Origin of the sequence: Pseudomonas aylmerensis, from assembly GCF_001702265.1 — a bacterium.
GTDB lineage: Bacteria > Pseudomonadota > Gammaproteobacteria > Pseudomonadales > Pseudomonadaceae > Aquipseudomonas > Aquipseudomonas aylmerensis.
Genome location: NZ_MAUE01000029.1, coordinates 57,672 through 115,342, shown reverse-complemented (window position 1 = coordinate 115,342; position 57,671 = coordinate 57,672). Strand labels below are relative to the sequence as shown.

46 protein-coding genes (1 of these 46 only partly in view) are annotated in these 57,671 nt (G+C 62.2%); 27 read left to right on the top strand and 19 right to left on the bottom strand.

Annotated elements, in window-relative coordinates:
• Positions 1 to 68 precede the first annotated feature (68 nt).
• A complete protein-coding gene (gene ccoG, locus BBG20_RS20805) occupies positions 69 to 1,478 on the top strand; it encodes a cytochrome c oxidase accessory protein CcoG (protein ID WP_065906640.1) in 1,410 nt (469 codons plus the stop codon).
• A 96-nt stretch (positions 1,479 to 1,574) separates the two neighbouring features.
• Positions 1,575 to 2,984, top strand: a complete 1,410-nt coding sequence (gene mapR, locus BBG20_RS20800; RefSeq protein WP_065906638.1) for a GntR family transcriptional regulator MpaR — start codon at positions 1,575 to 1,577, stop codon at positions 2,982 to 2,984.
• A 44-nt stretch (positions 2,985 to 3,028) separates the two neighbouring features.
• Here mapR and BBG20_RS20795 read toward each other — a convergent pair whose 3' ends face one another.
• The 7 genes from BBG20_RS20795 to tpx all read right to left on the bottom strand — a co-directional run bounded on the left by BBG20_RS20795 (position 3,029) and on the right by tpx (position 15,945).
• Complete coding sequence (locus tag BBG20_RS20795) at positions 3,029 to 3,775, bottom strand: SDR family oxidoreductase (RefSeq protein ID WP_065906637.1); 747 nt, start codon at positions 3,773 to 3,775, stop codon at positions 3,029 to 3,031.
• Between the two features lie 54 nt (positions 3,776 to 3,829).
• Complete coding sequence (locus BBG20_RS20790) at positions 3,830 to 5,926, bottom strand: putative bifunctional diguanylate cyclase/phosphodiesterase (protein ID WP_065906635.1); 2,097 nt, start codon at positions 5,924 to 5,926, stop codon at positions 3,830 to 3,832.
• A gap of 203 nt (positions 5,927 to 6,129) precedes the next feature.
• A complete protein-coding gene (locus BBG20_RS20785; RefSeq protein ID WP_226939992.1) occupies positions 6,130 to 7,539 on the bottom strand; it encodes an efflux transporter outer membrane subunit in 1,410 nt (469 codons plus the stop codon).
• Positions 7,540 to 7,706: 167 nt separating this feature from the next.
• Positions 7,707 to 10,814, bottom strand: a complete 3,108-nt coding sequence (locus BBG20_RS20780; protein ID WP_065906633.1) for an efflux RND transporter permease subunit — start codon at positions 10,812 to 10,814, stop codon at positions 7,707 to 7,709.
• Positions 10,811 to 13,912, bottom strand: coding sequence for an MdtB/MuxB family multidrug efflux RND transporter permease subunit (locus BBG20_RS20775; RefSeq protein WP_065906631.1), 3,102 nt, complete (start codon positions 13,910 to 13,912; stop codon positions 10,811 to 10,813). The genes BBG20_RS20780 and BBG20_RS20775 overlap by 4 nt, the downstream gene beginning before the upstream one ends.
• Complete coding sequence (locus BBG20_RS20770) at positions 13,909 to 15,213, bottom strand: MdtA/MuxA family multidrug efflux RND transporter periplasmic adaptor subunit (RefSeq protein WP_065906629.1); 1,305 nt, start codon at positions 15,211 to 15,213, stop codon at positions 13,909 to 13,911. The genes BBG20_RS20775 and BBG20_RS20770 overlap by 4 nt, the downstream gene beginning before the upstream one ends.
• 231 nt (positions 15,214 to 15,444) lie before the next feature.
• Positions 15,445 to 15,945, bottom strand: a complete 501-nt coding sequence (gene tpx / locus BBG20_RS20765; RefSeq protein WP_065906627.1) for a thiol peroxidase — start codon at positions 15,943 to 15,945, stop codon at positions 15,445 to 15,447.
• 159 nt (positions 15,946 to 16,104) lie between these two features.
• Between tpx and BBG20_RS20760 the strand changes: the two genes are divergently transcribed.
• From BBG20_RS20760 to BBG20_RS20700, 13 genes are all read left to right on the top strand, one after another.
• Positions 16,105 to 17,394: a glycosyltransferase gene (locus BBG20_RS20760; RefSeq protein WP_065906625.1), complete on the top strand. Its 1,290-nt coding sequence runs from the start codon at positions 16,105 to 16,107 to the stop codon at positions 17,392 to 17,394.
• A 72-nt stretch (positions 17,395 to 17,466) separates the two neighbouring features.
• Positions 17,467 to 18,372, top strand: coding sequence for an AraC family transcriptional regulator (locus BBG20_RS20755; protein ID WP_065906623.1), 906 nt, complete (start codon positions 17,467 to 17,469; stop codon positions 18,370 to 18,372).
• A 344-nt stretch (positions 18,373 to 18,716) separates the two neighbouring features.
• Positions 18,717 to 20,000 (top strand): ABC transporter substrate-binding protein, encoded by a 1,284-nt coding sequence (locus BBG20_RS20750; protein ID WP_371920659.1) that lies wholly within the window; start codon positions 18,717 to 18,719, stop codon positions 19,998 to 20,000.
• A 123-nt stretch (positions 20,001 to 20,123) separates the two neighbouring features.
• Positions 20,124 to 21,050: a carbohydrate ABC transporter permease gene (locus BBG20_RS20745; RefSeq protein ID WP_065906617.1), complete on the top strand. Its 927-nt coding sequence runs from the start codon at positions 20,124 to 20,126 to the stop codon at positions 21,048 to 21,050.
• A 10-nt stretch (positions 21,051 to 21,060) separates the two neighbouring features.
• Positions 21,061 to 21,891 carry a carbohydrate ABC transporter permease gene (locus BBG20_RS20740; RefSeq protein WP_032886872.1) on the top strand — a complete coding sequence of 277 codons (831 nt, stop codon included), beginning with the start codon at positions 21,061 to 21,063 and terminating at the stop codon, positions 21,889 to 21,891.
• A 37-nt stretch (positions 21,892 to 21,928) separates the two neighbouring features.
• Positions 21,929 to 23,032 carry an ABC transporter ATP-binding protein gene (locus BBG20_RS20735; protein WP_065906616.1) on the top strand — a complete coding sequence of 368 codons (1,104 nt, stop codon included), beginning with the start codon at positions 21,929 to 21,931 and terminating at the stop codon, positions 23,030 to 23,032.
• 16 nt (positions 23,033 to 23,048) lie between these two features.
• Positions 23,049 to 24,530: a mannitol dehydrogenase family protein gene (locus BBG20_RS20730; RefSeq protein ID WP_065906615.1), complete on the top strand. Its 1,482-nt coding sequence runs from the start codon at positions 23,049 to 23,051 to the stop codon at positions 24,528 to 24,530.
• A 138-nt stretch (positions 24,531 to 24,668) separates the two neighbouring features.
• Entirely contained in the window at positions 24,669 to 26,150 is a 1,482-nt protein-coding gene (xylB, locus tag BBG20_RS20725; protein WP_065906613.1) for a xylulokinase, read from the top strand.
• Between the two features lie 12 nt (positions 26,151 to 26,162).
• Complete coding sequence (locus tag BBG20_RS20720) at positions 26,163 to 27,101, top strand: carbohydrate kinase family protein (protein WP_065906608.1); 939 nt, start codon at positions 26,163 to 26,165, stop codon at positions 27,099 to 27,101.
• Between the two features lie 217 nt (positions 27,102 to 27,318).
• Entirely contained in the window at positions 27,319 to 27,552 is a 234-nt protein-coding gene (locus BBG20_RS20715) for a C1 family peptidase (protein ID WP_083221452.1), read from the top strand.
• 228 nt (positions 27,553 to 27,780) lie between these two features.
• The gene (locus BBG20_RS20710) at positions 27,781 to 29,037 is read left to right on the top strand and encodes a hypothetical protein (protein ID WP_065906605.1); all 1,257 of its coding nucleotides are present in this window, start codon (positions 27,781 to 27,783) and stop codon (positions 29,035 to 29,037) included.
• Positions 29,038 to 29,143: 106 nt separating this feature from the next.
• Entirely contained in the window at positions 29,144 to 29,413 is a 270-nt protein-coding gene (locus BBG20_RS20705; RefSeq protein WP_065906599.1) for a DUF2790 domain-containing protein, read from the top strand.
• Between the two features lie 78 nt (positions 29,414 to 29,491).
• Complete coding sequence (locus tag BBG20_RS20700; protein WP_065906597.1) at positions 29,492 to 29,890, top strand: hypothetical protein; 399 nt, start codon at positions 29,492 to 29,494, stop codon at positions 29,888 to 29,890.
• Here the strand turns inward: BBG20_RS20700 and BBG20_RS20695 are convergent.
• Both BBG20_RS20695 and ilvA read right to left on the bottom strand, forming a co-directional pair.
• Positions 29,887 to 30,156 (bottom strand): DUF1652 domain-containing protein, encoded by a 270-nt coding sequence (locus BBG20_RS20695; protein ID WP_065906595.1) that lies wholly within the window; start codon positions 30,154 to 30,156, stop codon positions 29,887 to 29,889. The two genes, BBG20_RS20700 and BBG20_RS20695, sit on opposite strands and share 4 nt — an antisense overlap.
• 233 nt (positions 30,157 to 30,389) lie before the next feature.
• A complete protein-coding gene (ilvA, locus tag BBG20_RS20690; RefSeq protein WP_083221451.1) occupies positions 30,390 to 31,412 on the bottom strand; it encodes a threonine ammonia-lyase, biosynthetic in 1,023 nt (340 codons plus the stop codon).
• Positions 31,413 to 31,663: 251 nt separating this feature from the next.
• Here ilvA and BBG20_RS20685 point away from each other — a divergent pair, with 251 nt between their 5' ends.
• Both BBG20_RS20685 and map read left to right on the top strand, forming a co-directional pair.
• Entirely contained in the window at positions 31,664 to 31,864 is a 201-nt protein-coding gene (locus tag BBG20_RS20685; protein ID WP_027606410.1) for a ParD-like family protein, read from the top strand.
• Positions 31,864 to 32,625, top strand: a complete 762-nt coding sequence (map, locus tag BBG20_RS20680) for a type I methionyl aminopeptidase (RefSeq protein WP_065906593.1) — start codon at positions 31,864 to 31,866, stop codon at positions 32,623 to 32,625. Before BBG20_RS20685 ends, map begins: the two co-directional genes overlap by 1 nt.
• An 84-nt stretch (positions 32,626 to 32,709) precedes the next feature.
• On the opposite strand, the gene BBG20_RS20675 is transcribed toward map, so the two are convergent.
• Positions 32,710 to 33,642 (bottom strand): magnesium transporter CorA family protein, encoded by a 933-nt coding sequence (locus BBG20_RS20675; RefSeq protein ID WP_065906591.1) that lies wholly within the window; start codon positions 33,640 to 33,642, stop codon positions 32,710 to 32,712.
• Between the two features lie 6 nt (positions 33,643 to 33,648).
• On the bottom strand, positions 33,649 to 35,235 hold the full coding sequence (locus BBG20_RS20670) for a RimK family protein (RefSeq protein WP_065906589.1): 1,587 nt from the start codon (positions 35,233 to 35,235) through the stop codon (positions 33,649 to 33,651).
• A 94-nt stretch (positions 35,236 to 35,329) separates the two neighbouring features.
• Here BBG20_RS20670 and BBG20_RS20665 point away from each other — a divergent pair, with 94 nt between their 5' ends.
• Positions 35,330 to 36,445, top strand: coding sequence for a peptidase C39 family protein (locus BBG20_RS20665; RefSeq protein WP_065906587.1), 1,116 nt, complete (start codon positions 35,330 to 35,332; stop codon positions 36,443 to 36,445).
• On the opposite strand, the gene sfnG is transcribed toward BBG20_RS20665, so the two are convergent.
• Positions 36,429 to 37,514 (bottom strand): dimethylsulfone monooxygenase SfnG, encoded by a 1,086-nt coding sequence (gene sfnG, locus BBG20_RS20660; RefSeq protein ID WP_065906585.1) that lies wholly within the window; start codon positions 37,512 to 37,514, stop codon positions 36,429 to 36,431. The genes BBG20_RS20665 and sfnG overlap by 17 nt on opposite strands.
• A gap of 268 nt (positions 37,515 to 37,782) precedes the next feature.
• Between sfnG and BBG20_RS20655 the strand changes: the two genes are divergently transcribed.
• Positions 37,783 to 39,021 carry an acyl-CoA dehydrogenase family protein gene (locus tag BBG20_RS20655; protein WP_065906584.1) on the top strand — a complete coding sequence of 413 codons (1,239 nt, stop codon included), beginning with the start codon at positions 37,783 to 37,785 and terminating at the stop codon, positions 39,019 to 39,021.
• 68 nt (positions 39,022 to 39,089) lie between these two features.
• On the opposite strand, the gene BBG20_RS20650 is transcribed toward BBG20_RS20655, so the two are convergent.
• A complete protein-coding gene (locus BBG20_RS20650) occupies positions 39,090 to 39,875 on the bottom strand; it encodes a sulfite exporter TauE/SafE family protein (RefSeq protein WP_065906582.1) in 786 nt (261 codons plus the stop codon).
• 91 nt (positions 39,876 to 39,966) lie between these two features.
• Positions 39,967 to 40,737, bottom strand: coding sequence for a class I SAM-dependent methyltransferase (locus BBG20_RS20645; protein WP_065906579.1), 771 nt, complete (start codon positions 40,735 to 40,737; stop codon positions 39,967 to 39,969).
• Positions 40,738 to 40,874: 137 nt separating this feature from the next.
• Here BBG20_RS20645 and BBG20_RS20640 point away from each other — a divergent pair, with 137 nt between their 5' ends.
• The 3 genes from BBG20_RS20640 to BBG20_RS20630 all read left to right on the top strand — a co-directional run bounded on the left by BBG20_RS20640 (position 40,875) and on the right by BBG20_RS20630 (position 42,709).
• Positions 40,875 to 41,396, top strand: a complete 522-nt coding sequence (locus BBG20_RS20640) for a DUF3455 domain-containing protein (protein WP_065906578.1) — start codon at positions 40,875 to 40,877, stop codon at positions 41,394 to 41,396.
• Between the two features lie 111 nt (positions 41,397 to 41,507).
• Positions 41,508 to 42,038 carry a sigma-70 family RNA polymerase sigma factor gene (locus BBG20_RS20635; RefSeq protein WP_065906577.1) on the top strand — a complete coding sequence of 177 codons (531 nt, stop codon included), beginning with the start codon at positions 41,508 to 41,510 and terminating at the stop codon, positions 42,036 to 42,038.
• The gene (locus BBG20_RS20630; RefSeq protein ID WP_065906569.1) at positions 42,035 to 42,709 is read left to right on the top strand and encodes an anti-sigma factor; all 675 of its coding nucleotides are present in this window, start codon (positions 42,035 to 42,037) and stop codon (positions 42,707 to 42,709) included. The genes BBG20_RS20635 and BBG20_RS20630 overlap by 4 nt, the downstream gene beginning before the upstream one ends.
• Here the strand turns inward: BBG20_RS20630 and BBG20_RS20625 are convergent, their stop codons facing one another.
• A complete protein-coding gene (locus BBG20_RS20625; protein ID WP_065906567.1) occupies positions 42,710 to 44,011 on the bottom strand; it encodes an ATP-binding protein in 1,302 nt (433 codons plus the stop codon).
• A gap of 3 nt (positions 44,012 to 44,014) precedes the next feature.
• Positions 44,015 to 44,716 carry a response regulator transcription factor gene (locus BBG20_RS20620; RefSeq protein WP_065906561.1) on the bottom strand — a complete coding sequence of 234 codons (702 nt, stop codon included), beginning with the start codon at positions 44,714 to 44,716 and terminating at the stop codon, positions 44,015 to 44,017.
• Between the two features lie 289 nt (positions 44,717 to 45,005).
• Here BBG20_RS20620 and BBG20_RS20615 point away from each other — a divergent pair, with 289 nt between their 5' ends.
• The 5 genes from BBG20_RS20615 (at position 45,006) to BBG20_RS20595 (ending at position 51,891) form a co-directional block, all read left to right on the top strand.
• Positions 45,006 to 46,163: an efflux RND transporter periplasmic adaptor subunit gene (locus BBG20_RS20615; RefSeq protein ID WP_065906558.1), complete on the top strand. Its 1,158-nt coding sequence runs from the start codon at positions 45,006 to 45,008 to the stop codon at positions 46,161 to 46,163.
• A gap of 12 nt (positions 46,164 to 46,175) precedes the next feature.
• The gene (locus BBG20_RS20610; RefSeq protein WP_065906556.1) at positions 46,176 to 49,265 is read left to right on the top strand and encodes an efflux RND transporter permease subunit; all 3,090 of its coding nucleotides are present in this window, start codon (positions 46,176 to 46,178) and stop codon (positions 49,263 to 49,265) included.
• A 418-nt stretch (positions 49,266 to 49,683) separates the two neighbouring features.
• Positions 49,684 to 50,325, top strand: a complete 642-nt coding sequence (locus BBG20_RS20605; protein ID WP_065906555.1) for a DUF1345 domain-containing protein — start codon at positions 49,684 to 49,686, stop codon at positions 50,323 to 50,325.
• Between the two features lie 72 nt (positions 50,326 to 50,397).
• Positions 50,398 to 51,237 carry an AraC family transcriptional regulator gene (locus BBG20_RS20600; protein ID WP_065906553.1) on the top strand — a complete coding sequence of 280 codons (840 nt, stop codon included), beginning with the start codon at positions 50,398 to 50,400 and terminating at the stop codon, positions 51,235 to 51,237.
• Between the two features lie 54 nt (positions 51,238 to 51,291).
• Positions 51,292 to 51,891, top strand: coding sequence for a LysE family translocator (locus BBG20_RS20595; RefSeq protein ID WP_065906551.1), 600 nt, complete (start codon positions 51,292 to 51,294; stop codon positions 51,889 to 51,891).
• Between the two features lie 52 nt (positions 51,892 to 51,943).
• Here BBG20_RS20595 and BBG20_RS20590 read toward each other — a convergent pair whose 3' ends face one another.
• From BBG20_RS20590 to BBG20_RS20580, 3 genes are all read right to left on the bottom strand, one after another.
• A complete protein-coding gene (locus tag BBG20_RS20590) occupies positions 51,944 to 54,217 on the bottom strand; it encodes an autotransporter outer membrane beta-barrel domain-containing protein (protein ID WP_065906549.1) in 2,274 nt (757 codons plus the stop codon).
• 214 nt (positions 54,218 to 54,431) lie between these two features.
• Positions 54,432 to 56,432, bottom strand: a complete 2,001-nt coding sequence (locus tag BBG20_RS20585; protein ID WP_065906547.1) for a hypothetical protein — start codon at positions 56,430 to 56,432, stop codon at positions 54,432 to 54,434.
• Between the two features lie 209 nt (positions 56,433 to 56,641).
• A protein-coding gene (locus BBG20_RS20580) for a hypothetical protein (RefSeq protein WP_141697307.1) crosses the window boundary here: on the bottom strand, positions 56,642 to 57,671 show its 3' portion. The gene runs 881 nt beyond the window's last position; only the last 1,030 of its 1,911 coding nucleotides appear in the window; the start codon falls outside the window, past its right edge — the gene reads right to left on this strand; its stop codon occupies positions 56,642 to 56,644.

Here is a 57,671-nt window from a genome sequence, read left to right as displayed (position 1 = left end):
AGTCTGTTATGCACACAGCGCCACGCGCATAGTTCATCCGCCTGATGGAGGCTGATGAGCGAACGACCATGAGCGAAAGAATCCCTACCGTGGAAACCTTTGTGCCCATACACCCAAAGAAGGTGAAGGCCAAATCCAGCGACAACCTGATTCATACCCGCAGCTTCACCGGCCTGTTCCGCACCTTGCGTATCGGCGGTGCCGGCTTGCTGTTCCTGGCCTTCTTCGGCACCGTGTGGCTGAACTGGGGCGACCGCCAGGCGGTACTCTGGGACCTGGCGCAGAGCAAATTCCATATCTTTGGCGCGACCTTCTGGCCCCAGGATTTCATTTTGTTGTCAGCGCTGCTGATCATCTGCGCCTTCGGCCTGTTTGCGATTACCGTGTTCGCCGGCCGCGTGTGGTGCGGCTACACCTGTCCGCAAAGCTCGTTCACCTGGCTGTTCATGTGGTGTGAGAAAGTCACCGAAGGCGAGCGCAATCAACGTATCAAGTTGCAAGCGGCGCCGTGGAGCGTGAACAAACTGGCGCGGCGCGCGGCCAAGCACACCCTGTGGCTGGGCATCAGCGTGCTCACCGGGCTGACCTTTGTCGGCTACTTCACGCCCATCCGCCCGCTGGCCGCCGAGCTGCTGACCTGGCAAATGGGCGGCGTCAGCCTGTTCTGGGTGCTGTTCTTCACCGCCGCCACTTACCTCAACGCCGGTTGGCTGCGCGAAGCAGTGTGCATGCACATGTGCCCGTATGCGCGCTTCCAGAGTGTGATGTTCGACAAGGACACGCTGACCATCTCCTATGACGCCGCCCGTGGCGAAAGCCGTGGCCCGCGCAAACGTGAGGCCAGGCCAGCCGACGTCGGCCTGGGGGACTGCATCGACTGCCAGCTCTGCGTGCAGGTGTGCCCCACCGGTATCGACATCCGCGACGGCCTGCAAATGGAGTGCATCGGTTGCGCAGCCTGTGTCGACGCCTGCGACTCGATCATGGACAAGATGGGTTACGCGCGCGGCCTGGTGAGCTACACCTCCGAACATCAACTGCAAGGTGGCAAGACTCATCTGCTCAGGCCACGCCTGATCGGCTACAGTGCCGTGCTGCTGGTGATGATTGCCGCGCTGGTGGTGGCCCTGGTGGGGCGACCGATGGTGTCGCTGGATGTGACCAAGGACCGTGGCATGTTCCGCGAAAATGCCCAGGGCCTGATCGAGAATATCTACAGCCTCAAGGTCATCAACAAGACCCAGCAACGCCAGGATTACCGCCTGGAGCTGGTGGACGGCGAAGGCTTCCAGTTGCAGGGCAAGACCGAGATCAGCCTGGCGCCTGGGGAGATCAGCGATGTGCCGGTGTCCGTGGCCCTGCTGGCCGACAAACCGACCAGCAGCTCGCAGACCTTGCGTTTCAAGGTCACGGATGTGGATGAACCCTGGATCTACAGCGCGGCCGACAGCCGTTTTGTCGCCCCGCTGAACCGCTGAGGTCTATCCGACCCAGTGGCGATTCAACGGTGGGCGCTGACTTGCCGGCGCCTGCCATGGACTTGCGTACACTTTCAAAAAGCTGATTAGGCCCCCATGAAACGCTACGAAAAATTTGCCGACGACATTGCAGAACTGATCCGCTCCGGCGTGCTCGGCCCCGGCCAGCGTGTGCCTTCGGTGCGCTACGCCAGCCAGACTTACGGCGTCAGCCCATCGACAGTGTTCCAGGCGTATTACCTGCTGGAGCGACGTGGGCTGATCCGCGCCCGGCCGCGCTCGGGTTACTTCGTCAATACCCACGCACCGAGCCCGTTTTCCGAGCCGGTGGTGAGCGAGCACGTGCACGAGTCCACTGAAGTGGATGTGAGCGAACTGGTGTTCTCGGTGCTGGACTCGATCAAGGACCCCAACACCGTGCCGTTCGGCTCGGCCTTCCCCAGCCCGATGCTGTTCCCGCTGCCGCGCCTGGCGCGCTCCCTGGCCAGCGCCAGCCGCGAGATGGACCCGCGCCTGGTGGTCACCGACATGTCGCCGGGCAACCCGCAACTGCGTCGGCAGATTGCCCTGCGCTACATGGTCGGCGGGCTGATGTTGCCCATGGAAGAACTGCTGATCACCAATGGCGCCCTCGAAGCACTCAACCTGTGCCTGCAGGCTGTGACCGAACCCGGCGACCTGGTCGCGATCGAGGCCCCGGCGTTCTACGCCTGCCTGCAAGTGCTCGAACGCCTGAAACTCAAGGCAGTCGAAATCCCCGTGCACCCGCGCGACGGCATTGACCTCAACGCGCTGGCACAAACCCTGGAGCGCTACCCGATCAAGGCCTGCTGGACCATGACCAGCTTCCAGAACCCGATGGGCGCGACGCTGCCAGAGGCCAAGAAGCAGGCGCTGGTAGAACTGCTGCGCAGCCATCAGGTGCCACTGATCGAAGACGATGTGTACGCCGAGTTGTATTACGGCCAACACGCGCCGAAACCGGCCAAGGCGTTTGATACCGAGGGCCTGGTGATGCACTGCGGCTCCTTCGCCAAGAGCCTCGCGCCCGGCTATCGCGTGGGCTGGGTGGCCGCCGGGCGCTATGCGCAGAAAGTCGAACGCCTGAAGCTGATGACATCGCTGTGCCCATCGATGCCGGCCCAGGCGGCGATTGCCGATTATCTGCAGCACGGCGGCTACGACCGGCACCTGCGCAAATTGCGCTATGCCCTGGAAGAACAGCAAAGCGCCATGCTCGCCGCCATTGCGCGTTACTTCCCGGCCCAGACCCGCGTCAGCCAACCGGCCGGTGGCTATTTCCTGTGGCTGGAATTGCCGGAGCAAACCGACTCTTTGAAGCTGTTCCAGATGGCGCTGGCGCAAGGCATCAGCATTGCGCCGGGCCCGATCTTCTCGGCTACCCAGCGCTTTCGCAACTGCATCCGCCTGAACTACGGCAGCCCGTGGACTGAAGCGTCGGAAAAAGCCATGGAGACCTTGGGGCGGATCGTCCGCTCCTTTTGATCCCGATGCCTTGTGGCGAGGGCGCTTGCTCCCTCACTTCAACATCAACGGCCGCCGCCCAGGTCCAGGAACGTACCGGTGGCATACGAGGCCTTGTCCGACAGCAACCAGATAATCGCTTCCGCGACTTCATCCGGGCGTCCGCCACGGGCCATGGGGATACCGGATTCGAGTTTGCTGACGCGGTCCGGGTCGCCGCTCAAGGCGTGGAAGTCGGTGAAGATATACCCCGGGCGTACCGCGTTGACGCGAATGCCCTCGCCCGCGACCTCTTTGGACAGGCCCAGGGTAAAGGTGTCGAGTGCGCCCTTGGAGGCCGCATAGTCAACGTACTCCCCCGGCGAACCCAGGCGCGCCGCCACCGATGACACGTTGACGATACTGCCACCCTGCCCGCCATGCCTGGGCGACATGCGCAGCACCGCGTGCTTGGCGCAGAGGATCGGGCCGAGCACGTTGGTCTTCATGATTTTCAGGATGCGGAATTCAGACATTTCATCGACCCGCGCCTTGTGCGCCACGGTGCCGGCGTTGTTGACCAATGCGGTGACACGCCCCAACTCGGCATCCACCCGGTTGAACAGCGCGATCACCTCATCTTCAATGCTGACATCCGCACGCACGGCAATCGCCTGGGCCCCCAAGGCACGCACCTGTTCGAGGACGCTGTGGGCGGCGGTTTCATCGGACTGGTAGTTGATGCAGATGCGATAGCCCTCGCGAGCTGCCAGCAGTGCCGTCTCGGCGCCAATCCCGCGGCTACCCCCGGTGATGATGACAACTTTGTCCATGCGTGCGGTCTCCTGATCCAACCTGATGGTTATGGTTGGATCCAATACTAACCGTCACGCACGGCTTTTGTCAGGCGCGACTGCCTCTTCGGCACGCTGGATGTCGAGCATGAAACTGTCGGCCGGCAGCGGGTGGCCGAGCAGGTAGCCCTGCAGGGAATTACACCCCAGCCGCGTAAGGAAATTCTGCTGCACATCGGTCTCCACCCCCTCGGCGACAATCCGCAAGCCCAGGGCCTGACCCAGGGCAACGATCGCCGAAACGATGGCGGCATCGTCGCTGTCGTGCTCCAGGTCACGCACGAAGCCGCGGTCGATCTTCAACTCGTTGGCGGGCAAGCGCTTGAGGTACATGAGGCTGGAATAGCCGGTGCCGAAATCGTCAATGGACAAATCCACGCCCATTTCCGACAACTGCTGCAACACCGTCATGCTCGCATCGGCATCGCTCATGGCGGTGGTCTCGGTGATTTCCAGGGTCAGGCTGTTGGCCGGCAACTGGTGCCGCGCGAGTGCCGTGGCGACACTTTTGACCAGCCCGGCATGGCAGAACTGCAGCGCCGAGAGGTTCACGGCGATGCGCCAGTCTTCATAGCCCTGCGCATACCACAGACTCATCTGGCGGCAGGCCTCGTCGAGCACCCACTCACCAATCGGAATGATCAGGCCAGTCTTCTCCGCCAGCTCGATAAAGGTCGCCGGCAGCAACAGGCCCTGTTGCGGATGCTCCCAGCGCAATAACGCCTCGGCACCGACCGGGATGCCACTGACCGCATCGAACTTGGGCTGGTAGTACAGGCGAAATTGCTGCTGCTCGACGGCATTGCGCAGGTCCTGCAGCAACTGCAGCTGCTTGCGCGCATTGGTATTCATCGACACATCGAAAAAGCTGTAGCCGTTCTTGCCCATGCCCTTGGCGTGGTACATCGCGGCGTCGGCGTTCATCAGCAGTTCCTGGGGGCTGTTGCCATTGCCCGGGAACATGGCGATGCCGACGCTGGCGGAGATTTTCAGTTCATGCTCGGCCACCTGGAACGCGCGGTTGATCAGTACCACCTGGCGCTCAGCAAGGCCGAGGGCGTCATCCGGCTGGGTCAGTTGCACCAGCAACACAAACTCATCCCCGCCGATGCGCGCCAGGGTGTCCTGGCTGCGCAGGTCCTCGCGCAGGCGCAGGCCGACTTCACGCAAGAGTTGGTCGCCCATATGGTGACCAAAGGCATCGTTGACCGGCTTGAAGCCGTCGAGGTCGATAAACATCAGCGCGAAGCAACCGCCCTGCTCTTTCACCGCTTGCATGGCCTGTTGAATGCGATCCGCCAGCAACGTGCGATTGGGCAAGCCGGTGAGCATGTCGTGCAGCGCCAGGTGGGTGAGTTCCTGATTGGCCAGGGTCAGCGAGTCGGCGAGTACGGCCGTGCGGGCTTCCAGGCGCGCGTCGAGCAGCGAGGTCAGCAACGCGATGATCAACACCGCCAACGAGGTCACCAGCACCAGGTTATCCAGGCCCTTGCCGCTCAAGCCGCTCAACGCGGCGCCGCAGTAGCTCTCATCGGCAAATTGCGCAGCCGCCATGCCGGTGTAGTGCATGCCGACGATGGCGATCCCCATCACCACTGCCGCGCCGCCCCGGGCCAGGCGCACGTAGGGGGTGTTGCGGCGCAGATTGAACGCAATCCACAGCGCTGCACCGGAAGCCACCACCGCGATCAGCAACGAGGCGCCAAACAAGGTGGGGTCGTAGTCGATGCCGGGGGTCATGCGCATCGCGGCCATGCCGGTGTAATGCATGCTGGCGATGCCGGCCCCCATGATCAGCGCGCCCAAGGCCAGCTGCCACGCGGGTAATCGTGGCTGGCTGACCAACCACAAGGCAAAACCACTGGACAACACCGCGATCAATAACGACAGCGCGGTAATGCCCAGGTCAAACCCCAGGGCAAACGGTAGGCGCAGCGCCAGCATGCCGATAAAGTGCATGGACCACACGCCCACTCCCATCGCCAACGCCCCGCCGGCCATCCACAGGTAAACGGCGCGTCCCTTGGCCGTCGCGAGACGACCGGTCAGGTCCAGGGCGGTGTAGGAAGCGAGAATCGCGACAAACAGCGAAATCACGACGAGCGAGGGGGAATAACTACCGATGAGCATGGGACTTCTCGTACACAACGGGCCCGAGAGACCCGTGCGAAATGGCAAAGCGGGCGATTGTAGCGAGATTAATTCTTGAGCACTTGATTAATTATCAGAGCGCCATTAGTGGCAATTTGACGCCAATGATCTGGCTCGCGGGCGCTGCGCAAGGCACTGCAGACGCCGCCTTTGCAAGCCGGCGCCGGCAGTGGATTGGGGGGTCAGTCCTTTTCGGCGATGGGCGTTTGCCCATCCCAGCCACCGCCCAACGCGGCGATCAATTGCACGCTGGCCACCAGCCGTGTCTGCAGCAAGGTCAGCACGGTGCGCTCGTTGCTCAGCGCGGTGGCCTGTACCGTCACCACGTCCAGGTAGGCGATCAGCCCGGCCTTGTACTGGTTCTGGGTCAGGCGCAGTGACTCGCGCGCGGCGTCGAGTGCTTCATTGCTGACCACTGCTTCGTCTTCCAGCACCTTGAGCTGCACCATGTAGTTTTCCACTTCACGGAAGCCGTCGAGCACGGTCTGGCGGTACTTGGCCACGGTTTCGTCATAGGAGGCCACGCTGCGGTCGACTTCCGCCGAGCGCTGGCCACCGTCGAACAGGGTCATGGCCAGCTTGGGGCCCACCGACCAGAAGCGGTTCGGCAGGCTGATCCAGTCGGCGTAGGTGCTGCTGGAATAGCCGCCGGCCAGGCTCAGGCTCAGGTCCGGGTAGTAGGCTGCCTTGGCCACGCCGATATTCGCGTTGGCGGCGATCACCGAGCGTTCGGCCGAGGCGATATCCGGTCGGCGTTCCAGCAGTTGCGACGGCAGGCTCACCGGAATCTGCGGCAGCGCCGGGATGTCCTTGCTCACCGCCAGGTTGAAGTTGGCCGGAGCCTCGCCGATCAATACGGCAATCGCATTTTCCAGCTGGGCGCGCTGCCAGATCAGGTCAATCAGGCTGGCTTGGGTGGTCTTGAGCTGGGTCTGCGCCTGGGCCACCGCATCCTTGCCTGAGACGCCGGCACGGTATTGGTTTTCGGTCATTTGCAGGGAGCGCTGATAAGTCTCCAGGGTCGCTTGCAACAGGCGCGTCTGCTCATCCATCACGCGCAGTTGCAGATAGCTTTGCACCAGTTCCGACTGCTGGCTCAGGCGCATCGCCGCGAGGTCGGCCGAGCTGGCCTCGGCACTGGCTTCGTTGGCTTCCAGGCCACGGCGCAACTTGCCCCAGATATCCGCCTCCCAACTCACGCCCAACTGCGCATTGAGGGTGTCGCGGATGCCACTGCTGGAACTGCTGAGGCTGGCGTTACTGCTGCCAGTGCCCTGGCTCGCGCGGGTTTTGCCGGCGCTCAGGTCGACAGTGGGGTAAAACGCCCCGCGCGAACTGCGCACCAGGGCCTGGGCCTGGCGAAAGCGCGCCTCGGCCTGGGCCACGGTCTGGTTCGAGTTGTTCAGGCGCAACACCAGGTCATTGAGTTGACGATCGCCGTACAACTCCCACCAGGCGCCACGGGCCAGGGAATCGCTCGGCGTCGCCTGGCGCCAACCCTGGGCTTCCTTGAACTGTGCAGGCTCGACCACTTCCGGGCGCTTGTAATCCGGGCCGACGGCGCAGGCACTGAGCAGCAGCGCAAGCCCCATCGTAGGCGCGAGTTTGCTCGCGAAGGTCGCCAACGATAACGCGCCCAGCCGGGGCACACGCGGTGTCCGGTTTTTTTTCGCCGGCAAGCCGGCGCCTGCGGAGCAAGGCGCGTTGTCGAGGTCCGCCACGGCGACCGGATGCGGTGCGTTGGCGTTGATTGAGTCAGTCATAGCGCAGTGTCCAGGGCAGCATCGGTGCGCACGCCGCGCCAGGCGTTGAAACGGTGGCGCGCGCGGTCGAGATAGAGGTAGACCACCGGGGTGGTGTAGAGGGTCAGGACCTGGCTGAACACCAGGCCGCCAATAATGGTCAGGCCAAGCGGGTGGCGCATTTCCGCGCCATCACCGGTGCCAAGCAGCAACGGCAAGGCCCCGAGGATGGCCGCCAACGTGGTCATCAGGATCGGGCGCAAACGCAGCAGGCAGGCACTGCGAATCGACTCCAGCGGCCCCATGCCGTCGTTGCGTTCCAGTTGCAGGGCGAGGTCGATCATCAGGATCGCGTTCTTCTTCACCACACCGATCAGCAGGAACAACCCCAGCAAGGAGATCAGGCTGAACTCGCCCCCCGTCAGGTAGATGGCGAGCATGGCGCCAACCCCGGCCGACGGCAGCGTCGAGAGGATCGTCAGCGGGTGGATGTAGCTTTCATACAGAATGCCCAACACCAGATACACCGCCACCAGCGCGCCGAGGATCATGAACGGCTGGCCTTTCTGCGTGGCCGCGAAGGCATCGGCAGTACCGGCCATCTTGGCGATCACGTCTTCCGGCAGGCCGACCTTGGCAATCGCCCGCTCGATGGCGGCCGTGCCCTGCTCCACCGTGACGCCGGGCGACATGTCGAAGGCGATGTTTTCCGAGGCGAACTGGCCTTCGTGGCTGACGCGATCATCCGCCAGGCTGTTTTCATAATGGGCAATGGTCGACAACGGTACCCGCGCGCCCGTGGAGGTAATCACCTGCATCTGGTTGAGGGTGATCGGGTCCTGGGCGTATTTGGGGTTGACCTCCATCACCACCTGGTACTGGTTGAGGCTGTCATAGATGGTCGAGATCTGCCGCTGGCTGTAGGCGTTGTTGAGCACCGCCGTGACCATGTTCATATCGATGCCCAGGCGCTTGGCCTGGTCGCGGTCGACAATCAGCGTGACCTGGGCCGCGCCGCGCCCTTCGCGGGCGTCGATGGCAGTCAGCTCCGGCAGCTCGCGCAAGGCGGCGACCACTTTCGGGTACCACAGGCGCAACGCGGCCAGGTCACCACTTTGCAGGATGTAGGAGTACTGCGCGCTGGTCTGGTCGCGGCTGCCGCCAAATTGCAGGTCCTGGTCGGCCATCAGGAACAGGCGCCCGCCCGGCACCAGCGGTACATCCTTGCGCAGGCGCTCGATCACCGCCTGGGCGGAAATCTTGCGCTCGCTGATCGGTTTGAGCCGCACCAGCATCACCGCGTTGTTGGTGCCGTTGTTGCCGCCGATAAAGCCGGCCACGCTGAGCACTGCCGGGTCCTTGAGCACGGCCTTGCGGAAGGTTTCCATCTTCGGCTGCATCACGCTGAACGACAGCCCGTCATCACCGCGCACAAAACCGATCAACTGGCCGGTGTCCTGCTGCGGCATAAAGGTTTTCGGCACCACCACGTACAGCGCCACGTTCACGCCGATGGTCAGCAACAGGCTGAGCAGGGTCAGGCGGCGGTGGCGCAGCACCCAGTCGAGGCTGGTGGCGTAGCCGGCGACCATGCGGTCGTTGATCTTCTGGCTCCAGCGCTGCAGGCCGGTCATCTGCCCTTTCACGTGCGGCTTGAGCCAGCGCGCGCAGAGCATCGGCGTCAGGGTCAGCGAAACAATCAGCGACACAATGATCGCCGCCGACAAGGTGATGGAAAATTCGCGAAACAGGTTGGTGACAATGCCGCCCATGAACAGGATGGACAGGAACACCGCCACCAGCGACACGTTCATCGACAGCAAGGTGAAGCCCACTTCCTGGGCGCCCAGGTACGCCGCCTTCATCGGCGGCACGCCGTCGTCGATATGCCGGGAAATGTTCTCCAGCACCACGATGGCATCGTCGACGACCAGGCCGGTGGCAAGGATCAGCGCCATCAGCGAGAAGTTGTTCAACGAAAATCCGTACAGGTACATGATCGCGAACGTGCCCACCAGCGACACCGGCACCGCCAGGGTCGGGATCAGCGACGCACGGAAGTTGCCGAGGAACAGGTAGACCACCAGGATCACCAGCCCCACCGCAATCAGCAAGGTCATCTCGGCTTCATGCAACGTGGCGGTGATCACCGGCGAGCGGTCCATGGCCAGGCTGAGCTTGACGCTGGATGGCAGCACCGCCTGCAACGCCGGCAGTTGCGCCTTGATCTGCCTGACGGTCTCGATGATGTTGGCGCCGGACTGGCGGTTGATCACCAGCAGCACCGCCGAGTCATTGTTGAAGAAACCACTGTTGTAGCGGTCTTCGACGCCGTCGCTGATCTTCGCCACGTCGCCCAGGCGCAGGGCCGCGCCGTTCTGGTAGCGAATCAGCAGCGGCTCATAGTCCTTGGCTTTTTCCAGCTGGTCGTTGGCCTGGATCTGCCAGTTGCGCTCGCTGTCTTCCAGGGAGCCCTTGGGCCGCCGCTGGTTGGCGTTGGCGATGGTGTTGCGCACGTCGTCCAGGGCCACGCCGTACTGGTCGAGGGCCTTGGGTTCCAGTTCGATGCGCACCGCCGGCAGGGAACTGCCGCCGATCTGCACTTCGCCCACGCCCGGCACCTGGGACAGGCTTTGCGAAAGGATGGTGGACGCCAGGTCGTACAACTGGCCCTTCTGCAACACGTCCGAGGTCAGCGACAGCACCATGATCGGTGCCTGGGACGGGTTGATCTTCTTGTAGGTGGGCATGCTGCGCATGCCGCTGGGCAGCAGGTTGCGTGAAGCATTGATTGCCGCCTGCACTTCTCGCGCCGCGCCGTTGATGTCGCGGTCGGAGTCAAATGCCAGGATCACCCGCGTGGAGCCCTGGCTCGACGAGCTGCTCATGGTGGTGATGCCGGCAATCGCGCCGAAGGAGCGCTCCAGCGGCGTGGCCACGGTGGACGCCATCACCTCGGGGCTGGCCCCCGGCAGGCTGGCCGACACCACGATCACCGGGAAGTCGATCTGCGGCAACGGCGACACCGGCAGCAGGTTGAAGCTCACGCCCCCCAGCAACATGATCGCCAGGCTCAGCAGCATGGTGGCTACCGGCCGGCGAATGAACGGTCCGGACAAATTCATGACTCAACCGGCTCCAGGCTTTGCGGCTCTTTGCGCCAGCGACGGCCCAGGCGATCGAAGTACAGGTAGATCACCGGCGTGGTGAACAGCGTCAATACCTGGCTCACCAGCAAACCGCCGACCATCACCAGGCCCAGGGGCTGACGCAGTTCGGCACCGGAACCAGTGGCCAGCATCAGCGGCACCGCACCAAACAGCGCGGCCAGGGTGGTCATCAGGATCGGCCGGAAACGCAACAGCGCCGCCTGGTAGATCGCGGTCTGCGGGTCGAGGCCCTGGTTGCGTTCGGCGTCGAGGGCGAAGTCGATCATCATGATCGCGTTCTTCTTCACGATACCGATCAGCAAAATGATGCCGATGATCGCGATCATGCCCAGGTCATTGCCGCTGAGCAGCAACGCCAGCAAGGCTCCCACCGCCGCCGACGGCAACGTGGACAGGATGGTGATCGGGTGAATGTAACTCTCGTAGAGTACGCCGAGCACGATGTACATGGTGACCACCGCCGCCAGGATCAGCAGCAAGGTGCTCGACAACGACGCCTCGAACGCCTGCGCCGCGCCCTGGAACTGGGTCTGCACGCCGACCGGCATGCCGATGTCCTTCTGCGCCTGGTTGATCAGCTCCACGCCTTTGCCCAGCGCGACGCCGGGGGCCAGGTTGAACGACATCATCACCGCCGGGAACTGGCCGATATGCGCAATCGCCAACTGCGCCTGGCGTTGCTCCACATGCGCCAGGCTCGACAGCCGCACCTGGCCGCCATCGGTGGTTTTCACGTGGATCTGGTTCAGCGCCGCAGGGCCGAGGGTTTCCCCGGACTGCGCCTGCAGCACCACGCGGTACTGGCTGGCCTGGGTATAGATGGTCGAAATCTGCCGCTGGCCGAAGGCGTCATACAGCGCGTCGGTAATGGTCGACACACTGACACCCAGGCGCGAGGCCGCATCACGGTCGATTACCAGATACACCTGCAGGCCTTTGTCCTGCAGGTCGCTGGCCACGTCGGTGAGTTCCGGCATCTGGCTCAGGGCGTGCACCAGCTTGTCGCTCCACAGCGCCAGCAGGTCGGCGTCCGGCGAGGACATGCTGAACTGGTACTGCGTGCGGCTGACGCGGTCTTCAATGGTCAGGTCCTGCACCGGCTGCATGAACAGGCGAATGCCGACCATCTTGTCGATTTCCGGCTGCAGCCGGGTGATCACCTGGGCCGCGCTCAGGTCGCGCTGGCCATGGGGCTTGAGGTTGATCAGCAGGCGGCCGCTGTTCAGCGTGGCGTTATCGCCATCCACGCCGATATACGACGACAGGCTTTCCACTGCCGGGTCGGCGAGGATGATCTTCGCCAGCTCCTGCTGGCGCTGGCTCATGGCCGCAAACGAAATCGACTGCGGGGCTTCGGAAATCCCCTGGATCACGCCGGTGTCCTGCACCGGGAAGAAGCCCTTGGGCACCACCAGATAGAGAACCACGGTGAGGCCCAGCGTGGCGATGGCCACCAGCAGGGTCAGCGGCTGGTGCTTGAGCACCCACTGCAACTTGCGCCCGTAGGCTTCGATCAGCCAGTCGATCCAGGCGCCGCTGGCCTTGTAGAAACGGCCCTGCTCCTCTTCCTTGGGTTCACGCTTGAGCAGGCGCGCGCACATCATTGGCGTGAGGGTCAGCGACACCACCAGGGAAATCAGGATCGCCACGGCCAGGGTGATGGCAAATTCGCGGAACAGCCGCCCCACCACATCGGCCATGAACAGCAGCGGGATCAACACCGCGATCAGCGACAGGGTCAGGGATATCAGGGTGAAGCCGATCTGCTTGGCGCCCTTGAGCGCAGCATTCAAGGGTGTCTCGCCCTCCTCGATATAGCGCGAGATGTTCTCCAGCATCACGATCGCATCGTCCACCACGAAGCCGGTGGCGATGGTCAGGGCCATCAGCGTCAGGTTGTTAATCGAAAAACCGGCCAGGTACATCACGCCGAAGGTACCCACCAGCGACAGCGGCACGGCAATGGACGGGATGATCGTGGCACTGACCCGGCGCAGGAACAGGAACGTCACCATCACCACCAGGGCAATGGCGATGAGCAATTCGTGTTGCACATCGGTGACCGAGGCGCGAATGGTCTGGGTGCGGTCGGTCAGCACCGTCACATCGAGGCCGGCCGGCAGGTTGTCGGTGATGCTCGGCAGCAGCGCCTTGATACGGTCGACCACCTCGATCACGTTGGCACCCGGCTGGCGCTGGATATTCAGCAGCACGGCCTGGTTTTCATTGGCCCAGGCGGCGAGGCGCTCGTTTTCCGCACCGTCGACAATTTCAGCCACGTCTTTAAGGCGCAGCGGCGCGCCATTGTTGTAGGCCAGGATCAATTCGGCATATTGCTGCGGCGAGACCAACTGGTCGTTGGCATCCAGCATCGACACTCGCGTGGGGCCGTCGAAGTTGCCCTTGGGCTGGTTGACGTTGGAGGCGGCGATCAGGGTGCGCACGTCCGACAGGTTCAAGCCGTTGGCCGCCAGGGCCTCGGGGTTGACCTTGATGCGCACGGCCTGGCGCTGGCCGCCGGCGATGCTGACCATGCCGACGCCGCTGATCTGCGCGATTTTCTGCGCCATGCGCGTGTCGACCAGGTCGTTGAGCTTGGGCAGCAACATGGTCTTGGAGGTGATCGCAAGCGTCAGCACCGGGGTATCTGCCGGGTTGACCTTGTTGTACACCGGCGGCGCCGGCAAATCCTTGGGCAGCAGGTTGGTGGCGGCGTTGATCGCGGCCTGCACCTGTTGCTCGGCGACATCCATATTGATGTCGAGGTTGAAGCGCAGGGTCAGCACCGACGCGCCGCCGGAGCTGGTGGACGCCATCTGGGTGAGACCGGGCATTTGCCCGAACTGGCGCTCCAGCGGCGCGGTCACCGCACTGGTCATCACATCGGGGCTGGCGCCGGGATACAGGGTCATCACCCGGATGGTCGGGTAGTCCACCTGGGGCAACGCCGATACCGGCAACAGGCGATACGCGATGATGCCGGCCAACACAATCGCCAGCATGCTCAGCGTGGTGGCGACCGGGCGGAGGATAAACAGCCGCGACAGGTTCATGAACCGACCTTTTGCGCCTTGCCGGCGGCGGCGCCGGTCTCCCCTTTAGCTGCCGGCTGGCCCTGCAGGTGTTCGGTGGGGGTGGTCGGCACGTCGCTGCTGTTGTTGACCACTTCGATTTCGCTGCCGTCCTTGAGGCGGTCGGTGCCTTCGAGCACCACACGGTCGCCGGCCTTCAGGCCTTCCTTGATCACCGTGTTGTCGCCGTCGGTATCGCCGACCACCAGGGGCTGGACCTTGACCTTCTTGTCACCGTCGAGCACGTAGACAAAGGTGCCGGTGTTGCCGAACTGGATCGCCGCCGACGGCGCCAGCACCACGTTGTGCAGGGTGTCGGCCAGCAGGTGCACATTGACGAACTGATTCGGGAACAGTGCCTGGTCCTTGTTATCGAACCGCGCCTTGAATTTCAGGGTGCCGGTGGTGACATCGATCTGGTTGTCCAGGCTTTGCAGCACGCCTGTTGCCTGCTGCTTCACGTCGCCACGGTCCCAGGCTTCAACGGGCAGCTTGTTGCCGGCGTGGTAGCGGGCGAGCACGGTTTCCAGGGTGTTTTCCGGCAGGGTGAACGCCACGCTGATCGGCTGGGTCTGGGTGATGACCGCGAGGAACGTGGTGTCGTTGGCCGCGACCAGGTTACCGACGTCGACCTGGCGCAAGCCGACGCGGCCGCTGATTGGCGCGCGGATCTTGGTGAATTCGAGGTTGAGCTTGGCGTCGTCCACCGCACCCTGGTTGGTCTTGACCGTGCCCTGGTATTGCAGGACCAGCGCTTCGGCGGTGTCCAGGGTTTGCTTGGCGATACTGTCCTGGGCGTAGAGGCCGCGATAACGCTCGACGTCGACCTGGGCGTTTTTCAGCTGGGCCTGGTTCTGCATCAGCGTGCCCTGGGCCTGGAGCAAGGCGTTCTGGTAGCTGCGCGGGTCGATCTCGGCCAGCAGGTCGCCCGCCTTGACCATCTGCCCTTCTTCAAAGGCGATCTTCACCAGCTCGCCGCCCACCCGGCTGCGCACGTTGATGGTATTGAGCGCCGTCACCGTGCCCAAGGCCTTGTAGTACACCGGGAACTCCCCCAGCACCGCAGGCGCCACACGCACCGGGATCGGGCCGGTAGACCCGCCGAAGCCCGGGCGCATCATCCCCGACTTGCCGGCATGCCCAGCCGGTTTTTTCGCGTCGGCTTCCTTGTGGCTGCCGGGCCAGAATTTCCAGCACAGGCCGGCGATGACCAGCAGCACGAGCAGGCCGAACAGCCAGCGGCGGGAGTTGCGGGGGGAGGATTGCATGGAGTGATCAACCATTGGGCGCGAGAGCTTCTTCTTTGGGAGGCTGAAAGATAAGCACTGGAGCGCTTTAAGAAAAGCGCCTTTACCGGCTATTTACCTTGGGCTTACAACTTTTAACTTCTGACCTTAGTCCATTGCCTATTTCGCTAAGCGCCTGAACGACAAATAAAAACGGCCTGGACTAGGCCAGGCCGCAATCATGTAGCACGCGTGTTACTGCAAAACGACAGTAATGCGCCGAAACAGTTACTTCAAAACAGCCAGGGCGGCTTCGTAGTTGGGTTCCTGGCCAATTTCGCTGACCAGTTCGCTGTGCAGCACCTTGTCGTGTTCATCCAGCACCACCACGGCACGGGCGGTCAGGCCACGCAGTGCGCCTTCGGCGATGGAGACGCCGAAATCAATGGCGAAGCCCGGGTCGCGGAAGTCCGACAGGTTTTTCACGTTTTCCAGGCCTTCAGCGCCGCAGAAGCGCGCCTGGGCAAACGGCAGGTCGCTGGAGATGCACAGGACCACGGCGTTCTTCAGGTCATTGGCCTGGGCGTTGAACTTGCGAACCGAGGTCGCGCAGGTCGGGGTGTCGACGCTTGGGAAGATATTCAGCACTTTGCGCTTGCCGGCGAAGGTCGCCAGGGTTGCGTCCGACAGGTCGCCGGCGGTGAGGATGAAATCCGGAGCCTGGGAACCGACTTGCGGCAGCTCGCCTTCAACCTTGATTGGGTTGCCACGGTGGGTGACTTGAGCCATGAACAGAATCCTTATGCTGGGTTTTGGTTAAACGAATTCGAGAGGCCGAAGTTAACCACAAAGTGCCGTGGCTACCTACCACCAGACGCAAATTGTCATGCCACCGGGTTGTGGTTTAATTGCGCGCTTTTGCCCTGCCCTTAAAGGAAGCCGTTGTTGATGAATCAGCCTGCCACCAAAGTCCTGGTCATTGGTTATGTCTGGCCGGAGCCGCGTTCTTCGGCGGCGGGCGGGCACATGATGCAGATCCTTGAGAGTTTTCTTACACAAGGTTGGGACATTACCTTCAGCAGTCCGGCGACCATCGGCGAACACAAGGCAGACCTGCCCGCCCTCGGCATCCGTGAATGCGCGATTGAACTGAATAACAGCAGTTTCGACGATTTTATCCGCGAACTGGCCCCGGACATCGTGCTGTTCGACCGCTTCATGATGGAAGAGCAGTTCGGCTGGCGCGTGGAGAAATGCTGCCCCGACGCCCTGCGCGTGCTCGAGACCTCCGACCTGCAAAGCCTGCGGGACGCGCGCCAGCAGCGCTTCAAGGCGCACCTCAAGGCCCATCCCGACACTGACGACTTCAGCGCCCTGTTCACCCCCGCGCTGCGGGAGGAATTCGAGTTGATGGCCGACACCGACCTGGCCAAGCGCGAAATCGCCGCGATTTATCGTTGTGATATCAGCCTGATGATCTCCGACGTCGAAATCCGCCTGCTCACCGAGCAGTTCAAGGTGCCCGCCGCCCTGCTCCACTGGTGCCCGCTGATGCTGCAGCCGCCGACCGCGGCGTTTGTGCCGTTTGAAGACCGCGCGCACTTCCTCAGCATCGGCAACTTCCGCCACGCGCCCAACTGGGATGCGGTGCTGTGGATGAAGAACAGCCTGTGGCCGCTGATCCGCCAGCAATTGCCCGGCGTCCAGTTGCATATCTACGGCGCCTACACCCCGCCCAAGGCCACCGCCCTGCACAACCCGGCGCAAGGCTTCCACGTGATGAACTGGGCCGAAGACGCGCTGCAAGTGATGACCGCTGCACGCATCTGCCTCGCGCCGCTGCGCTTTGGTGCCGGTATCAAGGGCAAGCTGGCCGATGCCATGCTGTGTGGCACGCCGAATATCACCACGCCGATCGGCGCCGAAGCCATGGGCGACGAGCAGCCCTGGCCCGGCGTAATCGCCGAGGACGCGCAGGCATTCGCCGCTGCGGCGGTCAGCCTGTACCAGGACCGCGAACGCTGGACCCAGGCGCAGGAACGCGGCCGCCAGTTACTGGCCAGCCGCTATGACCAGGATCTGCACGGCCCGGCGCTGGTGGCCTGCCTGGAACACTGCCGCAGCCACCTTGCCGCCCATCGCCGGGATAACTTCACCGGCAGCATGCTGCGCCATCACGCGCATAAAAGTACGCAGTACATGTCCCAGTGGATCGAGGCCAAAAACCGCCTCGCCTGAACACCGGTGCTGGCGAGGTCGCGCGCGAGGGGGCATTATCCCAGGCAGCAACCACAATAAAGCGACGGCAGCATGACCCGAGCAGCGCGAATCACCGACCCTTCCTACGAGCTGATGGACGATCACAACGGTCTGTCCATCATCTATCGCCAACACGGCTTCCCCTGCCCGCTGGTGCGCTGGCATTTCCACAAGGAATACGAGCTGCACCTGATCGTCGCCAGTTCGGGCAAGGTGTTTATCGGCGACTACATCGGCAATTTCTACCCCGAAAGCCTGTTTCTCACCGGCCCCAACCTGCCGCACAACTGGATCAGCCAGGTCGAGGAAGACGAAGTGGTGCCCAAGCGCGACATGCTGGTGAACTTCACCGATGAGCTGTTCGAGCACGGCAGCCATATCTTCGCCGAACTCAAGACGCTCACGCCGCTGCTGGAACGGGCGCAATACGGCATCGAATTTCGCTGCAAAAAGACCATCGCCCAGGCCATGACCCTGATGCAGCGCATCGAGGATGCCCAGGGCATGGCGCGCCTGGGGCACTTTTTCATTCTGTTGGAGGTGCTCAGCGCGTGTGAGGACTACCAGTTGCTGTCGGGGGTAAACACCGCGCACCTGGCGGACGAACACAGCGTGGACCGCACCAACCGCGCGGTGGACTACATCTTCGCCCACTACGCACGCGAGTTGCCGCTGGAGGAAGTCGCGGAATACCTGGGGATGAAGCCGACGTATTTTTCCCGGGTGTTCAAGCAGGCCACCGGCCGCACGTTTATCGAGTTTGTGAACCGGTTGCGCATCAGCAAGTCCTGCGAACTGCTGGCCGATGGCGACAAGGCGGTGACGGACGTGTGCTTTGAGTCGGGATTCAACAACATCTCCAACTTCAATCGGCGCTTCCAGCAGCTGAAAGGCATGACCCCTTCCCACTACCGGCGCCTGGCGGTGCAGCGGCTCACCGAGCAGAACCTGGCCTGAACCGAGCACTGCACGGTCCCGTAGCAGCCGGCTTGCCGGCGAACGTCCCACAAACGCCGCGTTTATCCAGGTTTGCGCGTATTCGTCTACGAGCATCGCCAGCCTGCCGGGGGACACACTCGGCGAATCGTTTCAGCTGCTTTCAACGCGAGTGCAAAAAAGTATCAGTGCAAGTGCGCCCAAGGATTTGTCATAACCCCATTTGAAGGCTGTAATCAACGCACACTCTTCCTGGCCGTTCGTGGGAAGACACAACAACAATAACTGTCCTTCTGCAGCCCCTGGGCGCAGAAATGGAGTGCGCGATGAAGTTCACAGCAAAAACTCTGCTTGCCTGTTCTTGCATGACCGTATGCATGACCCTCAGCGCCGTCAGCTTTGGCGCGCAAACCCTGACCATTGCCACCGTCAACAACAGCGACATGATCCGCATGCAAAAGCTCTCGAAAACCTTCGAGACCGAGCATCCGGATATCAAGCTGAACTGGGTGGTGCTTGAAGAAAACGTGCTGCGCCAACGCCTGACCACTGACATCGCCACCCAAGGCGGGCAGTTCGACGTGTTGACCATCGGCATGTACGAAGCCGCACTCTGGGGCGCCAAGGGCTGGCTGGAACCGATGAAGGATCTGCCGGCTTCCTACGACCTCGATGATGTATTCCCTTCGGTGCGTGACGGTTTGTCCGTCAAGGGTTCGCTGTACGCCCTGCCGTTCTACGCCGAAAGCTCGATCACCTATTACCGCACCGACCTGTTCAAGGACGCCGGGCTGAGCATGCCCGAGCACCCGACCTGGACCCAGATCGGCGAATTCGCGGCCAAACTCACCGACAAGAGCAAAGAGCAATACGGCCTGTGCCTGCGCGGCAAAGCCGGTTGGGGCGAAAACATGGCGCTGATCACCACCCTGGCCAACGGCTACGGGGCGCGCTGGTTCGATGAGAAGTGGCAGCCGGAATTCACCGGCCCCGAATGGAAAGACGCGCTGAACTTCTACGTCGACAACATGAAGAAATCCGGCCCGCCGGGTGCCTCCAGCAATGGTTTCAACGAAAACCTTGCGCTGTTCAACAGCGGCAAGTGCGCAATCTGGGTCGACGCCAGCGTGGCCGGCTCGTTTGTCACCGACAAGACCCAAAGCAAAGTGGCTGACCATGTCGGCTTCACCTTTGCCCCGCACGAGAAGACCGACAAGGGCACCTCGTGGCTCTACTCCTGGTCACTGGCGATCCCGACCAGTTCCAAGGCCAAGGACGCCGCCAAGGTGTTCACCAGTTGGGCGACCTCCAAGGAATACAGCCAGTTGGTGGCCAAGACCGACGGCATCGCCAACGTACCGCCGGGTACGCGCAAATCGACCTACAGCGACGAGTACATGAAGGCCGCGCCGTTCGCCAAGGTGACCCTCGAATCGCTGAAAGTCGCCGACCCGACCAAACCGACCCTCAAGCCCGTGCCGTATATCGGGATCCAGTTGGTGACCATTCCTGAATTCCAGGCGATTGGTACCCAGGTCGGCAAGTTCTTCTCGGGTGCGCTGACCGGTCAGCAGACGGTGGATGCTGCATTGACCGCCGCGCAGACCACCACCGAGCGTGAAATGAAGCGGGCGGGTTATCCCAAATAAAGCCGGCACACCGCCGTAACTGCTTTATGTGGGAACTGGCTTGCCGGCGATGCAGGCAAGCCAGTTCCCACCCTGACCGCGCTCCGATTCTCGTTCTGCATGTACCTGACTGGTCCTGATCCTATGAATACCACCACTGCCCAAGTGCAAACGACCACGCCTCATACGCCACGCAAAAGCCGCCTGGCCAACCCCGGCTGGTTCCTCGTCACCCCTTCGGTCGCCATGCTGCTGCTGTGGATGATCGTGCCGCTGGGCATGACCCTGTACTTTTCGCTGATCCGCTACAACCTGCTCTACCCTGGCGAAAACCAATTCGTGGGGCTGGAGAACTTCACCTATTTCATCACCGACTCAGGCTTCCTGCCGGGCGCCACCAATACCCTGTTGCTGGTCGGCAGCGTGCTGTTGATCAGCGTGGTGTTCGGCGTGTTGATCAGTGCCTTGCTGGAGGCCAGTGAGTTCCTGGGCCGTGGCATCGTGCGGGTGATGCTGATTTCGCCGTTCTTCATCATGCCCACCGTCGGTGCGCTGATCTGGAAAAACCTGATTTTCCACCCGGTGTCGGGAATTCTCGCCGCCGTCTGGAAGCTGTTCGGCGCCGAGCCGGTGGACTGGCTGGCGCACTATCCGTTGCTGTCGATCATCATCATTGTGTCGTGGCAGTGGCTGCCGTTTGCGATCCTGCTGCTGATGACCGCCATGCAGTCCCTCGACCAGGAACAAAAGGAAGCCGCACGCCTGGACGGCGCCGGCGCCATCGCAATCTTCTGGCACCTGACCCTGCCCCACCTGGCACGCCCGATTGCCGTGGTGGTGATGATCGAAACCATCTTCCTGCTCTCGGTGTTCGCCGAAATCTTCACCACCACCAACGGTGGCCCGGGCTACGCCTCGACCAACCTCGCCTACCTGATCTACAACCAGGCGCTGGTGCAGTTCGACGTGGGCATGGCCTCGGCCGGCGGCTTGATCGCCGTGGTCATCGCCAATATCGCGGCGATCATCCTGGTGCGGATGATCGGCAAAAACCTGACTGACAAGCCTTGAGGGCCGCGCCATGACGCTTCAACAATCCCGCCGCCTGCAAAGCCTGTTGCTCGGCACTTTGGCCTGGGCCATCGCGATCCTGATTTTCTTCCCGATCTTCTGGATGGTGCTGACCAGCTTCAAGACCGAAATCGATGCGTTCGCTACCCCACCGCAGTTCATCTTCACGCCGACGCTGGAGAACTACCTGCACATCAACGAGCGCAGCAACTACTTCAGCTACGCCTGGAACTCGGTGCTGATTTCGTTCAGTGCCACCGCCCTGTGCCTGCTGATCTCGGTGCCGGCCGCCTACTCCATGGCCTTCTACGAGACCAAGCGCACCAAGGGCACGCTGCTGTGGATGCTCTCCACCAAGATGCTGCCACCGGTGGGCGTGCTGATGCCGATCTACCTGCTGGCCAAGAGCTTCGGCCTGCTGGATACGCGTATCGCGCTGATCATTATCTACACCCTGATCAACCTGCCGATTGTGGTCTGGATGGTTTACACCTACTTCAAGGACATCCCCAAGGACATCCTCGAAGCCGCGCGCCTGGACGGCGCCACCCTGTGGCAGGAAATGGTCCGGGTGCTGCTGCCGATCGCCAAGGGCGGCCTGGCGTCCACGGTATTGCTGTCGCTGATCCTGTGCTGGAACGAAGCGTTCTGGTCGTTGAACCTGACCTCGTCCAACGCAGCACCGCTGACCGCGCTGATCGCCTCCTACTCCAGCCCTGAAGGCTTGTTCTGGGCCAAGTTGTCCGCCGTCTCGACCCTGGCCTGCGCGCCGATCCTGATCTTTGGCTGGATCAGCCAGAAACAGCTGGTACGCGGTTTGTCCTTCGGCGCCGTGAAATAACGGCCTTTCAATAAAAAATTCAAAGCGGAGGCCCATCATGGCCAACCTGAAAATCAAGAATCTGCAAAAAGGCTTCGAAGGTTTCTCGATCATCAAAGGCATCGACCTGGAAGTGAACGACAAGGAGTTCGTGGTCTTCGTCGGTCCATCGGGCTGCGGCAAATCGACCCTGCTGCGCCTGATCGCGGGCCTGGAAGAAGTCAGCGACGGCACCATCGAACTGGACGGCCGCGACATCACCGAAGTGACCCCGGCCAAGCGCGACCTGGCGATGGTGTTCCAGACCTACGCGCTGTACCCGCACATGAGCGTGCGCAAGAACATGTCGTTTGCCCTGGACCTGGCCGGCGTCGACAAGAAACTGGTCGAGAGCAAAGTCAGCGAAGCGGCGCGCATCCTCGAACTCGGCCCGTTGCTGGAGCGCAAGCCCAAGCAGCTGTCGGGCGGTCAGCGCCAGCGTGTGGCGATCGGCCGGGCGATTGTGCGTAACCCGAAAATCTTCCTGTTCGACGAGCCGCTGTCGAACCTCGACGCCGCCCTGCGCGTGCAGATGCGCCTGGAGCTGGCGCGCCTGCATAAGGAGCTGCAGGCGACCATGATCTACGTGACCCACGACCAGGTCGAAGCCATGACCCTGGCCGACAAGGTGGTGGTCCTCAACAGCGGCCGTATCGAGCAAGTGGGCTCGCCGCTGGAGCTGTACCACCAGCCGGCCAACCTGTTTGTCGCGGGTTTCCTGGGTACGCCGAAGATGGGCTTCCTCAAGGGCAAGGTCACGCGCGTCGAAGGCCACGGCTGCGAGGTGCAACTCGACGCAGGCACCACCATCAGCCTGCCGTTGAGCGGCGCGACCCTGAGCGTGGGCAGCGCGGTGACCCTGGGCATTCGTCCGGAACACCTGGAAATCGCCACGCCGGGCCAGACCTCCCTGACCGTCACCGCCGACGTCGGCGAGCGCCTGGGCAGCGACACCTTCTGCCACGTCACCACCGCCAATGGCGAGCCGTTGACCATGCGGATCCGGGGCGACATGGCCAGCCAATACGGCGAGACGCTGCACCTGCACCTGGACCCGGCGCACTGCCATCTGTTCGACACCGACGGTGTAGCCGTGGCCCGCCCACTGCGCGCTGCCGCCTGATTTCGCGAGAGTTGTGATGAAACTGAATAAGCAGAACCTTACCCAACTGGCGCCGCACGTGAACATCCCGGCCTATGCGATTGCCAGCACCTCCCAGGGCATCGCCCATATCGGCGTCGGCGGTTTCCACCGTGCGCACCAGGCGTACTACACCGATGCGCTGATGAACACCGGCGAAGGCCTGGACTGGAGCATCTGCGGCGTCGGCCTGCGCAGCGAGGACCGCAAGGCCCGCGACGACCTGGCGGGCCAGGACTACCTGTTCACCCTCTATGAACTGGGCGACACCGACGACACCGAAGTGCGTGTGATCGGCTCGATCAGCGACATGCTGCTCGCCGAAGACAGCGCCCAGGCATTGATCGACAAACTGGCCAGCCCCGAGATTCGCATCGTCTCGCTGACCATCACCGAAGGCGGCTACTGCATCGACGACAGCAACGGCGAGTTCATGGCCCACCTGCCGCAGATCCAGCATGACCTGGCGCACCCCGGCGCACCGAAAACCGTGTTCGGCTTCATCTGCGCCGCGCTGACCCAGCGCCGCGCCGCCGGCACCCCGGCGTTCACGGTGATGTCCTGCGATAACCTGCCGCACAACGGCGCCGTCACGCGCAAGGCGTTGCTGGCCTTTGCCGCGCTGCACAATGCCGACCTGCACGACTGGATCAAGGCCAATGTGAGCTTTCCGAACGCCATGGTCGACCGCATCACGCCGATGACCAGCACCGCCCACCGCCTGCAGTTGCACGACGAGCACGGCATCGACGATGCCTGGCCGGTGGTCTGCGAACCGTTTGTGCAATGGGTGCTGGAAGACAAGTTCGTCAACGGCCGCCCGGCCTGGGAGAAGGTCGGCGTGCAGTTCACCGATGACGTGACGCCCTACGAAGAGATGAAGATCGGCCTGCTCAACGGCAGCCACCTGGCCCTGACTTACCTGGGGTTTCTCAAGGGTTACCGGTTCGTGCACGAGACCATGAACGACCCGCTGTTCGTCGCGTACATGCGCGCCTACATGGACCTGGATGTCACGCCGAACCTGGCGCCGGTACCGGGTATCGACCTGACCGACTATAAGCAGACCCTGGTCGACCGCTTTTCCAACCAGGCGATTGCCGACCAGTTGGAGCGCGTGTGCTCGGATGGCTCGTCGAAGTTCCCCAAGTTCACCGTGCCGACCATCAACCGCCTGATAGCCGATGGGCGCGAGACCGAGCGTGCGGCGCTGGTGGTCGCGGCCTGGGCCTTGTATTTGAAGGGCGTGGATGAGAATGGCGTGAGCTATAAAATCCCCGACCCGCGTGCGGAATTCTGCCAGGGGCTGGTGAGTGATGAGGCGCTGATCAGCCAGCGACTGCTGGGAGTGGAAGAGATTTTCGGCACGGCTATTCCCAACTCGCCGGAGTTTGTGGCAGCGTTCGAGCGTTGCTATGGGAGCTTGCGTGATAACGGCGTCACCGAAACCCTACAGAACCTCCTGAAGAAACCGGTTTAAATGTGGGAGGGGGCTTGCCCCCGATGAGGGTGTGTCAGGCAAATATCCTTCACTGACCCACAGCCATCGGGGGCAAGCCCCCTCCCACACTGGACCGGGTTGCCAATCCAAAAAAATAACACCGCTGAGCACACCCTCATGACCCAGCAAAACCTGTTCCTCGGCATCGACTGCGGCACCCAAGGCACCAAGGCCATCGTCCTCGACGCGTCCAGCGGCAAGGTGCTGGGCCTCGGCGCTGCGGCGCACACTCTGATCAGCGGCGCGAATGGCCGTCGCGAACAGCACACCCAGGAGTGGCTGGACGCCTTTACCGAAGCCACCCACCGCGCCTTGCAACAGGCCGGCGTCGACGGCCAGGACATCCTTGGCATCGGCGTGTCCGGCCAGCAGCACGGGCTGGTGCTGTTGGATGACAGCGGCCAGGTGCTGCGCCCGGCCAAGCTGTGGTGCGACACCGAAACCGCGCCCGAAAATGATCGTCTGCTGCACTACCTGGGCGGCGAAAGTGGCTCGCTGGAGCGCCTCGGCGTGGCCATCGCGCCAGGCTACACCGTGTCCAAGTTGCTCTGGACCCGCGAGCAGCACCCGGACGTGTTCGCGCGCATCGCACATATCCTGCTGCCTCACGACTACCTCAACTACTGGCTCACCGGCCGCGCCGTGGCGGAATACGGCGATGCCTCCGGCACCGGTTACTTCAATGTGCGCACCCGTGAATGGGACGTGGCGCTGCTCCAGCACATCGACCCCAGCGGTCGCCTGCAAGCCGCGCTGCCCGAACTGATTGACGCCGACCAGGCGGTGGGCACGATCCTGCCGGCCATCGCCGAACGCCTGGGCATCAACCCCAACGCGCTTGTCTCCAGCGGTGGCGGCGACAACATGATGGGCGCCATCGGCACTGGCAATATCGCCCCCGGTGTGATCACCATGAGCCTGGGTTCCTCGGGCACCGTGTATGCCTTCGCCGACCAACCCAACGTGAGTGCGCAGGCGTCGGTGGCGACTTTCTGTTCCTCCAGCGGCGGCTGGCTGCCGTTGATCTGCACGATGAACCTGACGAACGCCACCGGGGTAATCCGCGAGTTGTTCGAGCTGGACCTCAACGCTTTCAACGCCTTGGTCGAAAAGGCCCCGATCGGCGCCGACGGCGTGAGCATGCTGCCGTTTCTCAACGGCGAACGCGTGCCCGCCCTGCCCCACGCCACCGGCAGCCTGCACGGCCTGACCATGACCAACCTGACCCGCGCCAACCTGTGCCGCGCCGTGGTCGAAGGCACCACCTTCGGCCTGCGCTACGGTCTCGACCTGCTACGCCACACCGGCCTGCAAAGCCTGCGCATCCGCTTGATCGGCGGCGGTTCGAAAAGCCCGGTGTGGCGGCAGATGGTCGCCGATATCATGAATACCGAGGTTATCTGCACCGAACAAAGCGAGGCTGCGGCCCTGGGCGCGGCGATCCAGGCGGCGTGGTGCCAGTCCGGCGAATCCCTGGCCAGCCTGTGCGACCGGTGCGTGAGCGTCGACCCGACCAGCCGTACCCTGCCGGTGGCAGCCAGCGTCAGCGCCTACCAACAGGCGTACGCGCGCTATCAACAGCTAGTAGCAACCCTTTAAGAGCGAACGACTATGTATCTGGTGTGCGGTGAAGCGCTGTTTGATTTTTTCAGCGAGGAAGATGCCAGCGGGCAGGCTTCCAAGGTCAATTACAAGGCAATTGCCGGTGGCTCGCCGTTCAACGTTGCGGTGGGTCTGCGCCGCCTGGGCATCGATGCCGGGCTGTTCGGCGGGTTGTCGACCGACTTCCTTGGGCGGCGCTTGTTGCAGGTGCTCAAGGATGAAGGCGTCAGCGAGCAGTTCCTGGTGGAGTTTGCTGCGCCGACGACGTTGTCGATGGTCGCCGTGGGCGCCAATGGTTCGCCGCAGTACAACTTCCGCGGCGAAGGCTGCGCCGACCGCCTGCTGGAAGTCGCGCATCTGCCGGCGCTGGGCGCGGACATTCGCGGCCTGCATGTCGGCTCGTTCTCGCTGGTGGTGCAGCCGATCGGCGACACCCTGCTGAGCCTGGTCAAGCGCGAAAGCGGCAAGCGCCTGATCAGCCTCGACCCCAACGTACGCCTCAACCCCCAGCCGGATATCCAGCTGTGGCGCGAGCGCGTGGCGGAGCTGGTCAAGCACGCCGACCTGATCAAGGTCAGCGACGAAGACCTGCACCTGCTCTACCCCGACCAGTCGCCGGAAAGCGTGCTGCAAGGCTGGCTGCAGCACCGCTGCCAGCTGGTATTCCTCACCCGTGGCGGCGACGGTGCCAGCGTCTTCAGCCGCCAGCACGGCAACTGGTCGCAACCGGCACAGAAGGTGGTGATGGCCGATACCGTCGGCGCTGGCGATACCTTCCAGGCCGCCTTGATTGCCTGGTTGACCGAGCAGAACCTGGATTCGGTAGAGGGCCTGCAACAACTGACCCGCACGCAAATCGACACGATGCTCGGCTTCGCCATCCGCGCTGCCGCGTTGACGTGTGGCAAGACTGGGCCGGATTTGCCGTATCGCCATCAGTTGAATTGACGCACCCACCACTCCCGGCAACCTCTAATCTTGAGGTGCCCTGGGTCCGCTTCGGAGGAAGAGGGCCCGCTTTCCCAATACCTTTTTTGAGTTGAGCACAAGCTGTCAAGTTTGACAGTTGCGCTTTTTATTTCGCGACTCTTTAATTCAACTTACAACCAGCGGTTTAACGACGAGCCACTGTGCGACCTGAACTCTCTATCAGGCAGGGTTGAACATGAAAGGATCAAAACATCGTTTGCTAATTGTCTTGATGGGCTTTTTAGCCGCCTACAACGTCAGTGTCGCCTTTGGCCAGCCCGTTGCGCAGGATCACCGAAGCCTGCTTGATTTCCATGGCGGCGAAAGTGGTAGGGATTACTGGATAGTGAAGAACTCCTGGGGTAGCGGTTGGGGTGAGAAGGATTATTTCAGACCCCCTAAATTTCTAAAGAGCAATCTGCTTCCCTGAGAACACCAGGTGCAGGTCTAAAGAGCAGCCCTACGTGTCGAGCGTACCCCCCCCCTTCGCTACCGAGTGGCGACGCTTGCCTGCTACTCGCCTCTAGCCCCCTTCAACCTGTCAACGTTGACAGTTGTCAGTCACGGATTTTGCGCCAAGACTCCCGTTATATCTCGGGCGCGTGAACAGAACATCCACATCCTGTTATCAATATCAATTACCAGGGAAGGATTGACCATGAACAACTTGACCAAGTTTGCCTTCACCCCCCTTGTGCTGCTCTGCCTGACAGGTACCACGCTGTACACCGGCCTGGTCAATGCAGCAACGTTTGTAGGCGAAGGTACGGCCGCAGGCGCGCAATGTGGCTCAAGAGGCGTCAACAACAACGGAGTTGTCACGGGCATGTGCCTGCCGGGGAATGTTTCCGGCCCTGCGGTGGCGTGGGTCGCGGTGACCGCCGGCACGGAAGTTCCGTTACCGCCCCTGGTCACGGGTCAAAGCTGCGACGCGTTGGGCATCGCCAACAATGGAACCATAGCGGGCGTATGTGTCACTGCGGACAACCGCGCCACGGGTGTGTTCTGGAGCGCCACTGCACCCAGCAGCCTCCCCCAAAAGCTGCAATCGCTGTCAGTGCTTGGCACCGGCCTGCTACCTGAAGTGGCTACCGCTATCACCGCCTACAACCAGAGTGGTGTGCTGGGCGGCGAGAGTCTCAGTGGCAGCAACGATGCCACCGCCGTCCTGTGGCTCGCAGGCAGTACCGCCCCGGTTCAATTGTCTATCCTGCACGACAACTGCAGGGTTGCCGATGTGAACGACACACCGATCAATGGCGTACCCAGCACTGCCCTGAATTGCCCCAACACGGCGACAGGTAATGACACTGCCAAAGTCGTTCAGAAAACCGGGTTGCTCGGCGCGCTGGTCACCACGGTCCTGTCCACACCGTCCGGAAGTACCGGTTGCAGCCTCAGCAGCGTCAATAATGCAATGCAGATGCTCGGCACCTGCCACTTTGCCGCCCCGGATACCCCAAGTGCCGCCTATTGGGCCAGCCCTGCTTCTACCCCGGTACTCTTGAGCAGCGTCAGCGGCGTCGCGGGAACTCCCCGCATCGAGGGGCTACGCCTGAACAACAACGGCAACGCGGTTGTGTCTTATCAAAATACCGATGGGCACGCGCTATTGGCGTTTTGGGCAGCGTCAACCACTGGCGCTACCACGCTGATCCCGACGCTGGCCGGCGGTACTCATGTGGGTTTCGTCGATTTGAGTGATAACGACACCGTTGCACTCACCAGCGAAAACACGGGCGAACATGCTCAGGCCGCTACGTGGACAGCAGCGGCAGGCACCGTTGCGATTCCCCAGTTCAACGGAGGTGAAGAAAGCGGCCTGACCGCCATTTCACCCAACGGCAGCTATGTGGCAGGGATTGCCGAGGACAGCGCGCACAATGACGACGCGGTGGTTGCGACGTTGCCTTAAGTGATCGTGGCCTTTCAGATGAAGGTTTTGTCAGCCAGGCAAAAATTAATCGACGGTTAATCCCGCAAGTCGAGAGTGAAAGTGTACTCACTTGCGGAGAACCACCATGAAACTGCGCACTTTAATGCTCGGCGGCGCGCTGGCGCTGGCGGCGGTGTCGGGCCTGGCCCAGGCTGCCGATCAAACGGCGACCGTCACCCCTGTGCCCTACCACTACGGCATGCCGATGAACATCGCCAAGGTGCTGGCCATGAATGAGGCCCAGACCAATGACTGCAAAGTCATCAAGGCGGATATCAAGTTTGTGGACACGGCCGGCAAGGTCGAAGACGTGAGCTATCGGAAAATGTCCGAAGCCTGCGATTTCCAGAATTGAGCCGGTGAAAGACCCAGGACAGGCCCGCACAGGAAGGAGTAGTCTTGCGGGCTTGTCATACGGCTGAAGGGATTCGCCATGCAGTTGAGTTTCCGCTCTCTCGCAACATTCACCGCCCTGGTCTGCTTCGCCCTTGCACTTGTCTGGGGCCTGCGTCCTGACCTGCTGCTGTGGTTATGGAGTGTCGAATATTCCAGCGCCACCGGGCTGGTGTCGCGCCGCAATGCCGCGCTGTTCCTGTCCATCGGCCTCATGTTCTACCGTGCTCGCCTTGCCCCACCCTCAGACACACGCCGCGCCCTGACCAGCGGGTTTATCGCCGGCTGCCTGGTGCTGGCCGTATTGGGGTTCGGGGAGTGGATCAATGGCAATGCAGGCCCTGGGATCCTGCTGGCGGTGGCAACGGAAACCGTATTGGGCCTGGCGTTTATCCAGGCCCACAGGTCTTCGGTCACTCACTCTCAAGCGTCGATCTAGTACAGGTTGCGCGCACCTGCTCGTTGCAGCGCGGGTGCATGGCTGTGCTTGAGGTCTTCACGCAACCCGGTGATCAGGTTGCACAAGGCTCGACTGCTGTCGAGCTTGTCGGCGTTGATACCTTTGACTTCCAAATCCACCCGGTCACGGTCGCGGTCGTCATAGACCTTGATCGTCAGCGAGGCATCTTCGGCTTTGGTGCATTCGCACCGTTTAGGCAGGAAACTTCCTTCGATAATACTGCGAAGTTCTAATTCCGAAAGCATGGCCAACCTCTCCTTTTCTGAGACTGCCAATCGATTGTTTTTAGTCTGGCAAGCGTGTGCCTGCCGCGTCTTGCCGCCCCTGGAAGACGCTTACCATCACCAGCCTACTCGGCAAAATCCAGTCTCGTTGTAACCATTCCTCATAAGCACCCAGCACCCTTATATAAGCTTGGCCGGGCAGATGAAATAATCGTCGAACCGCTGCGATTAATCGTTTAACCCCACGCCTGGTATCAAACTGCGCCTTGCGCGACCACTCTTTCAGCAACATATCGCAAACTATCGAAGTTGATGTTCGCGCCGGAATTAACCGCTACCAATGTCTGCCCCGCTATGCCACGCGTTGACACGTATTGGCGAATACCCGCGACCGCCAAGGCACCGGAAGGCTCGGTGATGGAGCGGGTATCGTCGTAGATCAACTTGATGGCGCTGCACAGTTGGTCATTGCTCACGATTATCACTTCATCCACCCACTGCCGGCAGATTTCAAAACCAAACGCACCGATCTGCGCGACCGCCGTGCCATCGGCAAACCCGTCGACACTCGGCAACACCACGCGCTCACCGGCGCGCAGGGCCGCCAACAGGCAACTGGAGCCTTCGGGCTCGACGCCGATGATGCGCACTTCGGGCCGCAGGTATTTGACGTAGGCCGCGATTCCGGCAATCAGCCCGCCGCCGCCGACCGGGACGAAGATCGCGTCCAGCGGCCCTTGCTGCTGGCGCAGGATCTCCATGGCCACCGTGCCTTGGCCGGCGATGACGTCCGGGTCGTCGAAGGGCGACACGAAGGTATACCCGCAGGCGTCGGCCAGTTGCAGCGCGTGGGCCAGGGCAAAGGGAAAGCTGGCACCGTGCAACACCGCTTCGCCGCCCCGGGAGCGCACGCCTAGCACCTTCAATTCCGGCGTCGTCGCGGGCATCACGATTCGCGCCCGGATCCCCAGTTCACGCGCCGCCAGCGCCACCCCCTGGGCATGGTTGCCCGCCGACGCGGTGACCACGCCCCGCGCCTTCTGCTCTGCGGTCAGTTGCACGAGCTTGTTGTAGGCGCCGCGAATCTTGAAGGAGAAGGTCGGCTGCAAGTCTTCGCGCTTGAGCAGCACCTGGTTGCCGAGCAATGCCGACAGCGCCGGCGCGGCTTGCAGGGGCGTGCGCACCGCCAGGTCATAGACCGGGGCGGCGAGGATCTTTTTCACATAGTGTTCAAGCAGGCCTGCATCAGCGCGGGGAGGAACGGGACAGCTGCTCATGGGTGTCTCCTGGTGTGTGTAGAGCCCGGGAGACGGAAAAACAAAACCCGCCTCAAGGGCGGGTCTGGGTGCAGCCGTGTGCTATCCCGCCAAATGAGGAATGGCGGTAATAATAATGCTTGGCTGGCTGCGAAAGGCTTGGAAGGTCATGCCAGGAAATTAACCGGCCATCCGGACCAAGTCAACATCCTGTTTACTTCAAGCATACGAAACATATACGATTCGTATATCAATCCAGCACAGTGAAGACCATGGGCATCGTCAAGATCAGCGACCAACTGCACGAACAACTCCGCCTGGCCAGTGCGGCCATGGACCGCTCCATCAACGCCCAGGCCGAGTTCTGGATCAAAGTCGGCCTGCTCGCCGAACTGAACCCCAGCCTGCCCTATCACGAGTTGATCAACAAACTGCTGCTGGACAAGCCCGACCTGATCCGGGGGCGCAGCTGATGATCAAGACCACCGCCCAACTGGCTGTCATGCGCGAATCCGGGCGCCTGCTGGCCAAAGTGTTCGACATGCTCGACGGGTTTGTCAGCGCCGGCCGTTCCACGCTGGAGCTGGACAGCGCCGTCGAGGCCTTCATCCGCAACGAACTGAAAGCCCGCCCCGCCAGCCTCGGGCAATACGACTACCCGTTCTCCATCAACACCTCGATCAACGAGGTGGTGTGCCACGGCATGCCCAGCGCCAAGGAGATCCTCAAGGACGGCGACATCATCAACATCGACATCACCCTGGAAAAAGGCGGCTTTATCGCCGACTCCAGCAAGATGTACATGATCGGCACCGTCGCCCCCAAGGCGCGGCGCCTGGTGGAAATGACCTTTGAGGCGATGTGGGCCGGCATCCGCCAGGTCAAGCCAGGCGCACGCCTGGGCGATATCGGCCATGCAATCCAGAGTCACGCGCAGGCCAACGGCTACAGCGTGGTGCGTGAATACTGCGGCCATGGCATCGGCAAGCAGATGCATGAGGACCCGCAGATCCTGCACTTCGGCCGCCCCGGCACCGGCATGGAACTGCGCGAAGGCATGGTGTTTACCATCGAACCGATGCTTAACCAGGGCAGTTCCAAGGTGCGCAGTCTGAAAGATGGCTGGACGGTGGTGACCAAGGACAACAGCCTGTCGGCGCAGTGGGAACATACCGTGGCGGTGACGGCGGATGGCTTTGAAGTGCTGACCCTGCAAACACAGCCAGGCGAATAACCTGTGGCGAGCGGGCTTGTCCCGCGTTGGGCTGCGCAGCAGCCCCAAACCAGGCGCAGAGGCGTGCCTGATGCATCGCCACCTTTACATCGCCGCGCCCGCCATCCGCTTGAGCACTAGCACCATCAAGCCTGCCCCCAACCCCATCGCAGCCAGGAACAACGGGTACGACACCCACCACGGCGTACCCGCCGTCATCATGCTGAACTCCGACATCCCACCCACACTGGCAATCAGATTGAGCGGCAAGAACACCACGTTGATCAGCGTGAGCTTGCGCAACAGGTTGTTCATGCTGTTGTTCATCAGGTTGCCGCGCGCATCGATCAGCCCGGAAAACACATTGGAATAGATCTCGGCCTGTTTGTAGCACTGATGGTTCTCGATGATCAGGTCATCGATCAGGCCGAGGATTTCCGCGCCGAAGTGCTCTTTTTCCGCGTGGTTGCGCAGCCGCGACAGCACGGCGCCGTTGCTGTGCAGCGCGTTGATGTAATAGATCAGGCTTTCGCTGAGGCTGAACATCTGCATCAGGTGATGGTTGCTCATGGACGCGTTGAACTGCTGCTGCAACTCGCGCGCGACCAGCTTGATCACCTTGAGGTGGCCCAGGTAGTGGTGGATGTTGTTGAGCAGCAGGTCGAGCAACACGTCGAGCGGCGTGTGCAACGGCCGGCGCTGGCCCAGGCCGCTCAGCGGGGTTTCATCGGTGGCGATTACCAGCAGCCGGCCGGGTGAAAACAGCAGGCCGCAGGACGACACTTCGAATACCAGGTTGCCGCCGCCAGAATAGTTCTCCGGACGCTTCCAGATCAGGAACAGGTTGTCGGGGTGAAACTCGATGCGCGAGACCTCGTCCGGGTCCAGGGCCGACGCGAGTGCATGCTCATCCAGCTTGTGATGGTCACGCAGCCATTCACGCTCGCTCGGGTCAGGGTTGTTGAACAACAGGATCGGGGCCGAGGCGCTGTCCACGCCCAGCAGTTTTCCATTGATTAGCTCAAAACGCTGGATCATCGCGACTCACCAGACCTGGCCCTGGCGTTTCAACTCCAGGCGCCGCACGAATTCCTCCAGCACCAGGCCATACAGGTCGTCCTGCAAATAGGCGTCTTCGATGCCCGCATCCAGGTTGGGATTGTCGTTGACCTCAATCACCACCACCTTGTCGCCGGACTGCTTGAGGTCGACGCCGTAGAGCCCGTCGCCGATCAGGTTGGCGGTCTTCACCGCCAGTTCCACCACCGCCTTGGGCGCTTCGTGGACCGCCAGGGTGCGGCACTCGCCGTTGATGTCCGAGCCAATGGCCTTGTGGTTGTAGATCTGCCAATGGCCCTTGGACATGAAGTACTGGCAGGCAAAGATCGGCTTGCGATTGAGCACGCCGATGCGCCAGTCGTATTCGGTGTAGAAGAACTCCTGGGCGAGCAGCAGCACCGAATGCTCGAACAGCTCGGCAGTGGCCTTGAGCAAGGCTTCCTGGCTTTCGACCTTGATCACACCCCGGGAGAAACAGCCATCGGGGATCTTCAGCACCAGCGGGAAACCCAGGCGCTCGCCGACCCGTTCGAAATCTTCCGGTCGTTCCTTGTAGAGAATCTCGGTGGCGGGCATGCCCAGTTGATGGCTGTTGAGCAGGTCGGTGAGGTAGACCTTGTTGGTGCAGCGCAGGATCGAAGCCGGGTCATCCATGACCACCAGCCCTTCGCTCTCGGCTTTCTTGGCGAAGCGGTAGGTGTGGTTGTCGACGCTTGTAGTCTCGCGGATCAGCAAGGCGTCGTATTCGGCCAGGCGCGAGTAGTCCTTGCGCTCGATCAACTCCACATCGATGCCCAGGCCCTTGCCCACGCGGATGAAATTCTCCAGCGCCTTGGCATTGGACGGCGGCAGTTGCTCCTGGGGATCGTGAAGAATCGCCAGGTCATAACGGGCCAGACGACGTGAACGGGGCTGGCGCCAGATCTTGCGGCTGAAGTTGTCGAGGGCGTGGGCGAATTGATCTTCCTGGTCATCACGCAACTTGTGCAGTACGCCGGACTTGACCCCTTCAATGTGCCAGCCGTTGTTCTTTCTGAACTCAACTAACAGGATCGGGCACGGGAACGCTTCAAACAACTGGCGGGCCAACTCCTGCAACGGTTCAATATTGGTTCGACCAAAGTAAAGGGTCAGGGTAAAGCCTTCGGTATTGCTGTAAAGATGATGACTCAAGGCTTTATCGAGGGTTTTATCCAGGTCATCCAGCGCCAGGCCGTAGAGTGACTTCTTGGTCAGCTCGCTGATGGTGCGCACCGACGGAATCACCTTGTGCCCGCGCGCTTCGGCCAGCAACGAACAGTAGTAGCCGTGCCCCAGGTACTTGTAGCTGCGGCACAGGTTGATCACCTGCACACGCTTGCCGGTCTCGCTTTCGCGGGTTTGCTCCAGGTATTCCTGCGCGGTGACGATGTCTTCGCTGGGGAAGTAGGAGGCCCAGTCTTCCTTGCGCTCGACAATGATCACAACTTGACTGGCGCCCTTGGGAGGTGCGGAAAAATAACCCTTATTGGTTATTGTCGCCGCGACAGTTTGCTCGGATACTTCACGCCAATGACCTTGTACCGCCGACATAATATTTGATCCGCTTTAGAGAACTCGACCTTTTCTATTAAGCACGATCTTTTAGAGAAGTCCCGTTTCGTTACGCAACTTTTACGGCGGTCATATGGCTCTTTTCTTTCGCGTTGCAGCCCCCGAGGACGTGCCTGAATTAGTGGCACTGGAACAGCACTGTTTCACCACTGACCGGCTGTCACCGCGCAGTTTCCACTGGATGGTCAGCCGCGCCCATGGCCGGTTGCTGGTGGCGGAACAGGACGGGCAATTGCTCGGCTATGCGCTGGTGCTGTTCCACCGTGGCACCTCGCTGGCACGGCTGTACTCCATCGCCATCGCCGAGCACGCGCGCGGCATGGGCCTGGGCAAACAGCTGCTGAGCCGCATCGAGGCCTGCGCAGTGGAACACGACTGCGCCTACCTGCGCCTGGAAGTGCGCACCGACAACCCCGGCGCCCTCGCCCTGTATGAACGCAACGGCTACCGCCGCTTTGCCCTGATCAACGACTACTACGAAGACCACAGCCCGGCCCTGCGCCTGGAAAAACGCATCCTGCAGCACCAGGATGCGCGCTCGCACAGCGTGCCGTATTACCAACAGACCACCGACTTCACCTGTGGCGCCGCCTGCCTGTTGATGGCCATGGGCGCGCTGGTCCCGGAGCGCCCGGCCCTGCGCCGCGAAGAGCTGCAGATCTGGCGGGAAGCGACCACCGTGTTCATGACTGCCGGCCATGGCGGCTGCAGCCCGCAAGGCCTGGCTCTGGCGGCGTGGCGTCGGGACTTTCGGGTGCGGATGCAGGTGAATGTGCGCGGGCCGTTGTTTCTGGATGGCGTACGCGATCCGCATAAAAAGGACGTCATGCGCGTGGTGCATGCCGCGTTTGAGGAAGAGTTGGCAGGCAGCGACGTCGAGCAGGTTTTCGGCGGCGCCCTGGACTTGCCACGGCTGTTGCAGGAGGGCGGACAGCCGCTGGTGTTGATCAGCAGCTACCGCCTCACCCGCTCGAAATCCCCGCATTGGGTGATCGTCACCGACTGCGACGACGACTTCGTCTACCTGCACGACCCGGATGTGGATCACAGCCAGCACCGCCAGCCCCTGGACTGCCAGCACCTGCCAGTCAGCCATGCAGAGTTCGAGCGCATGTGCCGCTTTGGCAATAACAAGCTGCGCGCGGCGGTGGTGGTCTTCACCCGGGGAATGCTCAGGCCACCTGCTTGATCGCGGCCTTGGCCTCCAGCTCGCGCACCAGTGGCAACACGCGCTGGCCGAAGTACTCGACCTCTTCCTGGAAGTGCAGGAAGCCGGCCAGTACCAGGTCCACGCCCACGGCCTTGAGTGCGACGATGCGCTCGGCGATCTGCTGCGGGGTGCCGATCAGGTTGGTCTTGAAGCCGTCGTTGTACTGCACCAGGTCTTCGAAGCTGGACTTGGCCCAGTTGCCCTCGCCTTCGGGGGAAGCCTTGCCGGCCTGCCGGGCCGCGTCGCCGAACGCATTCACCGCCTCCGGATCGGCCTTGTCGATGATTTCCGCGAGCACGGCGCGGGCTTCTTCCTCGGTATCCCGGGCGATGATGAAGGCGTTGACGCCGACCTTGACCGAATGGTTGTTCGCAGCGGCCTTGGCGCGAATGTCATCGACCTGGGCCTTGATGCCTTCCGGGGTGTTGCCGTTGGTGAAGTACCAGTCCGACACCCGCGCCGCCATGTCGCGCGCCGCCCGCGAACTGCCGCCCTGGAACACTTCCGGGTGGCCCAGCGGCTTGGGCTTGAGGGTGTATTGGTTGAAGCGATAGAAGTCGCCCTTGAAGGTGAAGTTGTCCTGGGTCCAGATGCCCTTGAGGGCACGGATGAATTCCTCGGAGCGACGATAACGCTCGTCGTGTTCCAGCCAGTGTTCGCCGATGGCCTGGAACTCACCCTTGAACCAGCCACTGACGATGTTCACCGCGATGCGGCCGTTGGTGAGCTGGTCAATGGTTGCCAGTTGCTTGGCCGCCAGCGCTGGTTGCCATGGGCCGGGCAGGATCGCGGCAATCACTTTGAGCGTGGTGGTCGCCGCCAGCAGCGCGTGGCTGAACGCCACGGACTCATGCTGGTTCTCAGCGCCGTAGCCGGCGGTGAAGCGAATCTGCGTCAGGCCATATTCGAAGCCGGCGGCTTCGGCCAGTTGCGCCAGTTTGCGGTTGTAGTCGATGCCCCAATGGGTGCGCTGTTCGATCTTGCTCACCACCAGCCCACCGCTGACGTTGGGCACCCAATAGGCAAATTTCACGGCTTGCTGACTCATCGATCACTACCTCGCACACAGGGATGTACCGAGGGGTTGAGCAGCAAGCGTGCCAGCCGTGGGCAAACGCACGCGCCGTGCGGGCTACGGCGGAAAACCCGGCCGGCGATCAGGCGAAGACGCCTGTCACGGATCGTGGCGGTTTGTCGGTTCACTGTTGCTGGGGCAACAGCTGGCGCAGCATCTCCCGCGTAAACATGGGCCCAGGCACCCGGCACGGAGTGTGCAATCACCCTTGGCATTGATCACTGCCCTGGAGCTTTTGCCCATGACCGAACAACACGTCATCAACCCGCTGTCCACCGGCGTCGACTACACCACCCTCGCCGCGCGCTTTCGCCCGATTTTCCAGCGTATCGCTGCGGGTGCGGTGGAGCGCGAGCAAACCCGCACCCTGCCCCATGAACCGATCCAGTGGCTCAAACACGCCGGTTTCGGCGCAGTGCGGGTGCCGGTGGAATACGGCGGTGGCGGCGCGTCCCTGCCGCAGTTGTTCGAATTGCTGATCGAGCTGGCTGAAGCCGACTCCAACGTGCCCCAGGCCCTGCGCGGGCATTTCGCGTTTGCCGAAGATCGCCTCAACGCCGCCCCGAGTGCCGGCCGCGACCTGTGGTTCAAGCGCTTTGTCGACGGCGATATCGTCGGTTGCGCCTGGACTGAAATCGGCGCCGTGGCCATCGGTGAGGTGGTCACCCAGGTCAGCCCGGATGGCGATAACTGGAAGCTCAACGGCGAAAAGTTCTACAGCACCGGCAGCATTTTCGCTGATTGGATCGACGTGTACGCCCAACGCAGCGACACCGGCGGCGATGTGATCGCCGCCACGCGCGCGCGCCAGCCCGGCGTGGTGCACAGCGATGATTGGGACGGTTTCGGCCAACGCACCACCGGCAGCGGCACCTCGCGCTTTACCGATGCGGTGGTGGAGGCGGACAACGTCATCGACTTCGCTACCCGCTTCAAATACCAGACCGCGTTCTACCAGTTGGTGCTGCTCGCCAGCCTCGCCGGTATCGGCCGCGCCGCGTTGCGCGATGTCGCCCATCAGGTGCGCAGCCGCAAACGCATCTACAGCCACGGCAATGCGCCGCATGTCAGCCAGGATGCACAGGTCCAGCAGGTGGTGGGTGAAGTCGCGGCGCTGGTGTATGCCGCCGAAGCCAGCGCGTTGAAAGCCGCAGCGCCGGCGCAACAGGCTTACCTGGCACGGTTTGGCGGCGATGATGCGGCTGAGCACGCGGCCAATCTGGCCGCCGAGATCGAGTCGGCCACGGCGCAGGTGGTGGTGTCGGAATTGATCCAGCGCGCCACCAGCGAACTGTTCAATGCGCTGGGGGCGTCTGATGTGCGCCAGGGCAAGTCCCTGGACCGCCACTGGCGCAATGCGCGCACGGTGTCGTCGCACAACCCGGTGATCTACAAGGCGCGGATCGTCGGCGACTGGGTGATCAATGCGACCGAGCCGCCGTTTGTGTGGCAGATCGGCAATGGGCCGGCGAAAGCCTGAATCAAGGTTGATCGCAGTCAGCATGTGGGAGGGGCTTGCCCCCTCTCACCTTTGGACCCTGTTATGTCTTAAAAGGCCAGTTTGTAACCGATGGTCATCAACATGATCGCCAGGCACGGGCGCAATACGCCGTCCGGGACTTTGCCGGTCATGTGGCTGCCCAGGTAAATGCCCGGCAGCGAGCCCATCAGCAAAAAGCCCAGCAGGTGCCAGTCCATATTGCCCATGCCGGCGTGGCCCAGGCCCGCCACCAGGGTCAGGGGCACGGCGTGGGCGATCTCGGTGCCCACCAGGCGGCGGGTGGCCAGGAACGGATAGAGGATGAACAACGCGACGGTGCCGAGTGCGCCGGCGCCGATGGAGGTCAGCGCGACCATGGTGCCCAGCACGGCACCGGTCACCACCGTCAACGCATTCAGGTTGCGCGGGTTCATGTGGTAGCCATCGCCGGCATGGCGCTGGGCGAAGGCCAGCAGGCTTTTCTTGAACAGGATCGCCAGGGCCGTCAGCAGCAGCACCACGCCGAGGGCCTGCTTGATCACCGCGTTCATGGCGCTGGGGTCAGTGTGCAGGCTGGCGAGGAACCACAAGGTCAGCAACACGGCAGGCACGCTGCCCAGGGTCAGCCAGCCGGTGATGGTCCAGTCGATGTTCTTGTTCTTGCTGTGTACCAGCACGCCACCGGACTTGGTGATCGCGGCGTACAACAAGTCAGTGCCGACCGCCGTGGCCGGATTGATGCCGAACCACAACAGGATCGGCGTCATCAACGAGCCCCCGCCCACGCCGGTCATGCCCACGATAAAACCAACGATCAGGCCCGCGACTACAAAACCAACATTACCCACATCCATTACAACTTCCCGCGGCCTTATAAATTTCTGGCCGCAGGATAGCGATTTTTCTTATAACGACTTATATCAATATGATCTGACTTTATGCCTTTTAGCTCAATCGACGGCAGACGTACGCCTGAGTCTGGTACGGGAAGGCCACGGTGTCGCGCCCGCGCAGGTCCGGATGGGTGTCGATCAAGTCCTGCAACTGCGCGGTCACCTTGGCCTTTTCCGCGTCTGGCAGCGCAGCGATAAAGCTCACCGAGAGGAAGCGATCCATGATCACCTCTTGAGGGCTGCCGACATGGCTATACGGGAAACAGCTAAGTTCAGGCGCGGAAAAAAGCTCGCCGGTAAAGGCTTCGCGCCAGCGCCCGGTATGAAAGCGCGGCGTATCGCCCTCGTAAGGCGTGATGATAGCGGTGATTGCCGCGACCCAGGCCACCGACTCATCGCGCACATTCCACACCAGTCCCAGCCGGCCCGCGGGTTTGAGTACACGGTGGATCTCCTGCAGCGCCGCCTGGGTCGAGAACCAGTGGAACGCCTGGGCGCAGACCACCGCGTCGGCACTGGCGGCGGCCAGGGGCATGGAGTCGGCGGTACCGTCGACCAGGCGCACGTCCGGCAACAGCTTGCTCAACTGCGCGCCCATCGCCTGCACCGGTTCGACGGCGATCAGGGTCGGCGCCAGGGTGCTGAGCAAACGCGTGAATTTGCCGGTGCCGGCGCCCAGGTCGATGACAGTTGACTGCGCGTCAACGCCGAGCGCCTCCGTGAGCCAGCCGGTCAGTTGCCGTGGATAATCCGGCCGGCCCTGGGCGTAGGTGACGGCCTGGGTGGAGAAACCTTGTTGAGCAGACGCGTGGACACCAGTCATTGCCAATCTCTCCTCGGATAAAGCGGGGACACAGTGTGCGCCTTCATGACTTTATTTTCTAATCGCTGCATCCAATCGTGCGCGTCATGGGTAGTCCTTCCAGTACCCCCGCTGTTTGACTGAATGGAGAAGCACCGATGAACGCTAAAACACTGCTCTGCCTCACCGGCTTGTTGTTCGCCGCCCCCGCCGCTTTTGCCCAGTCCGGCCTGCCCGACAGCATCAAAGTGCCGGCGGGCCACAAGGTCGCGCTGGAAACCACCGGCGTTGGCGAAATCACCTACGAGTGCCGCGACAAGCCCAATGCCGCCGGCCAGACCGAGTGGACCTTCGTCGGCCCCAAGGCCGTGCTCAATGATCGCAGCGGCAAGCCCGTCGGCACCTATTTCGGCCCACCGGCCACCTGGCAGGCCAAGGACGGTTCGAAAATCACCGGCACCCAGCTCGCCGTGGCGCCGTCGGGTGCCGGCAACCTGCCCTATCAACTGGTCAAGGCCAACCCGGCCGAAGGCAAGGGCGCGATGAGCGGCGTGAGCTACATCCAGCGGGTCGGGCTCAAAGGGGGTGTTGCCCCGAGTACCGCGTGCAGCGCCGCCAACAAGGGTGAGCAGGCGGTGGTGAGCTACCAGGCCGATTACATTTTCTGGTCCGCCAGCTGAGCAAAGTCAGCTACGCTGCCCCCTGTGGGCGCCGGCGTGTCGTGGCGAGCACGCTTGCTCGCCACACAGGGGCCGTGGCGGTGGTTAATTCAGTGCCAGGAATACAACGTTTTGCCTGAGACCCTCTTTGATTACCCAGCCTGCCTCTCGGCCTGTGCCCGGGGCGACCAACGCGCCCTGCGCCAGTTGTATGAGCAGGACAGCAGCCGTTTGCTCGGCGTCGCATTGCGCATCGTGCGGGACAAGGCCCTGGCCGAAGACATCGTGCACGACGCGTTTATCAGGATCTGGCGCGGCGCCGGCAGTTTCGACCCCGTGCGCGGCTCGGCACGCGGCTGGGTATTCAGCGTGACCCGCCACCTGGCGCTCAACCACGTGCGCAACCAGCATCGCGAGGTGGCGCTGGGCGAGGAACACGAACAGCTCGCCGCCGACACCGTGACCTTTGAATTTCCCGCGCGCTCGGGGCAGATGCACACCTGCCTGGAGCAACTCGACCCGGCCCGTCGCACCTGCATCCTGCATGCCTATGTCGACGGTTATTCCCACAGCGAAATCGCGCAAAAACTGGGCACCCCATTGGGCACTGTCAAAGCCTGGATCAAACGTAGCCTCACCGCGTTGCGGGAGTGCATGGCATGAACGAAACACTCGACGAACTGGCCAGCGAATACGTGCTCGGCACCCTGCCCATCGAGCAGCGTGCCGAGGTGGACCGCCGCCTGCCGCACGATGCCGAACTGCAGGCCGCGGTGGATGCCTGGGAGCAACGGCTATTACCCCTGACAGCCCTGGCAGAACCGGTGCCGCCCTCGCCTCACCTGTGGCGGCGCATCGAGCGCACCCTCGCCCCCGCCGCCAGCGGCGTGCCGTGGTGGAACCTGCTGGCCGTGTGGCGCGGCCTTGCCGGTGCCGGCCTGCTGGCGAGCCTGGTGCTGTCTGCGTTGCTGCTGACCCGCCCACCCGGCGCCGCGCCGAGCTTCGTGGTGGTGCTGGTGGCGCCACAGAGCCAGGCGCCGGGCTGGGTGATCCAGGCCAGCCACAATCAGCAGATTCAGTTGATTCCATTGGGGGTGATGGAAGTCCCGGCCGACAAGGCCCTGCAGTTCTGGACCAAAGGCGACGGCTGGCAAGGGCCGGTGTCCCTGGGCCTGGTCAAGCCGGGACAGACCCTCTCGGTGCCGCTGGACAAGCTGCCGCCGCTGACGCCAAACCAGCTGTTCGAGCTGACCCTCGAAGCCCCGAGCGGCTCACCCACCGGCAAACCCACGGGGCCGATCCAGGCAATCGGCCGCGCGGTCAAAGTGCTCTGATCAGGCGACGCAGGGCAGCCACACGCGAAACCGGGCACCGCCCAGTGGCGAGGCCTGCGCGGTTAACGTGCCGCCCTGGGCTTCGAGGGCGCGCCGGCTGATCGCCAGGCCCAGGCCGAAGCCGCCGGTGGCGCGGTCGCGGCTGCGGTCGAGGCGGTAGAACGGTTCGAAGATGCGCTCGCGCTGGTCCAACGGAATGCCGATGCCGTCGTCGTCCACCCAGATCTCACAGCCCTTGGGGCAGACCTTGACCCCGACCTGGATGCGTTTTTCGCAGTAACGCGTGGCGTTGCGCAGCAGGTTCTGCAAGGCACGGGCGGTGAGGCGCGGGTCGAGGCTGAAGCGCTCCACGGCGCAATCGAGTGCTACATCAATAACGATTTCGGGGTTTTCCAACTCGTCATCGACACTGCCGAGCACGCTGTCGATAAATTCGTCGAGCACCACCTCGACGCGTTCAGGCAATTGCGCCGGGTTTTGCAGGCGGCTGTAGGACAGCAATTCCAGCACCAGTTCATCCAGCTCGCGAATATGCGCCACCAGGCTTTGCAGGCGCTCGCGGCTGGCATCGGGCAGGTCTTCGGAGAGCGCCAGGGCGAGGCCGAAGTCCAGGCGTGTCAGCGGTGTGCGCAATTCGTGGGAGACGGCGTTGAGCAGGTCGCGCTGCTGGTTGAGCAGGTGCTCGATGTCGCCGGCCATGGTGTCGAAGACCGAGGCCAGGCTGCCGATGTTGGAGCTGGGGGCAATCCCGGTGCGCGCGCTCAGGTTGCCGCGACCGAGTTGGGTGGCCGTGCTTTTCAGGCGCTCCAGGTCACGCCAGTGCGGGCGCAGCCAGACCAGCAGGCACGCCAGCAGCGCGATGCCGATCAACACGTTCATCGACCAGTACAGCAGGTTCATGTCCAGCGAATCGGGAGGGATGGTCAGCTTGACCACGAACTGGTCGTTAATCGGTGAGCTGACCTCCTCCATCCAACCCCACTCCCCGAGGCGGATCACCGGCTTGCCCTGCGCCAACTGCAAGGCCTCCGCCGGGGTGTAGCGCGCGTCCTGACGCAGCAGCAACTGCACTTTCAGCGGCGCGAAGTCGCGGTCCAGTTGTTCGGTGACCTGCGACCAGCGCTCCACCGGTGCGCGCAGGTACTGCTTGACGATCAGCTTTTGCATGCCCCGCGACTGCTCGACGTTGTAGTCGAGGTAGCGATGCTCGAACAGTTGGATCACCAGCTTGGGAATCAAGAAGATTGCCGCGCTGTAGGTGATGATGATGATCAGGGAGAGGCGCAGCAGTACACGAAACATGGATCAGCATTCCCACTCGGAACGACTGAACAGGTAGCCCTTGCCCCACACCGTCTTGATCTTGCGCGCTTCGCCGGCGTGGTCGTCGAACTTGCGGCGCAGCTTGGAAATGGCCACGTCCACCGAGCGGTCGGTGCCGTTGAACTCGATACCGCGCAGGCGTTGCAGGATCTGGTCGCGGCTGAGCACCTCGCCGGCATGCCGGGCGAGCACCACCAGCAGGTTGTACTCGCCGCTGGACAACTCCACCGCCTGCTCGCGCCAGGTCACGGTGCGCTCCGACAGGTCGATGCACAGGTTGCCCATGAGGATCTGGTCATTGGCCACCTGGGGTTCGGACAAACTGCTGCGCCGCAGCAAGGTGCGCACCCGCGCCAGCAGCACGCGTGGCTCGCAGGGTTTGGTCACATAGTCGTCGGCACCCATTTCGAGGCCAAGCACCTGGTCGTGGCTGTCATCGCGGGCGGTGAGCATCAGAATCGGCAAGCCCGCCGAGTCGGCGCGCAGCAGGCGGCAGACTTGCAGGCCGTCGAGGCCCGGCAGCATCAGGTCGAGGATCACCAGGTCCGGCGGGTTGAGCCGCGCGCGCTCACGCACGTGGTCGCCACGGCTGAGCACGCTGACGTGGTAGCCATTGCGCTCCAGGTAGCTGGCAATCAGCTCGGAGAGTGCGGCGTCGTCTTCCACCAGGAGGATGTTGGGCATAAAGGTGTTTCCAGAAAATACAGTTATTGGTCGTACACAAATCCCATGTGGGAGGGGGCTTGCCGCCGACAGCGGTGGGTCAGTGAAGGCTGTTTCGACTGATACACCGCGATCTGGGGCAAGCCCCCTCCCACATGGGATCTCCAGTGCTTGCAGGATTGTGCAAGGATATACGCCCTCTGCCGACTATGGGTCGCACCTTACATTTCTTCACAGACCACCTACACAGCTTCACAGCACCACGGCGCAGGTGACCTTAGGATGCGCCAGTCAATATTGGGATAAGAGCATGTCAAAGAATCTGTTTGCGCCGTTTTGCCTGCTGGCCCTGACGCTGGCACTGAGTGCCTGCGACAAGTCGGCCACGCAAGCGCCGGAAATGCCGCTGGCCAAAGTTCGCATTGAAACCCTGCAGGCCAAGCCCCTGTCCATCAGCAGCGAGCTGAGCGGGCGCATCGCCGCACCGCGCATCGCCGAAGTGCGCGCGCGGGTAGCCGGTGTGGTGATGCAGCGGGTGTTCAAGGAAGGTCACGACGTCAAACAGGGCGACGTGCTGTTTCGCATTGACCCGGCGCCGTTCAAGGCTGACCTCGACAGCGCCCAGGCCAACCTGAGCAAGGCCGAGGCCAATGCGTTCCAGGCGCGCCTGCAGGAGCAGCGCTACAGCCAACTGGTCGAAGGCAACGCCATCAGCGGCCAGGACTACGACAACGCCCGGGCCGCCGTGCGCCAGACCAACGCCGAAGTCGCCGCCAACAAGGCGGCCGTCGAGCGCGCCAAGCTGAACCTGGGCTACGCCACCGTGACGGCGCCGATTTCCGGGCGCATCGGCCGCGCGCTGGTCACCGAAGGCGCACTGGTCGGCCAGAACGAGGCCACGCCCCTGGCGATCATCCAGCAACTGGACCCGATCCACGCCGACCTGACCCAGTCCACCCGCGAACTGAACGACCTGCGGCGCGCCTTCCGCGCCGGCAGCCTGAAGCAGGTCGGCCAGGACCAGGCCAAGGCCACTCTTATCCAGGACGATGGCAGCCTCTACCCACTGCCGGGCAAATTGCTGTTCGCCGAAATCAGCGTCGACCCCGGCACCGGGCAGATCATCCTGCGCAGCGAATTCCCCAACCCGGACCTCGATTTGCTCCCTGGCAGCTTTGTGCGCGTGCGCCTGGAGCAGGCCGTCGATAAACAAGGCATCAGCGTGCCGCAACGCGCCATCGTCCGCGACAGCGCCGGCATTCCCATGGTGCTGCTGCTGGACGCCGAGCAAACCGTGAGCCAGCAACCGGTGGAGCTGGGTGCGGTGGTCGAGGACCGCTGGATCGTCAGCAGCGGCCTCAAGCCCGGTGACCGCATCGTCGTCGAAGGCCTGCAACACGCGCGCCCCGGTGAAAAAGTCCAGGTGGATGACAGCCCCGTGCCGCTCGCCCAGGCACCCGGCCAATAAGGATTATTGAGAATGCCGCAGTTCTTTATTGATCGCCCGATCTTCGCCTGGGTGGTCGCCCTGTTTATCCTGCTCGCCGGCTTGCTGGCGATCCCGCAGTTGCCGGTGGCGCAGTACCCCAACGTCGCGCCGCCCAAAGTCGAGATCTACGCGGTGTATCCCGGTGCCTCGGCCCAGACCCTGGACGAAAGCGTGGTCAGCCTGATCGAGCAGGAGCTCAATGGCGCCGACCACCTGTTGTATTTCGAATCCCAGAGCAGCCTCGGTTCGGCCACCATCACCGCGACGTTCCAGCCGGGCACCGATCCGGAAATGGCCCAGGTGGATGTGCAAAACCGTCTCAAGGCAGTCGAGCCGCGCCTGCCGCAAGCGGTGACGCAGCAGGGTTTGCAGGTGGAGAAAGTGTCCGCCGGTTTCCTGCTGCTGGTGACCCTCACCTCCAGCGACGGCAAGCTCGATGACGTAGCGCTCAGCGATTACCTGGCGCGCAACGTGATGAACGAGCTCAAGCGCCTCGACGGGGTCGGCAAGGCGCAGTTGTATGGCGCCGAGCGCGCCATGCGCATCTGGATCGACCCGCAAAAGCTGATCGGCTTCAACCTGACCCCGGCGGACGTGAATGCCGCGATCAGCGCGCAGAACGCCCAGGTTTCCGCTGGCAGCATCGGCGACTTGCCGGGCACCAGGACCCAGGAAATCACCGCCGCGATCCTGGTCAAGGGCCAGCTGTCGACGCCGGCGGAATTCGCCGACATCGTGCTCAAGGCCAATCCGGATGGCTCCACCGTGCGCATCGGCGACGTGGCGCGGGTGGAAATCGGCAGCCAGGAGTACCAGTTTTCCACGCGCCTGAACGGCAAGCCGTCCACCGCCGTCAGCGTGCAACTGGCGCCGGGCGCCAACGCGTTGAACACGGCGACCCTGGTGCGGGCGAAGATGGACGAGCTGTCGCGCTACTTCCCGGCCAATGTCGAATACAAGATTCCGTACGACACCTCGCCGTTCGTCAAGGTCTCGATCACCAAGGTGGTCTACACCCTGCTCGAAGCCATGGCGCTGGTGTTTGCGGTGATGTTCCTGTTCCTGCAGAACGTGCGCTATACGCTGATCCCGACGCTGGTGGTGCCGATCGCGCTGATGGGCACCTTCGCGACCATGCTGTTGCTGGGGTTCTCGATCAACGTGCTGACCATGTTTGGCATGGTGCTGGCCATCGGCATCCTGGTGGATGACGCCATTGTGGTGGTGGAGAACGTCGAGCGGATCATGGTCACCGAGGGCCTGTCGCCCAAGGAGGCGACGAAGAAAGCCATGGGCCAGATCACGGGCGCTATCGTCGGGATTACCCTGGTGCTGGTGGCGGTGTTCCTGCCGATGGCGTTCATGGCCGGTTCGGTGGGGGTGATCTACCAGCAGTTCTCGCTGTCGATGGCCACCTCGATCCTGTTCTCGGCGTTCCTGGCCCTGACCTTGACCCCGGCGCTGTGCGCCACCCTGCTCAAGCCGATCGCCAAGGGCGAGCACCATGCCAAGGGGGGGTTCTTCGGCTGGTTCAACAAACGTTTCGAGCAACTCACCGATCGCTACGAAGGCTGGGTGGCCTATGCGCTCAAGCGCAGCGGCCGCTACCTGCTGGTCTACCTGGTGTTGCTGGTGGGCCTGGGGTTGATGTTCAGCCGCCTGCCCTCCTCGTTCCTGCCGGTCGAAGACCAGGGCTACACCATCACCGATATCCAGCTGCCGCCGGGTGCGAGCAAGAACCGCACGGTGCAGGTCGCCGAGCAGATCGAAGCGCACAACGCCAGCGAGCCAGGGGTGGGCGATACCACCATGATCATGGGCTTCAGCTTCTCCGGCTCGGGGCAGAACGCGGCGTTGGCGTTCACCACGCTCAAGGACTGGTCGCAGCGTGGCAGCGATGACTCCGCCGCCTCGATTGCCGACCGCGCCAACGCGACGTTCAGCGAGCTCAAGGATGCGATCGCCTATGCGATCCTGCCGCCGCCGGTGGATGGGCTGGGCACTTCCAGCGGGTTCGAATTCCGTCTGCAGGACCGAGGGGGCGTCGGCCACGCCGCATTGATGCAGGCCCGTACCGAGCTGCTGGCGGCCGCGGAAAAAAGCCCGATCCTCGCCAACGTGCGCGAAAGCGCCCTCGCCGAGGCGCCGCAGGTGCAGTTGGAAGTCGACCGCAAGCAGGCCAATGCGCTGGGCGTGTCGTTTGCCGATGTCGGCAACGTGCTGTCCTCGGCCATCGGCTCGGCGTATGTCAACGATTTCCCCAACCAGGGCCGCATGCAGCGGGTGGTGGTGCAGGCCGAAGGTGACCAGCGCAGCCAGGTCGCCGACTTGATGAAGATCCACGTGCGCAACAACGCTGGAAAGATGGTGCCGCTGTCGGCGTTTGTCGAAGCCAAGTGGACCCAGGGCCCGGCGCAGCTGACCCGCTACAACGGTTATCCGGCGATTGCCATCAGTGGTGAGGCCGCGCCGGGCCACAGCACCGGCGAAGCGATGGAAGAAATCCAGCGCCTGGTCAGCCAGTTGCCGGCGGGCCTTGGCCAGGAATGGACCGGGTTGTCGTTGCAGGAACGCTTGTCCGGCTCGCAGGCACCCTTGCTGTTGGGGTTGTCGCTGCTGATCGTGTTCCTGTGCCTGGCGGCGCTGTATGAAAGCTGGTCGATCCCGACCTCCGTGCTGCTGGTAGTGCCGTTGGGCGTCCTCGGCGCGGTGCTGGCCGTGACCTTGCGTGGCATGCCCAACGATGTGTTCTTCAAGGTCGGCTTGATCACCATCATCGGGCTGTCGGCGAAGAACGCGATCCTGATCATCGAATTTGCCAAGGACCTGTATGACCAGGGCGAAGACCTGATCGATGCGACCCTCAAGGCCGCGCGGCTGAGGTTGCGACCGATCATCATGACCTCGCTGGCGTTCATCCTCGGCGTGGTGCCGCTGGCGATTGCCACCGGCGCCAGCTCGGCGAGCCAGCAGGCAATTGGTACCGGGGTGATCGGCGGGATGATTACCGCGACGTTGGCGGTGGTGTTTGTGCCGGTGTTTTTTGTGGTGGTGATGAAGCTGGTGCGCAAGAAGGGCTGATGCGGGCGGTGGTTCTTGTGACTAGCTTGTTGTGGCGAGCGGGCTTGCCCCGCGTTGGGCTGCGAAGCGGCCCCAAAACCATCCACCCCGGAATATCTGGAAAACCGCGGTGAGACTATCGGGGCTGCTTCGCAGCCCAACGCGGGGCAAGCCCGCTCGCCACATGAAGCCTGCTCACCACATTAAGCCATCTTTAACACATGAAGCCATGCTCACCACATGACACCCGTTCACCACATGAAGCCATCTTTACCCCTTGCCCCCAGTTCACCACATGAAGCCAGTCCACCCCATGGAGCCATCTTCACCCCATGAACCCATGCTCCCCCCATACCCCCTCGCTCTCCACAAGCTCACCATTGGGCCAGCCGCTTCAGAATGCGCTAAGGTGCTCACAAATAGCCATGTGTGAGCTGCCATGCCGTTTCTAGCCCGTACCCACCCTCGCCTCTCTTCCGCCGCCGTGCTTGGCCTTGCCGTAGGCATCCTGGCGCCGGCGGATACTCTCGTGAGCAAGATCCTCATCGGCTGGAACGCCGGGGTCTGGACTTACCTGGTGCTGATGCTGTGGCTGACCATCCGCGCCAAGGCCCAGGATGTAAAACGCATCGCCGAGATCGAGGATGAAAATGCCGGGCTGGTGCTGTTCATGGTGTGCATCGCGGCCATCGCGAGTTTGGCCACCATCACGTTCGAGCTGGTCGGCAGCAAGGACCTGGCCACGTCCGAGCGCTTGCTGCACTACGGCTTTACCGGGCTGACGGTGATCGGTTCGTGGCTGCTGATCGGGGTGATTTTCAGCGTGCATTACGCCCGCCTCTATTACACCTGGGAGGGCAAGGAGCCGGCGCTGCGTTTTGCCGAAGGCTTGCTGACCCCCAACTATTGGGACTTCCTGTATTTTTCCTTCACCATCGGCGTGGCGGTGCAAACCTCCGACGTCGGCGTTGCCACCCGGGGCATGCGCAAGGTGGTGCTGGGCCAGTCGTTGATCGGATTCCTGTTCAACACCGCGATCCTGGGTTTCTCGATCAACATCGCCGCCGGACTGTTCGGCTAGGCTGCACAAACCTTCTAGACGCCCTGGAGCCGCTGGGCGCTAATACCCTTACACATTCCGTCCCGGTGTCTTATGGCCGCGCGCAATTGGATCGACCTGTCCCAGGACGCCGACACCGGCATCGAGACCCTGCGCGCGCATTTCGAGGGGCATGCCTACGACCCCCATTGGCACGACAGCTACCTGGTCGGCGTGACTGAACAAGGCGTGCAGCAATTCAACTGCCGTCGCACCCGTCACAACAGCGTGCCCGGCCAGGTGTTCCTGGTCGAGCCCGGCGAGTTGCATGACGGCGATGCGCCCACGCCGGACGGCTTCACCTACCACATGCTCTACCTCGACCCGCAGTGGCTGGCGCGGGAAGTGAGTGCGGTGTTCGAAGAGGCGCCGCTCGACAGCCAACTGGGGTTCGCCCACACCTTGACCAGCGACCCGCGCCTGGCCATTGCCACCAGCCAGGCCTTCCAGACCCTGCACAGTGGCGAGTTGCGCATTGTGCGGCAACGGGCCATGGACCAGTTGCTCGAGCGCCTCACAGCCCAACTGCACTGGCGTAGCCGTTACCGCGAGGATCCACGCCTGCCGCGGGTGGCCCACAAGGCGCGGGAATACCTGCACGCCCACCTGCATCACGACGTCGGCATGGATGAACTGGCGCTGGCCTGTGGCGTCGACCGCTTCCGCCTGACCCGCGCGTTCAAGAGCGCCTTCGGCCTGCCGCCGCATGCCTATCTGGTGCAACTGCGCCTGGCGCGCGCCCGGCACTGGCTGGCCAAGGGCGAGCAACCGGCCGATGTGGCAATCGCCCTGGGCTTTGCCGACCAGAGCCACCTCGGTCGCTGGTTCGTGCGCGCCTACGGTCTGACGCCCGCCGCGTACCGCAAGCGCTGCTCAAATCTTCCAGACAGGTAACGTGCGCGCTGGCGAAGATCGACTCCATCCATTGGTTTACCGGAGTCACCCGCCATGTTGCCCACGTTGCTGCCGTTCATGCTGTTCGCCTTCGTCGCCTCCATCACCCCCGGCCCTACCAATATCCTGGTGCTAAGCAACAGCGCGCGGTATGGCTTCAAGGCCGCCTTGCCGATCATCCTCGGGGCGTGCGCCGGCGCGGCGGGGATTGTGCTGCTGGTGGGGGCCGGCGTGGGCCAGTCGCTGGTGCAACTGCCCAGGGTACAAAGCGCGATGCAGTGGGCTGGTGTGGCGTGGCTAAGCTATCTGGCCTGGCAGATTTTCCGCGCACCGACAACCGCGATCGACCCGCAATCGGCGCAAACACGCCTGGGCTTGACGGGCGCCGCCAGCCTGCAATTGATCAACCCCAAGACCTGGATGATGGCATTGGCGGTGGTCAGTGTGTTCGCCGGCACTGGCGCAGACCGCCAGCACCAGGTGCTGATCCTGTCGCTGGTGTTTTTCCTGATTTCCCTGCCCTGTCTCGGCGCCTGGGCGATGCTGGGCGCAGGCTCCAGCCGGGTCTTGCGCTCGGCGCAGGCCATGCGCCGTTTCAACCAGTGCATGGCCTTGCTCCTGCTGGGTTCGACCTGGCTCGGCGTACTGATCTGAAGGCACAAAAAAGGGGAAGCCCTAGCTTCCCCTGTTCAAGTGTGTGTGCGCCTTAGAAATCGTAACGCACACCGAAGTTGACGCCCCAAGGCTGGTCGATCTTCTTGCCTTTGCTGGTTTCAATATCCGCATGCAGCTTGACGTTCTTGGACACCGACATGGCCAAGCCTGCCGCCAGCTCGATTCGCGAGCCCGACAGATCATTGTTGAAGCTCTGATCGTTGACGAACACCTTGTTGCTCTGGTCGAACTCATGGGCGAGCGCGGTGCGCAGGTACGGCTGCAACACACCGCCGCTGTCCAGCTGGATGTTCTTGCCGGTGGTCACGCCCACCTTGCCGACCACGGAGCTGGAGCGATCACCCTTGGCTTGCAGGCCGTTGGACAGCTCATAGCTCTGCGCCTGGGTGATGGTTGCCGACAACTGGCCGTAGGGTTCGATGAAGAAGTCGTTGTCCAGTTTGATATGGCGACCCAATTCCGCCGAGGCCCCCACGGCATTTTGCGCGTAGCTGCCCTTGGCTTTCTTGCCGTCGCTCATGATCACGTTCACGTCGTTGTGCAAGCGGTTGAGCTTGGCGACACCGTCGAAATACAGACCGCTCTCATCGTCCAGCCACGTGGCGTAGGCACCCAGGTAGTAGCTCTTGACCTCGCCTTTACTGCCACGAGTGAGGTTCAGGTCCGAGCTGCTGTGACCGGCCATGACACCGGCCAGCCACTGACCATCACCGCTGGACAACGGCGCGTCGGCGCCAATCGTGAAGCCCTTCTGGGTTTGCGCATAACCGGCACCGTTTTTGTTGGCGGCCACTTCATATTTGTTGCCGTAGCTGCGCATCCACAGGCCATTGTCCTTGCCATCGCTGAAGCGCAATTCACCCATGCGGGTGCGCAGGATGGACGACTCGCCGTACAACACGGTCGGCGCACTGTTGAACAACGCCAGTACCGAGTGGGCGCTGGTGCTGGTACCGCGACGCGTCGGGTCGAGTTCCCAGTCGTTGCCGTCCTTTTGCAGACCATAGGCATAGGCGCCGATGTCCACGGTGTCGCCCACCAGGGAAAAGTGTGCGTCGCCGCCTTCGGTATGCACCACCTTGATCGGCTTGCCGCTGGCCAGTTCCGAACCGGTGGCGTCCAGCAACAGGCGGTGGTTCCCCTCGGCCCTGCCTTCCACGTTGAGGAAGTCGGTCTGGTGAGTGGCAAAGTCGGTGTGCATGATGAACGTGCCGTTGCCTTCCAGGCTCTTGACGTCCAACTGGTAGAACTCATCCGGCCCACCAAAGTGCACGGCGCCGCCGCCCATCTTCAAGGCGTCGACATTGCTGTCGCCTACCAATACCCAATTGGAGGCATCGTTGACGCTCAACTCGGCGACGTTCTTCAACTGGCCGGTCAGCCAGGAGCCATTGTTGAGCTGCACTTTCGCGCTGCCGCCCTCTTCGACCACGATGTCACCCACCAGGAAGCTGCGGTCGACGTTCATGTTGGCGCTGGCGCCGCCGGTGACTTCCAGGATATTGCCGTTGCCGCCGCTCAAGGTCGAGCCGTTGAGCACGTGGATATCCGCCTCGGTCGTGCCGTATTCGTCGCCTTCCACCAACAGCGCGGCACCGTTGCGACCTTCGACATGCGAGCGGTTCAATACCAGGCTGCTGCTGTTCATGTCCGCACTTTCATAACTCAGGCGTACACCATTCTCGCCACCGGTAATGACGCTGGCGACCGCACTGGCGGCCCCGCCCAGCAACAATACGCCGATGCCATCCTCATCGGTTGCAATCACATCCGAGCCAAAGAAGTCGAGCTGGCTGAATGAGGTGGCCCGCGCACCTTCAGTGGAGCCCAGGATAGTGCTGTCGAAAACAGTGGCTGTCGAACCCTCATCAGTGAGGAAGTTACGTGCAGCCAAGAGGCCGACACCGTTGTGATTGATGACCTCGCTGCCCCTGATCTGGGCGTTACTGCCTTGCAGGTTGATGGCAAAGGCGGCGGTACCGCGGGCTTCTACCGATGCGCCGTCGAGGTTGATTTGCGAACCCTGGGTCGCATAAATGTCCTGCGCCTTGCTACCTGCGTTCAGGGTCAGTGCACCGGCAGTCACTCGCGACTGAAGCATCTGGGCACCGTTGGACGTCAAGTGGGCATTCTTGCTGATGATCCAGTCGTCCACCCGTACACCGGCCTCGATAGTGCGTTCCAAGCCTGGGTGCAATGTGGTGGTGGCATGGGTGAAGGTGGCGCCCAGCAACAGCAGGCCGACAGCAGGCACCTGGAGCGCCAGGGCCAAAGGATGTTTTTTGAACCGTGCATCGATAGTCATTGCATGTATACCCGTAAAGAACCTTCCCGAAAGGGAACGAATTGACCGGCACCAAGCGAGATAGGCCCAGGTCATGACGGGGCGCAGGTTAGTGAGGAAGGGGGAATGGGTATGTAGGACTTATCTGCGATTAATAGCTGAGTTGCCCGACGCCTCAACGGTCAAAAAAAAAGAGGAGCCAGGCTCCTCTTTTTAGTACGACATAGGCCCGCTCTCAACTCGGCCAAGGTGAACCGTCACAGTAGACCAGACCTGGGCGAATCCCTCTCACCAACAGGATGGCTTCGGCGGAAAGAACAGGAGACGGGGTACCAATGATGGGTACGGTGTAGGTGATCTTGACCGACCCCATATCCAGCGCTGCCGTACTGATGGGCTTCACGTAGGTCGCGTAAGGCTTGACGGGGACAGTGAAGCCCAACCGGGTCTGCTCGAAGTTCAACGGCCCGAACAGAAACGGCCCGCTCGCCCCAGGAATAGGGACTGCGCCATCATTGTCACTGCAGCCCGTCCAATTCAGCGTGATAATCATGCCCTCCGCCAACAGTTCATGAGGTGGCACAAATACCTGCACCTCGAGATCCGGTCCTTGCAACGTATTGCACACGATTTCTGCAGGCGCAATACCTGGGATCTCGGGCAAGACGTTAAGGACCCGGGGTGGAGGGAACGCAATCACGTTGGCATTGACGTTGATGTCCTGGGACGGTGATGAAACCCGGTTGTTGGTCCCACTGATCTCGATTTCGTAACGCAGTGGAATCTCGTTGTTGGAATGCTTCTGGATGAACGGAAATGCCACTTCCATGTCGATCTCATCACCCGGCATGGCGGTCGCGGGGTCCACCTCTTTTCTATCGACCAGTTCGTTTTGGTAGAACAGATTGATCCAGAAGCGCATTGCAGACGGCGGCGGAGCACCGCTCCACAGGCGTACGACGACATCGGCATTCATCTGTGAGTCGCGCTCATCCAATTCGTTGGTCAACCCTGAGCCACGCCCCGTCAGGATTGGCAGTGGCAGGTTGGGGTTGATCAGCTCAGGCTCCCAAGGGTTGATCGGCCCCCCCACCTGCAGGTCGAGGTCGATATTGGTAGGCGTGGGGACCCAATGCATCAGCCCCCCTCGATCCACCGCATAATCCACCCTCAAGTTGATCCTGCCGGTACTCGTAGCGTACAAGTCGACCAGCGTCTGAAAGGCCACATGGAAGTTGTACGGCAGTGCAGACCCACCCAGTGGGTAGGGGCCTACGTCCCGGGAACCATGCGTGGTGGTCAGGCGCACCAGCAGTTGATCGTTCGCACGATCAGCGTCGTAATTCGGAATAATCACAAACATGCCGGAAGAGGCGGCGGTATCGATACGGTTAATCAGGCGGTCACCCACGCCCGTCAAGGAAAGCGCATCCCTTACACCCGGCGGGCTGAGTACTGGCGCAGGTCGCAACCCCACCGTGATAGGCAGTTCGAACGAAGCGTCGCTGATATTGCCGGCGACATCGACCAAGCGGTACCTCAACCTACGAGGGCCATCCCCCATATCGGCCAAGGCCTGGGTGAAGCGCACCACGCTGTCGGGGAACACCGGGCCCTCCGCAAGAACCTCCAGTGAGTCGCCGTTGTACAGGCGCCATCTATCACCGGGCTTGGCCCCCTCCGCGACATACGCTGGAATCCCGAAGGGTACGCCGGTGGGGTTTGCGTCCAGCAGCGTCTGAGTGACGCTGCCCGCCCATCCAGGCGGTAGCGTCAAACGGCGAGGCCCGTCGGGAATGCTGTCGTAGGGAGCCGTTCGGTCGATGACCAGCGGTGCCCCAAACGAGCCTGAGTCATTCCCGGAGCTCTGGATGATTCTGTAGCTGAGCGTGTGTTCACCTTCATTGAGGAATCGCCGCGCAACATTGATCGTATAGAAGTCCGGAATGGGCGTTGGGAAAAATACCGGTTCACTGCTGATGCGCCCGGTCGTCAGGAAATCAGGGAAATCATCAAGATGGATATCCAGGGTATCGGGCCTTAACGGGTTGGTAGGCGCGGGAGACCACAGCGGAATATCCACTTCAAGAAAGTTTTTATCCGCCGCTTCTCTGAAAATCAGGCCCGGGTATTCGATCGGATCAACCAGCCCGGTAATAGTCGGAGCAGTCAGTACAACGGGAACCGTGGTGGGCCCCACACCTGTTTGTTTGGACTTGGGAACTATCTTTTTCATGTGAGTCACTCTCTTTGGTATAAAAGATTACTCTGTCGAGCGCGCGACGACGCCCATAGATCCACACAGCATGTGCAACTTTCTTATTATCCCTACCGCCACTCACCGACAAAAAAAGTTCAAGCGATTCCGCAACCGAAGTGTATCCACGGCTGAATGATGGAGACAGGCTCACTCAAACAAATCAGTGGGTTCTAACTTCCCTGCAATCATCCCTGACTGTTCGGGCATTCATCGTCCAGTGAATCACAAAAACCCTCATCGCCTGGCTGACAAATCCTTCCAGAACCGGGATACACGCGATCAATACGCACCAGTTTCTGGGCGGACTGGCCTATCACAACACCCCGCCGAAGTACGAAAAACCTGGCGATCGCCGATGCAAATCTCTGCATCGGTTCAATCTTCGTGTCCCATGGCCACACCCTGACCGCTTGCCCGTTGGCGACATAATTAACCGTTACGCTGAAGTCAGTATCTGCAATCGGCTCTTCGCCGTTATTCTGTGTATAACCTTGCCAAAAAAATTGAATTTCATCCCCAGTTTGAAATCGACTGTCATCGCGTATGAACCAATACACTCCATGGCAAATAGCCGGGCGCGATTCGCAAGTAAGATAGTTGACAGGGCCATGCAGGGTATGTTGTATCAATGGGGCATCAAACTGAATCAACGGCGCCGCATGAACATTGACGGGCGTCGAGTCTGAATGCTGTTCGTTCACCCCGTTACTGGTGGTGTAATACACCGGCAAGTCCGGGAAATCACCACCGCTGACAATCACGTTACCGGGCACATCCGTGAACGGTACCGGCTGGTCGAACACATCTCCCGGCTGCACTTCATAGTGGGCCACCGGCCCCACGTCGTTCCAATACAGCTCCAGCCGCTCTCCCGCCACCGGGTTCTGGTAGAGGCGTACCCATACCTCAGCGCCGGCCGTCGCATCACGAGAATCGAGTTCATTGTGTAATCCAGAGCCTTTGCCGTACACATCCACCCGCTCCAGCGTGGTATTGAGCAGCGCGGGCGCATTGGCGTGATCCTGTCCGGCGATAGTCAGGTCGACCCAGAAAAAACTCGACGGCGAAGGCACGGGTGGGCGCCCCGCACGTTGAATCTCGTACCTGACTTGCACCTCGGTACGCGCCAGAGGGCCGGACCCGCGCAAGATATCCCAGGGTATCTCGACCGGAAATGGGAAGCCGGTGATAGGTATTGCCGGCAGCACAGGGCGA

Coding starts and splice junctions, on each gene's coding strand:
- BBG20_RS20675 (WP_065906591.1), bottom strand. CDS start 33,642: ATGATCCAGCGTTTTGAGCTAATCAATGGAAAACTGCTGGGCGTGGAC.
- BBG20_RS20780 (WP_065906633.1), bottom strand. CDS start 10,814: ATGAATTTGTCCGGACCGTTCATTCGCCGGCCGGTAGCCACCATGCTG.
- ilvA (WP_083221451.1), bottom strand. CDS start 31,412: ATGAGCAGCTGTCCCGTTCCTCCCCGCGCTGATGCAGGCCTGCTTGAA.
- BBG20_RS20665 (WP_065906587.1), top strand. CDS start 35,330: ATGGCTCTTTTCTTTCGCGTTGCAGCCCCCGAGGACGTGCCTGAATTA.
- BBG20_RS20760 (WP_065906625.1), top strand. CDS start 16,105: ATGAATCAGCCTGCCACCAAAGTCCTGGTCATTGGTTATGTCTGGCCG.
- mapR (WP_065906638.1), top strand. CDS start 1,575: ATGAAACGCTACGAAAAATTTGCCGACGACATTGCAGAACTGATCCGC.
- BBG20_RS20620 (WP_065906561.1), bottom strand. CDS start 44,716: ATGCCCAACATCCTCCTGGTGGAAGACGACGCCGCACTCTCCGAGCTG.
- BBG20_RS20715 (WP_083221452.1), top strand. CDS start 27,319: ATGAAAGGATCAAAACATCGTTTGCTAATTGTCTTGATGGGCTTTTTA.
- xylB (WP_065906613.1), top strand. CDS start 24,669: ATGACCCAGCAAAACCTGTTCCTCGGCATCGACTGCGGCACCCAAGGC.
- BBG20_RS20605 (WP_065906555.1), top strand. CDS start 49,684: ATGCCGTTTCTAGCCCGTACCCACCCTCGCCTCTCTTCCGCCGCCGTG.
- BBG20_RS20705 (WP_065906599.1), top strand. CDS start 29,144: ATGAAACTGCGCACTTTAATGCTCGGCGGCGCGCTGGCGCTGGCGGCG.
- BBG20_RS20775 (WP_065906631.1), bottom strand. CDS start 13,912: ATGAACCTGTCGCGGCTGTTTATCCTCCGCCCGGTCGCCACCACGCTG.
- BBG20_RS20700 (WP_065906597.1), top strand. CDS start 29,492: ATGCAGTTGAGTTTCCGCTCTCTCGCAACATTCACCGCCCTGGTCTGC.
- BBG20_RS20790 (WP_065906635.1), bottom strand. CDS start 5,926: ATGCTCATCGGTAGTTATTCCCCCTCGCTCGTCGTGATTTCGCTGTTT.
- BBG20_RS20740 (WP_032886872.1), top strand. CDS start 21,061: ATGACGCTTCAACAATCCCGCCGCCTGCAAAGCCTGTTGCTCGGCACT.
- tpx (WP_065906627.1), bottom strand. CDS start 15,945: ATGGCTCAAGTCACCCACCGTGGCAACCCAATCAAGGTTGAAGGCGAG.
- BBG20_RS20600 (WP_065906553.1), top strand. CDS start 50,398: ATGGCCGCGCGCAATTGGATCGACCTGTCCCAGGACGCCGACACCGGC.
- ccoG (WP_065906640.1), top strand. CDS start 69: ATGAGCGAAAGAATCCCTACCGTGGAAACCTTTGTGCCCATACACCCA.
- sfnG (WP_065906585.1), bottom strand. CDS start 37,514: ATGAGTCAGCAAGCCGTGAAATTTGCCTATTGGGTGCCCAACGTCAGC.
- BBG20_RS20735 (WP_065906616.1), top strand. CDS start 21,929: ATGGCCAACCTGAAAATCAAGAATCTGCAAAAAGGCTTCGAAGGTTTC.
- BBG20_RS20745 (WP_065906617.1), top strand. CDS start 20,124: ATGAATACCACCACTGCCCAAGTGCAAACGACCACGCCTCATACGCCA.
- BBG20_RS20785 (WP_226939992.1), bottom strand. CDS start 7,539: ATGGGGCTTGCGCTGCTGCTCAGTGCCTGCGCCGTCGGCCCGGATTAC.
- BBG20_RS20585 (WP_065906547.1), bottom strand. CDS start 56,432: ATGAAAAAGATAGTTCCCAAGTCCAAACAAACAGGTGTGGGGCCCACC.
- BBG20_RS20720 (WP_065906608.1), top strand. CDS start 26,163: ATGTATCTGGTGTGCGGTGAAGCGCTGTTTGATTTTTTCAGCGAGGAA.
- BBG20_RS20615 (WP_065906558.1), top strand. CDS start 45,006: ATGTCAAAGAATCTGTTTGCGCCGTTTTGCCTGCTGGCCCTGACGCTG.
- BBG20_RS20695 (WP_065906595.1), bottom strand. CDS start 30,156: ATGCTTTCGGAATTAGAACTTCGCAGTATTATCGAAGGAAGTTTCCTG.
- BBG20_RS20595 (WP_065906551.1), top strand. CDS start 51,292: ATGTTGCCCACGTTGCTGCCGTTCATGCTGTTCGCCTTCGTCGCCTCC.
- BBG20_RS20630 (WP_065906569.1), top strand. CDS start 42,035: ATGAACGAAACACTCGACGAACTGGCCAGCGAATACGTGCTCGGCACC.
- BBG20_RS20645 (WP_065906579.1), bottom strand. CDS start 40,737: ATGACTGGTGTCCACGCGTCTGCTCAACAAGGTTTCTCCACCCAGGCC.
- BBG20_RS20755 (WP_065906623.1), top strand. CDS start 17,467: ATGACCCGAGCAGCGCGAATCACCGACCCTTCCTACGAGCTGATGGAC.
- BBG20_RS20650 (WP_065906582.1), bottom strand. CDS start 39,875: ATGGATGTGGGTAATGTTGGTTTTGTAGTCGCGGGCCTGATCGTTGGT.
- BBG20_RS20625 (WP_065906567.1), bottom strand. CDS start 44,011: ATGTTTCGTGTACTGCTGCGCCTCTCCCTGATCATCATCATCACCTAC.
- BBG20_RS20750 (WP_371920659.1), top strand. CDS start 18,717: ATGACCGTATGCATGACCCTCAGCGCCGTCAGCTTTGGCGCGCAAACC.
- BBG20_RS20685 (WP_027606410.1), top strand. CDS start 31,664: ATGGGCATCGTCAAGATCAGCGACCAACTGCACGAACAACTCCGCCTG.
- BBG20_RS20795 (WP_065906637.1), bottom strand. CDS start 3,775: ATGGACAAAGTTGTCATCATCACCGGGGGTAGCCGCGGGATTGGCGCC.
- BBG20_RS20590 (WP_065906549.1), bottom strand. CDS start 54,217: ATGACTATCGATGCACGGTTCAAAAAACATCCTTTGGCCCTGGCGCTC.
- BBG20_RS20610 (WP_065906556.1), top strand. CDS start 46,176: ATGCCGCAGTTCTTTATTGATCGCCCGATCTTCGCCTGGGTGGTCGCC.
- map (WP_065906593.1), top strand. CDS start 31,864: ATGATCAAGACCACCGCCCAACTGGCTGTCATGCGCGAATCCGGGCGC.
- BBG20_RS20770 (WP_065906629.1), bottom strand. CDS start 15,213: ATGGTTGATCACTCCATGCAATCCTCCCCCCGCAACTCCCGCCGCTGG.
- BBG20_RS20730 (WP_065906615.1), top strand. CDS start 23,049: ATGAAACTGAATAAGCAGAACCTTACCCAACTGGCGCCGCACGTGAAC.
- BBG20_RS20655 (WP_065906584.1), top strand. CDS start 37,783: ATGACCGAACAACACGTCATCAACCCGCTGTCCACCGGCGTCGACTAC.
- BBG20_RS20670 (WP_065906589.1), bottom strand. CDS start 35,235: ATGTCGGCGGTACAAGGTCATTGGCGTGAAGTATCCGAGCAAACTGTC.
- BBG20_RS20640 (WP_065906578.1), top strand. CDS start 40,875: ATGAACGCTAAAACACTGCTCTGCCTCACCGGCTTGTTGTTCGCCGCC.
- BBG20_RS20710 (WP_065906605.1), top strand. CDS start 27,781: ATGAACAACTTGACCAAGTTTGCCTTCACCCCCCTTGTGCTGCTCTGC.